The organism is bacterium (assembly GCA_035307765.1).
Taxonomy (GTDB): Bacteria; Sysuimicrobiota; Sysuimicrobiia; order Sysuimicrobiales; family Segetimicrobiaceae; genus Segetimicrobium.
On record DATGHU010000016.1, the window covers coordinates 56,864 to 100,381 of the forward strand.

42 protein-coding genes (1 of these 42 running past the window's edge) are annotated in these 43,518 nt (G+C 67.1%); 23 read left to right on the top strand and 19 right to left on the bottom strand.

The features are described from left to right. The 4 genes from VKV57_05690 to greA form a co-directional block, all read right to left on the bottom strand. Window positions 1-66 carry the start of a DegT/DnrJ/EryC1/StrS family aminotransferase gene (locus VKV57_05690; protein ID HLW59403.1) on the bottom strand. The gene continues 1,053 nt to the left of window position 1, outside the view, so only the first 66 of its 1,119 coding nucleotides appear in the window; its start codon is at window positions 64-66; its stop codon lies beyond the left edge, outside the window. 153 nt (window positions 67-219) lie between these two features. Next, a complete protein-coding gene (locus VKV57_05695) occupies window positions 220-663 on the bottom strand; it encodes an SRPBCC family protein (protein ID HLW59404.1) in 444 nt (147 codons plus the stop codon). A gap of 83 nt (window positions 664-746) precedes the next feature. Continuing rightward, complete coding sequence (locus VKV57_05700; GenBank protein HLW59405.1) at window positions 747-1,718, bottom strand: GTPase; 972 nt, start codon at window positions 1,716-1,718, stop codon at window positions 747-749. 13 nt (window positions 1,719-1,731) lie between these two features. Next, window positions 1,732-2,232, bottom strand: a complete 501-nt coding sequence (gene greA, locus VKV57_05705; protein ID HLW59406.1) for a transcription elongation factor GreA — start codon at window positions 2,230-2,232, stop codon at window positions 1,732-1,734. 231 nt (window positions 2,233-2,463) lie between these two features. Between greA and VKV57_05710 the strand changes: the two genes are divergently transcribed. After that, entirely contained in the window at window positions 2,464-3,435 is a 972-nt protein-coding gene (locus VKV57_05710; protein HLW59407.1) for an NAD-dependent epimerase/dehydratase family protein, read from the top strand. Between the two features lie 94 nt (window positions 3,436-3,529). On the opposite strand, the gene VKV57_05715 is transcribed toward VKV57_05710, so the two are convergent. From VKV57_05715 to VKV57_05750, 8 genes are all read right to left on the bottom strand, one after another. Then, complete coding sequence (locus tag VKV57_05715; protein HLW59408.1) at window positions 3,530-3,997, bottom strand: hypothetical protein; 468 nt, start codon at window positions 3,995-3,997, stop codon at window positions 3,530-3,532. Window positions 3,998-4,006: 9 nt separating this feature from the next. After that, a complete protein-coding gene (locus VKV57_05720; GenBank protein ID HLW59409.1) occupies window positions 4,007-5,116 on the bottom strand; it encodes a DegT/DnrJ/EryC1/StrS family aminotransferase in 1,110 nt (369 codons plus the stop codon). Further along, window positions 5,095-5,958 carry a PIG-L deacetylase family protein gene (locus VKV57_05725; protein HLW59410.1) on the bottom strand — a complete coding sequence of 288 codons (864 nt, stop codon included), beginning with the start codon at window positions 5,956-5,958 and terminating at the stop codon, window positions 5,095-5,097. Before VKV57_05725 ends, VKV57_05720 begins: the two co-directional genes overlap by 22 nt. A gap of 2 nt (window positions 5,959-5,960) precedes the next feature. After that, window positions 5,961-6,407, bottom strand: coding sequence for a hypothetical protein (locus VKV57_05730; protein HLW59411.1), 447 nt, complete (start codon window positions 6,405-6,407; stop codon window positions 5,961-5,963). A gap of 403 nt (window positions 6,408-6,810) precedes the next feature. After that, window positions 6,811-7,851, bottom strand: coding sequence for an MraY family glycosyltransferase (locus tag VKV57_05735; protein ID HLW59412.1), 1,041 nt, complete (start codon window positions 7,849-7,851; stop codon window positions 6,811-6,813). Then, complete coding sequence (locus tag VKV57_05740; GenBank protein HLW59413.1) at window positions 7,848-8,477, bottom strand: EpsI family protein; 630 nt, start codon at window positions 8,475-8,477, stop codon at window positions 7,848-7,850. The genes VKV57_05735 and VKV57_05740 overlap by 4 nt, the downstream gene beginning before the upstream one ends. Next, window positions 8,474-9,298, bottom strand: a complete 825-nt coding sequence (locus tag VKV57_05745) for an exosortase/archaeosortase family protein (protein HLW59414.1) — start codon at window positions 9,296-9,298, stop codon at window positions 8,474-8,476. Before VKV57_05745 ends, VKV57_05740 begins: the two co-directional genes overlap by 4 nt. 219 nt (window positions 9,299-9,517) lie before the next feature. After that, window positions 9,518-10,168: a response regulator transcription factor gene (locus tag VKV57_05750; GenBank protein ID HLW59415.1), complete on the bottom strand. Its 651-nt coding sequence runs from the start codon at window positions 10,166-10,168 to the stop codon at window positions 9,518-9,520. Between the two features lie 366 nt (window positions 10,169-10,534). On the opposite strand from VKV57_05750, the gene VKV57_05755 reads away from it, so the two are divergent. The 17 genes from VKV57_05755 (at window position 10,535) to VKV57_05835 (ending at window position 30,561) form a co-directional block, all read left to right on the top strand. Then, window positions 10,535-11,194, top strand: coding sequence for a response regulator transcription factor (locus VKV57_05755; protein ID HLW59416.1), 660 nt, complete (start codon window positions 10,535-10,537; stop codon window positions 11,192-11,194). A gap of 38 nt (window positions 11,195-11,232) precedes the next feature. Beyond that, window positions 11,233-11,454, top strand: coding sequence for a hypothetical protein (locus tag VKV57_05760; GenBank protein ID HLW59417.1), 222 nt, complete (start codon window positions 11,233-11,235; stop codon window positions 11,452-11,454). A 19-nt stretch (window positions 11,455-11,473) separates the two neighbouring features. After that, window positions 11,474-12,670 (top strand): SLBB domain-containing protein, encoded by a 1,197-nt coding sequence (locus tag VKV57_05765; protein ID HLW59418.1) that lies wholly within the window; start codon window positions 11,474-11,476, stop codon window positions 12,668-12,670. Between the two features lie 41 nt (window positions 12,671-12,711). After that, window positions 12,712-15,426 (top strand): polysaccharide biosynthesis tyrosine autokinase, encoded by a 2,715-nt coding sequence (locus tag VKV57_05770; GenBank protein HLW59419.1) that lies wholly within the window; start codon window positions 12,712-12,714, stop codon window positions 15,424-15,426. Between the two features lies 1 nt (window position 15,427). After that, window positions 15,428-16,783, top strand: coding sequence for a nucleotide sugar dehydrogenase (locus VKV57_05775; GenBank protein ID HLW59420.1), 1,356 nt, complete (start codon window positions 15,428-15,430; stop codon window positions 16,781-16,783). After that, complete coding sequence (locus VKV57_05780) at window positions 16,783-18,054, top strand: glycosyltransferase family 39 protein (GenBank protein HLW59421.1); 1,272 nt, start codon at window positions 16,783-16,785, stop codon at window positions 18,052-18,054. Before VKV57_05775 ends, VKV57_05780 begins: the two co-directional genes overlap by 1 nt. Further along, window positions 18,051-19,397 carry a hypothetical protein gene (locus tag VKV57_05785; protein ID HLW59422.1) on the top strand — a complete coding sequence of 449 codons (1,347 nt, stop codon included), beginning with the start codon at window positions 18,051-18,053 and terminating at the stop codon, window positions 19,395-19,397. The genes VKV57_05780 and VKV57_05785 overlap by 4 nt, the downstream gene beginning before the upstream one ends. Then, window positions 19,394-20,275: an ABC transporter permease gene (locus VKV57_05790; GenBank protein HLW59423.1), complete on the top strand. Its 882-nt coding sequence runs from the start codon at window positions 19,394-19,396 to the stop codon at window positions 20,273-20,275. Before VKV57_05785 ends, VKV57_05790 begins: the two co-directional genes overlap by 4 nt. A 3-nt stretch (window positions 20,276-20,278) precedes the next feature. After that, a complete protein-coding gene (locus tag VKV57_05795) occupies window positions 20,279-21,586 on the top strand; it encodes an ABC transporter ATP-binding protein (GenBank protein HLW59424.1) in 1,308 nt (435 codons plus the stop codon). Continuing rightward, complete coding sequence (locus VKV57_05800; protein ID HLW59425.1) at window positions 21,583-22,302, top strand: PIG-L deacetylase family protein; 720 nt, start codon at window positions 21,583-21,585, stop codon at window positions 22,300-22,302. Before VKV57_05795 ends, VKV57_05800 begins: the two co-directional genes overlap by 4 nt. Further along, window positions 22,302-23,729, top strand: a complete 1,428-nt coding sequence (locus tag VKV57_05805; protein ID HLW59426.1) for a glycosyltransferase family 4 protein — start codon at window positions 22,302-22,304, stop codon at window positions 23,727-23,729. Before VKV57_05800 ends, VKV57_05805 begins: the two co-directional genes overlap by 1 nt. Next, window positions 23,710-24,636: a glycosyltransferase family 2 protein gene (locus VKV57_05810; GenBank protein HLW59427.1), complete on the top strand. Its 927-nt coding sequence runs from the start codon at window positions 23,710-23,712 to the stop codon at window positions 24,634-24,636. Before VKV57_05805 ends, VKV57_05810 begins: the two co-directional genes overlap by 20 nt. A gap of 80 nt (window positions 24,637-24,716) precedes the next feature. Further along, the gene (locus tag VKV57_05815) at window positions 24,717-25,712 is read left to right on the top strand and encodes a glycosyltransferase family 2 protein (GenBank protein ID HLW59428.1); all 996 of its coding nucleotides are present in this window, start codon (window positions 24,717-24,719) and stop codon (window positions 25,710-25,712) included. Continuing rightward, window positions 25,702-26,856: a glycosyltransferase family 4 protein gene (locus VKV57_05820; GenBank protein HLW59429.1), complete on the top strand. Its 1,155-nt coding sequence runs from the start codon at window positions 25,702-25,704 to the stop codon at window positions 26,854-26,856. Before VKV57_05815 ends, VKV57_05820 begins: the two co-directional genes overlap by 11 nt. Before the next feature lie 21 nt (window positions 26,857-26,877). Beyond that, window positions 26,878-28,194 (top strand): hypothetical protein, encoded by a 1,317-nt coding sequence (locus tag VKV57_05825; GenBank protein ID HLW59430.1) that lies wholly within the window; start codon window positions 26,878-26,880, stop codon window positions 28,192-28,194. Next, window positions 28,194-29,342, top strand: a complete 1,149-nt coding sequence (locus VKV57_05830) for a glycosyltransferase family 4 protein (protein ID HLW59431.1) — start codon at window positions 28,194-28,196, stop codon at window positions 29,340-29,342. Before VKV57_05825 ends, VKV57_05830 begins: the two co-directional genes overlap by 1 nt. Before the next feature lie 4 nt (window positions 29,343-29,346). Further along, window positions 29,347-30,561 carry a glycosyltransferase family 4 protein gene (locus VKV57_05835; GenBank protein HLW59432.1) on the top strand — a complete coding sequence of 405 codons (1,215 nt, stop codon included), beginning with the start codon at window positions 29,347-29,349 and terminating at the stop codon, window positions 30,559-30,561. A 158-nt stretch (window positions 30,562-30,719) separates the two neighbouring features. Here VKV57_05835 and rfbC read toward each other — a convergent pair whose 3' ends face one another. After that, window positions 30,720-31,289 (bottom strand): dTDP-4-dehydrorhamnose 3,5-epimerase, encoded by a 570-nt coding sequence (gene rfbC / locus VKV57_05840; protein ID HLW59433.1) that lies wholly within the window; start codon window positions 31,287-31,289, stop codon window positions 30,720-30,722. A 286-nt stretch (window positions 31,290-31,575) separates the two neighbouring features. On the opposite strand from rfbC, the gene VKV57_05845 reads away from it, so the two are divergent. The 4 genes from VKV57_05845 (at window position 31,576) to VKV57_05860 (ending at window position 36,198) form a co-directional block, all read left to right on the top strand. Next, window positions 31,576-32,643 (top strand): glucose-1-phosphate thymidylyltransferase, encoded by a 1,068-nt coding sequence (locus VKV57_05845; protein ID HLW59434.1) that lies wholly within the window; start codon window positions 31,576-31,578, stop codon window positions 32,641-32,643. After that, window positions 32,643-34,322, top strand: coding sequence for a glycosyltransferase (locus VKV57_05850; protein HLW59435.1), 1,680 nt, complete (start codon window positions 32,643-32,645; stop codon window positions 34,320-34,322). The genes VKV57_05845 and VKV57_05850 overlap by 1 nt, the downstream gene beginning before the upstream one ends. A gap of 137 nt (window positions 34,323-34,459) precedes the next feature. After that, complete coding sequence (locus VKV57_05855; protein ID HLW59436.1) at window positions 34,460-35,473, top strand: GDP-mannose 4,6-dehydratase; 1,014 nt, start codon at window positions 34,460-34,462, stop codon at window positions 35,471-35,473. Beyond that, window positions 35,470-36,198 carry a WbqC family protein gene (locus VKV57_05860; GenBank protein HLW59437.1) on the top strand — a complete coding sequence of 243 codons (729 nt, stop codon included), beginning with the start codon at window positions 35,470-35,472 and terminating at the stop codon, window positions 36,196-36,198. Before VKV57_05855 ends, VKV57_05860 begins: the two co-directional genes overlap by 4 nt. Before the next feature lie 156 nt (window positions 36,199-36,354). Here the strand turns inward: VKV57_05860 and VKV57_05865 are convergent, their stop codons facing one another. The 6 genes from VKV57_05865 to VKV57_05890 all read right to left on the bottom strand — a co-directional run bounded on the left by VKV57_05865 (window position 36,355) and on the right by VKV57_05890 (window position 42,289). Next, on the bottom strand, window positions 36,355-37,272 hold the full coding sequence (locus tag VKV57_05865; GenBank protein ID HLW59438.1) for a hydroxymethylglutaryl-CoA lyase: 918 nt from the start codon (window positions 37,270-37,272) through the stop codon (window positions 36,355-36,357). Then, window positions 37,269-37,787, bottom strand: a complete 519-nt coding sequence (locus VKV57_05870; GenBank protein ID HLW59439.1) for a biotin/lipoyl-containing protein — start codon at window positions 37,785-37,787, stop codon at window positions 37,269-37,271. The genes VKV57_05865 and VKV57_05870 overlap by 4 nt, the downstream gene beginning before the upstream one ends. Continuing rightward, complete coding sequence (locus VKV57_05875) at window positions 37,780-39,279, bottom strand: biotin carboxylase N-terminal domain-containing protein (protein ID HLW59440.1); 1,500 nt, start codon at window positions 39,277-39,279, stop codon at window positions 37,780-37,782. The genes VKV57_05870 and VKV57_05875 overlap by 8 nt, the downstream gene beginning before the upstream one ends. Before the next feature lie 2 nt (window positions 39,280-39,281). Continuing rightward, the gene (locus VKV57_05880; protein ID HLW59441.1) at window positions 39,282-40,889 is read right to left on the bottom strand and encodes a carboxyl transferase domain-containing protein; all 1,608 of its coding nucleotides are present in this window, start codon (window positions 40,887-40,889) and stop codon (window positions 39,282-39,284) included. A gap of 71 nt (window positions 40,890-40,960) precedes the next feature. Further along, window positions 40,961-41,611: a class II aldolase/adducin family protein gene (locus tag VKV57_05885; GenBank protein ID HLW59442.1), complete on the bottom strand. Its 651-nt coding sequence runs from the start codon at window positions 41,609-41,611 to the stop codon at window positions 40,961-40,963. 339 nt (window positions 41,612-41,950) lie between these two features. After that, a complete protein-coding gene (locus tag VKV57_05890) occupies window positions 41,951-42,289 on the bottom strand; it encodes an NIPSNAP family protein (protein ID HLW59443.1) in 339 nt (112 codons plus the stop codon). Between the two features lie 547 nt (window positions 42,290-42,836). On the opposite strand from VKV57_05890, the gene VKV57_05895 reads away from it, so the two are divergent. Further along, complete coding sequence (locus tag VKV57_05895) at window positions 42,837-43,133, top strand: hypothetical protein (protein HLW59444.1); 297 nt, start codon at window positions 42,837-42,839, stop codon at window positions 43,131-43,133. Window positions 43,134-43,518 lie beyond the last annotated feature (385 nt).

Consider the following 43,518-nt stretch of genomic DNA (forward strand, 5'->3'; position numbering starts at 1 on the left):
GCGCTTGTCCTCGTCGGTGAGCATGGGAGCGGCGATTGGGATCGTCGGTTGCGACGTTATCTGCACGTCCGTGGCCCGGTTGATCTCTACCTCCCCGCTGCGCGATTCCTCCGAGATTTCTGCACCCCGGAGGGATTTCCTGCTCTGCTCGGTGGGGACACGGGTTGGCGTCGCGCGCGCCGTCGAGCGAATCGTGACGACGTCGCACCGAACGCGGGGTCACGGCGGCGATTCGAGTTGACGCCGCAGCGCGTCCAGCATCCGTTCGAGATTCTCCTTCATCTTGACCCGCAACAGCGTGCTGAGGAGTCCCCCGATCAACGGGATGTCGAACTCGAAATCCACCACGATCGTCGTGCGCGTTCCTTCGGGTTCCGGCGCGAACGTCCACGTCCCCTCGTAGCGGTCGAAGTCCCCTTCGCGTTGGCGGAACCGGCAGCGGTGCTCGGCGTTGTCCCACACGTCCTCCTCCACCCAGTGGACCCGGTGTCCCTCCACAACTCCTACCCACTCCGTCAGCGTGGGGACGCCGTCCCGCCGCTCCAACACCGTGATCCGCTCCAGATCGGGCATGAACTGCGGGAAATCCTCGACCCGCTTTGCCAGGTCGTACACGGCGTCGAGCGGCGCATGGATCAGCACCGCTCCCTCAACACGCGCCAAGCGCATCCCCTCCTCTTTTGATTTCGGGTGGGTTGCGTCCACGGCGACGGCGGTCTGCGCCGATACCCCGAGGAGCGGTCGGGTTACGCGTGCAATTCCAGCACGTCACCGTCTTCCAGGACGTGTTCCCGTTGCACCATCTGCCCGTCGAAGGTATGCGCGCCCCAGATGCGTGCGTATTTCATCCGATCGGCAAAGTCCTTATGCACGATCGCCGCGGCATCCTGCACGGTCGTGCCGCGCTTCATCACGAAGGGCGCGGAGCGGTCCGCGCGATACCCGGGAGCCTTGGTGTAGATGCGGATCACGTTGAGGAGGCCGAACATCGCGCCGCGCAACGTGTCCACGCCCGTTTCGGTTTCAGCGGAGACCACCTGGATCGGCCACCGGCGGGGGTAGAGCTCGCGGAGGATCTCCAGCCGCTCGCTCGCCTCGGGTGCGTCTGACTTCGCGGCGATCAAGATCGTCGGCACGCCCCCGGAGGGATCCCCCCCCCGCCCGAGGCGGACGCCGGACCGATCGAGCAGCGCCAGCGTCGTCTCCATCGAGGACAGCAGATCATCGCTCGCTAGGTCCGCCACCAGCAGGGCCCCGTCCGCCTGCCGGATGAGCGCGAACAGCCACGGCTCCGCGGTTTCTTCGGCGATCGGGGGGAGGTCCACCAGCTGAATCTGGATGTTTTCAAATGCGACCATTCCGGGGAGGGGAATGCGGGTCGTAAACGGATAGGGGGCAACGGCCGGGGCGGCGTTGCTGAGCGCAGCGAGGAGGCGGGATTTTCCGACGTTGGGGGCGCCCACCAAGACGACCTGCCCGGCTCCCTCCCGGGGTACGTGCTGCCAGGTGGATCCCCGCCCCCCCGCCGGCTTGCGGGCCGCTTCGGTCCGCAGCTTGGCCATCCGGCGCCGGATGTCGGCCCGCATGTGCTCGGTCCCCTTGTGCTTGGGGATCGTGGCCATCATCTCGTTCAGCGCAACGAGCTGGTCCTCTGGAGTGGTCGCCTGGCGGAAGCGGCGTTCGGCCTCGAGGTACTGCGGGGTGAGGTTGGCGGGCACAGCGGACCCGGGATTACTGGATGCGGGTCACCCGGAGCTTCAGCGTGCCGGCCGGGGCGACCACGCGCACCGTTTCGCCTACGGAGCGGCCGAGCAAGGCAGCACCGACAGGGGACAGATGGCTGATCCGGCCCTGCGCCAGATCGACCTCCACCGGTCCGACGATGGTGTAGGCCACGTCCTCTCCCGTAGCCGTGTCGGTGACGTGAACGGTGCAGCCCATCGCCACTACGTCCGACTGCCCCTTCCCCGGTTCGTCGATCATCTGGACGTCACGGAGGAGCAGGTCGAGTTCCTGGATGCGGCCTTCGATGAAGGCCTGTTCGTTCTTCGCGTCTTCATATTCGGAGTTCTCGGAGCGATCGCCGAGCTCGGCCGCGCGCTTGATCCGCAGGGCCACCTCGCGCCGCCGTTCGCTGCGAAGATGCTTGAGCTCCCCTTCCAGCTGATCTCGGCCTTCCCGGGTGAGGAACGTGGGCTGATGCGATTGTCCGTCTCGTGTTGTGTCGGGCACGTCGTCTCCGTTGGCCTTCCCCATGGGCCGTACGGTCCCGGTCGGATCGCTGCGGCGTGGGCGGCGTGGGTTCATAGAGCGTCTCCGAGGGTATTCTACCAGAGCCGGCGGGGTTGGGGAAGCGCTCGGCCCTAGGACGCCTGGTCCGCAGGTTCGTGCAGAGCGAACAGGAGGATCGCGGGGCGTGGCTTAACTATGGGGGGAAATGCGTCCCGCCCGCGTGACTCGTTCATGAAGATCCTCGTGACCGGCTGCGCCGGCTTCATCGGGTCGAAGGTCAGCGAGGTCTGCCTGCGGGAGGGCCACGAGGTGATCGGGGTCGACAACCTCAACACCGCCTACGACGTTCGATTGAAAGAATGGCGCCTCTCCCGCCTCGTCGGAGGAGCCGGGTTCGCCTTCGTGCGGGCGGACGTGGTGGATCGGACGGCGGTCCAGGAGCTGTTCTCGCAGCACCCGTTCGATACGGTGATCAACCTGGCGGCTCGGGCCGGGGTGCGCCGGAGCCTCGTGGATCCCTGGGCGTACTTCGAGACCAACATCACCGGAACGCTGAACCTTCTTGAAGGATGCCGGGAGCACGGCGTGGTCAAGTTTGTCCTGGCGTCGACCTCCAGCCTATACGGTGATGGACAGCGGCCCTTTCGGGAAGACCAGCCCACGGACCGCCCCGTTTCGCCGTATGCCGCTTCCAAGAAATCAGCCGAGACCCTCTGCTATACCTACCACGCGCTGCACGGGCTCGACATCACCGTGCTCCGATACTTCACGGTGTACGGCCCGGCGGGGAGGCCGGACATGAGCCCGTTTCGCTTCATCCGCTGGATCGCCGAGGGTGATCCGATCACGCTGTACGGGGACGGCTCCCAGGAACGAGACTTCACCTACGTGGATGACATCGCCCACGGGACCCTCCTCGCGCTCAAACCCCTCGGGTATGAGGTGATCAACCTGGGGAGCGACCGTCCGGTCACGATGGGTCAGTTCATCAGGATCCTGGAGCAGCGGCTGGGACGCACCGCCCGCATCGACCGCCGTCCCTCGCACCCCGCGGATGTGCGCGCCACCTGGGCCGATATCACCAAGGCCCGCCGCCTCCTGCAGTGGGCGCCGAAGACCTCGCTGGAAGACGGCGTGGGGGCCACCGCGGCCTGGTACGAAGAACACCGGTCGTGGGCGTCCACGATCGACCTCGGAGAGTAAGCGGCCCAAGGCGGCTGCGTCTGCACGCGGAGGGGCCAAAGCCCGATCCCTCCGGACCGCGGGGGCCGGCGGGGAGGTGCACTCCACCTCCACTTTATTCCGGGGTGCGGATCGTCTCGGTCGCCTGGAGGAGTTCCCCGGCCAGCGTGTCGTCCGGACAACCTCGGAGTTCGCGTTCCGTGTCTTCGATGCTCGAGATCTCCTGGTTGGTTTCGACGATCTGCGTGTAAATGGCGTCTCGGAGCCCCCGCTCCAATCGCAGCTTCGTGAAGAAACACTGTTCGAGCCTGGACTTGCGGTAGAGCCACAGGCAGCGGTCGCGGATCGCCTGGAGCCTGGAGGCGAGCTCAAAGCCCAGATCCCGGCGCTCCAGGCCTTCATGCAGCGGGACATACGCGCGGCGGATTTCCGGGACGACCCGGTCGAGCTCGCCGAGCACCCCGTCGGTGTCCGCGGTGCCCCGGGCGCCGCGTTGGATCGCGTCGAGGAGGCGGTGCTCCAAATCGCGCAGGAGCGTCTCCACTCCCTGCGCGAGCGTGCCCAGGTGATCTCGGTCGGTCATGGTGGATGCCTAGACGCGCCGACCCAACGACGAGGCCTCCGCGGTTCGTGGAGCGGGCCACACACCTTGCCCGCCGGCGGCGCTTCGCGTCAGCGCACTGACCGCGCGGGCCTCGTCGTCGGTCAGACTGGGATAGATGGGCAAGGAAACGGCGCGGCGATGCACCGCGTCGGCGTTCGGGCACGGCCCTGCCGCCACGAGGTCATGGAGCGGGCGGTAGACCGGCCGTTTGCACTCAACGCCCCGCTCGAGGGTATCCGCGATGAACCTCTCGGGATCCGGAACGCCGATCACGTAGCGGTAGAAGACATCGCCATCACGCGGCGGCGTGAAGGTGGGGACGACGCCGTTGAGCTCGGCGTGGTAGAGGCGTGCAATCGTGCGCCGACGTTCGACAAAGCGGGAAAGCTTGCGCAGTTGGTTGCGCCCCAGCGCCGCCTGCAGATCGGTCATCTTGTAGTTGTAGCGCAGGCGATACCCGGCTCGGTTGTCGTAATCCCGCAGATCCCGGGCTTCCGCGAGCACGCTTGCCGATCGCGATAGGAGCATGCCCCCTTCTCCCGTGGTGATCATCTTGGTCGCATAGAACGAGAGCACGGTGATGTCCCCGACGCTCCCCGCGGGGCGCCCCCCGCTCGATCCTCCGAGGGCGTGCGCGCAGTTTTCGATGACGGGGATCCCCAGCGCCCGAAAGGCTTCCACCGGGGCGATCCGGCCGAACATGTGCGGCAGGATGACGGCCCGCGTGGCGGGCGAGATCAGGCGCCCGGCCGCGTTCATCCCCATGTTCACGTCGTGCGGCCCGCAGTCGACGATGCGGGGCGTTGCCCCGACAAGGTCGACGGCGTGGAGGAGCGCGACGCACGTGTACGACGGGATCAGCACCTCCGCCCCCGCGCCTACCCCCAGGGCGCGCAGCGCCAGGTGCAGCGCTGCCGTGCCGGAGCTGGTGGCCACGCCCCCCGGCAGGCCGAGGGCCCGGGCGGCCTCGTCCTCGAACTGCCGCACCTCGCCCCCCTGCGCCAGGTGGCGCGACAGCAGCACCCGATTGACGCCGGCGAGATCGTCCGGTTCGATGGTGGGCTGCGAGTGGGCGATCATGCCACGAGCCGATGACATCGGTACGCTTCCGCCGCGTCGACCGAAACCTCTGCCCCGCGCAGGCGCGCCAGGCGCTCCACGTTTTCGAGCGAGGCGTGGTGTGGGGCGGGCCGGAGTTGCGATCGGTGGCAGGCGTGCGCCCGGAGCTTGGTCTCGAGATGCGCGGTGATGTCGACGTACAGGTTCGGGTGGAAGGCGTGGAGATTCCAGCCGAGTTGGGGCGCATCGCATGAGAGGACCATCTGGACAAAGGCTTTGCTGGTCGGAAGGTGGGGTCGGCAGGCCGTAAACCCCGCCTTGAACAGCGCCTCGTGGTCCTGGTTGTACGAGATCTCGGGCAGGATCACGATGGTGGGCGCGACCTTGTCGATCGCGTACCGGGCGTCCCGCTCGATACGGGCGATGAGGTCCCGTCGGGGGATCGCGTCGAGGCGGAGATGGGTCTCCGGGTCCGTGAAGAGCACTTCGTAGCCGTCGACCCGCAGACACGCCATCGCGTCGGCGAGCTCACTCGCCCGCTCCGCCCCGGTGATGAGGGTGCGAAGACGCTTCCCGTTTGCCCGCTCCTCCCCCACGATCACGGCCCTGCCGCGTTCGCCATCAGTGCCGCCCGAGTGGACCGCGACGCCGGCGCGATGCGCCCGCCCTCCCCGTCCGATCGGCGCCTGCTCGCCGGGCCGACCTTCGCGCGGGACCCCGTAGTGTTGGAGATCACCCACCGAGGCGACAATCACATACACTTCTCCCCCCTCGGCTTTGACCTTGGCCATGAGCCCCCCGCAGCCGAATGTTTCGTCGTCGGCGTGGGGGGCGAGGACGAGCAGACGCTGGCGTCCCCAGGCGATCGATTCCGTTCCCACGGTTACACCTCTTCTCGGGTCCGGCCGGGGGCCGGGACGCGGCGGAATCGGATGGCGATCCCCACCGCAAACAGAGTGGCGGCGGCCTGGGTGAGAAGTCCCCACGGAAGCCCGACCGTCGCGTGCGGGAAGTTGAAAGGCGGCGCCTCAAAGAAGTCGTACCGCCCCCCCGCGGTCAGTCGCTCAAGTTCCGGCGCGGCCCCACCCAAGGCGCCAACGATGCTCCCCCAAGGGGCGGGCGACATCGCCACCATCGCCAACGCCAGGCCGGTGCCGAGGAGGAGGTCCGCCAGCGACAGCCCGGTCGCTCCCGCGATCCATCCGACGTGGTAATGGGGGATGGCGTCCAAGACGACGTGGCTGCCCAGCCCGATCCCGAAGGCCGTGAACGGATTTCTCACCCGCATGGTGAGGGCCGCGGCCATGGCCAATTGTGGGGTGGCGTCCATCGTTAGCGGTGTCCTATCTCCTCACGATGTCGGTGGGCGCCGGTTTGGCGTCCGCCGCGTTTGGCAAATTGGGCGCGGCCCGCAGGGCCTCCCGGGCTTCGCGCACGGTCGGCAGTCTCGCGCCGGCCTTGGTGTTCGCGGTGCCGGGACGATCGGTGAACTCACGGTCAATGCGGCCGCGGTCGCGACGCCGAGCACCGCAAGGGTGGCGATGGGGAGCCAGGTTTTTCGGGACATGCCGCTCCTTCTGCGCAGTGATCGCGCGCTCGCTGTCCGGCGGGCACGCTCCTCAGTTCCGCAATCCGGTAGGGCAGCCTTCGTTCTTTTGGAGGATTCGGGCCTATCGTCCGCACCCGGGATCCCGCGCCGAGCCTCCGACGCGCCCCCCGGGTGAATTCTTGGATCAGTCCCCCTCCGAGGGCGCGGCCGCCGCGGCCCCGGATCGCGGTCGACGCACCACGGCGACCCACTCGCGTTCGAGGATCCCGATGGTGGCCGCGACGGCTGCGGCGATGGTCAGCGCCCCGACGGCGGAGTGGACAGTGACCAAAGTGATTCCAGCCACGCCGGTGGCGGCGGCGGCGAGCGTGATCGTCGCGGTCGCCGCAGGGTGCGAAAGCCCCCGGTCCATCAGGCGGTGCGGAAGGTGGTCCTTGCCGGTAGAGGTGAGCAGTTCGCCGAGCCGGCGCTGGCCCCGACGATACCTCCTGATGTGGACGAAGAGGATGTCGTAGATTGGGATCGCCAGGATGACCGCCTTGGCGGCCAGCGCCGGGACGGAGAGGATGCCCGGAGAGACCATGACGCCGAGGGTGGCGACGAAATACCCAAGCGTGAGGCTGCCCGCATCTCCCAAGAAGATCTTGGCCGGGTGAAGGTTGAAAGGGAGGAATCCCACGGACGCGCCGACGATCGCGGCCGCGAGGGTGACCTCAACGGGCTGATGGGTGAGGACTGCCAAGACCAGAAAGGCGCACCCACAGACCAACCCGATTCCCGCGGCCACACCATCGGCGCAGTCCAGGCAGTTGAACGCGTTCACCACGCCGACGATCCACAGGATCGTGAGAAGATGCGCCACAATGGGCCACGGCAGGTGGAAAGACAGCCCGGTGGTCGATACCACCGCCGCGGCGATGGCGAACTCCAGAGCCAGCTTGACCGACCCAACGTTTCGCGCATCGTCCACCAGCCCGATCCCGAGCAGCGCCCCCCCACCGAAGATCACCCCCCAAGTAACGCGCGTGAGGGGGGCGGACCACACGAGGACGGTGGCGGCGACCGCGAGATACACCGCAATCCCTCCCAGGAGCGGAACCGAATGGGCATGGATCTTTCGGTTCTCCGGAAGGTCAACGACGTGGAACCGGAGCGCCACCGCCCGTGCCAGGGGGGTGAGCGCGAGCGCCAGGATGCCGGCGGTAGCGATCGGGCCGAAAATCATGGCGCGTTCACCCCCGAGTGCCGGAGATGGTCTCGCAGCCGGGGGACCAGCGCCCGCGCGAACTCGACGCCGAACCGGTGCGCGGTTTCTTCGGTATCGGCGATCGGGACGGTGATCCTGATCACGGCACCCTCTGATCGCCCCGTCCGGAAGGCGCTGCGCAGTTGGTCCAGTTTGCCCTGGTACGGATCGACGTAGGGGCGCTGCGGGCCCATGAACCAATACAAGACCACGCTGTGGGTCCTGCCTTCGCGCACCACGGCCCGGTCGACGAGAAGGGGGGCCCCGTCTCCCTCGATGGCCTCGACACCGCGCTTCATGACCTCGCACGCGGCGCACACCGAGAGCACCTGCGCCCTCGCGCCCTCGCGTTCGAAATACCCCACGTAGAGGATGACCGTGTGGCCGTCGCGATCCACGTACCTCCGGCTCAGCACGGCGTCGGGGTGCGTCCGGGCGATGACCTTTCCGTCGGCCGGCTCGGCCCCGCCCCGCCAGCCGGCCAACTGGTAGGGAAGGTCGGTCAACGGCGTCCGCAGGGGAACGGCGCGCCCCATCATCACCGCGCTCCCGATGGCCGCCACTGCCAACGTCACCACCATAAGCGCGTACCGCCAGCCGTTCATGCGGGGGCCCCCGTTCTCTCCCGGCCGGGCAGGAGCGCCCCAACGCCGAGGAGACAAGCGGTGGCCAGGACGAACAGCATCCAGCCCGTGATCGTATGGTACGTGCCGGCGTACGTCCCCAGCAGAATGTTGACGGCCACGCGCACCGTGTTGGACAGGATGGCGATCGGCAGGACCGACGCGATCAGCAGGGCCCGATTGGCCCAGCCGGACCGGGTCGCATAGGCGAGCAGGATCCCGGCGGCGCCGAGCGACATCAACGAGCGAAACCCGCTGCAGGCCGCGGCGACCTGGAGGCGTACGTGAGGCAGGTCGATATACACCCCGTGAAGGAGTGCCGGGTACCCGAACAGGTGGAGGGTGTCCGTGGAAAACCGAGCCGTGAAGAGCTGGAGGGGCCAGGTGAGCCAGTAGTATACGCTCGATGGCGGCGGGATCATGAACGCCAAGTAGAACAGCGGGAACGCCACCTGCGCGGTCAACTTCGGGCCGCCGAGAAAGAGCACGATGCCGAAGAGCACGAAGATCAGGGAGCCCTCCGCCACTACATTTAAATCACCGGCGCGCCCCAGGAAGAGGAGGGCCAGGCCGACGAGGACGAGAAGGTACCCCCCCCACGCGTGTTCGCCTGGTGCGATGCGCAGGTCGTTCCGGCGCTCCCAAACGAGATACGCGGCGACCGGTGGAATGAAGAACCCGTACCCCATGTTGGACATGTCGGCCATCCATACGGCGACAAGCTCCCTGAGCACGGGGAGGTACAGGATGCCGAGTGAGGCGGTCAGGATCAGCACCCCGATGAGGGCCTTTAAGCGTCCCATAACGATACCCCCCAGCCTTCAAGAAGGGGTTCCTTGACGGGGAACGCCAGCCTTCGTCCGTTCGACCTATTCGCGGATATCGTCCGGAGGTGCGGTGCGGGTGCCCAAGGGGGAGCGGTGCGTCGTGAGAAAGAGCCAAACCCGGCTCGCGAGGATAGAGACGAACCCCTCCCGTGCGACGGGAAAGGTAGAGGCGCGCTTCGATCCCGAGGGGGGTGGCTAGCTGAGCCCGTTCTTGACCGCGTAGGCCGCAGCCTGCGCGCGGTTGTGGATTCGGAGTTTCTGGTAGACGGAGCGAAGATGACTTTTGACCGTCGGCTCCGAGAGGAAGAGCTTCAAGGCGATCTCCTTGTCGCTCAGTCCCGAGGCGACCCCCTTGAGCACGTCGATCTCACGTTCCGTCAACCCGGGCCCGCGGCGGAAATTGAAGAGCACCGCCTCCCGTTCGGTCGTGGCGAGCCGCTCGACCAGCTTTCGGGCGATGACGGGGTTGATCATCGTGCGATCGGAATGGACCGATCGGATCGCCCGGATGAGGTTCTCCGGCGGGATATCCTTTAGGACGTACCCGATCGCGCCGGCCTGCACCGCTTTGAGCACGGTGTCCTGGTCGTCGTAGACCGTCAGGATGAGCACCTGCGTGTCCGGGCAGGATTCCTTGATCTGACGCGTTGCTTCGATTCCGCTGCCGTCGGACAGCTTCACATCCATCAGGACGACGTCCGGCTTGAGTTCGGCGGCCTTCCGCACCGCTTCTTTGACGCCGCCGGCCTTGCCCACAACAGCAATGTCATGCTCGGCCTGCAGCACCACCCTGAGGCCGGCGGTAATAATTTCGTGGTCATCGACGAGCATCACGCGAACGGGCACTCCGGTTTTCCCCCTCTTCGAGCATCGTGCGGACGGCGTCTGCGCCGGGCATCGGGTCGGGGGCCCGGGCTCTCTCGCCCCCGTCCCGGGGAACGGAACGGATGCCTCGACCCGGCCACCTACCTGATCTACGTAATGCCCCAATTCCCCCCACGGTAGCCCGGTCCGGCGGTGCGGCGACGGGTGCTCCCCGCTCGACGGGCAGCCGGATTCGGGGCCTCCACCCCCTTCCGAGATCGTGATCCCCTCCCTTCGGAGGGGGGGTATCGACCGAATGAGGGATGAGTTCCACCGGAAGAACCAAGGGCGCGTTCCGTCCGAGGGGAACCCATCACTCGACTTAACTGCTAGAGGAGGGATCCGGACGTGGGATCGATTCGCGTGATGGTCATCGATGATATGACCCTGGTGCGGCAGGGGATCGAGAGCCTGTTGAGGGGTCGGAACTCCGTGGAGATCATCGGAGAGGCGTCCGATGTGCAAGCGGCCCTCGGGGCGCTCACCCAATTGGAGCCGGATGTCATCCTCCTCGATCAGGATATGCCGGGTCTGGACACCCCCGAAGCGGTGCTCCTCCTGAAGCGGCAACGCCCCCAGGTGGAAGTGATCGTGCTCTCGGAGAGCTCGGACGAGGAGCGGGCGTTCCGGGCGCTTGAAGCGGGGGCCAGCGGCTACGTGCTCAAGGACATCAGTCCGGACAATCTCGTCCGGGCGATTCACGGTGTGTGCGACGGTCGAACCATGACCCACCCCTATATCACCCGTCAACTGATCGAACGATTTCGCCTCCTGATGCGCGAGCGGACGAACCACCGAGACGGCGCGCACTTTGCCGGCCTGACGAGCCGCGAGCTCGGCATCATCGTCGAGATGGCCAAGGGATCCACGGACCGTGAGATTGCGAAGAAAGCCTGCCTGGGCGAATCGACGGTGAAGAGCCATATCCGTTCGATCCTGCGCAAGATCGGGGCCCGCAACCGAACCCAAGCCGTGGCCTACATTCTGCGAAAGGGGATCATGCGATAACGCCCCCACCGGCACGTCCAAGCGCGGAGGAGAGGTCAGTGAGCACGAGCGAACCGATTCGCGAAACAGAGGAGATCAGCCTCCAGGCTCGACTGTGCAACGGCAGCCGCTACCACGCCGTCGGGGACCTGCTGACCTACCGGTCCGGGCTCTGGATGGTCAAGGGGCTGTTCTTCGGCATCACCTCTTCCGGTGAACGAGAGCTTTACTACATCCTCGCCGAGGCGACAGCCACGGCGGAGCAGTCCAACGACGCGTGAACTCACAGCGAGGTGAGAAATGAGTACGGCATCTCTTTACCAACGGGCGCGGCGGATCCGTGGGACCACGGCCATCCTGCTCGTGCTCGCGATGGCGTTGACGGGTGTCACCCTGCCCGCCCGAGCGCAGAGTCAGGAGTACGTGGTCCGGCCCGGAGACGTGCTGGATATCCTTGTGGTCGGCGAGCCGGATTTCAGCCATCAAGTGAACGTGACGCCCGACGGCAACATCTTTCTGCCGTTGGTGGGCAACGTTCCGGTTCAAGGCCTCACGACCGTGCAGATCGAGGCCCGCTTGGCCACCGCCCTGGCGCGGTTCGTGAAAACCCCCAAGGTGATGGTCACCTATGAAAAAACGGGGACGACGGGGCAGTTCGTGTACGTGCTCGGGCAGATCACCCGCCCGGGCGGGTACGACTACCGCCAAGGGACCACGGTCGCCGAGCTGCTGGCGACCTCCGGCGGCCCCACGCCGCAGGCCGCGCTGGGCAAGGCGCTGATCCTCCACCGCACCGCGGCGAACCCGGTCAACCTTCAAAAATTGCTGATCGGGGACACCTCGCAGAACGCCATCCTCCAACCCGGTGATGTGTTGGTCATTCCTGACAACACCACGCGCGTGCTCGTGCTCGGCCAGGTCGACAAACCCGGCTACGTGAGCCTGAAGGACGGCGAAGATCACGTGCTCGATGTCGTGGTCCAGGCGGGCGGCCCCACACTGAAGGCGGCGCCGGATCGGATTCGCATCCTCCGGAACGGCCAGCCGGTCAGCACCGACCTCGAGGCTTTCCTCAGAGAAGGGAAGCCTGAACTCAACCCCCAGATCCAGCCGGGAGATATCGTCGTGATGCCCGAAACGGACCGCCGCGTCATCGTGCTGGGCCAAGTGGTCAAGCCCGGCCCGATCGACCTGGGCGATACCTTCCCGCGAACGGTGATGGACGCGATCTCGGCAGCGGGCGGTCCTGCCAACCTGTCCAAGCTCACCACCGTTTACGTCATTCGGCAGGACGGCGGCACCAAGCCGACTGCGATCACCCTGGACCTCTGGAAGTATCTGCACGAGGGCGGGCCCAACCAGAACATTGAGCTGAAGCCTGGCGATGTCGTCTTCGTGCCGGCGTCACCGCTTGTATCGCTGCAGGCCGTGGTCAACATCTTGTCGGGGCTGAACCTGCTGCGGGTCCTCGTGGGCCTGCCGTGCAACGGGTGCTGATCGCCGGCGATCGCGTGAGAGCGTATCGGGAGGAGTGAATGATGGAATTCTGGATGTACTATCGGGTGATCCGCAAACACTACCGGACAGTGCTGATCGCGGTTCTCGTGGCGCTGGTGGTCGGGACGATCGCCGCCTGGCCCCGGTATCAGGAGTACGTGGCCAGCGCGACGCTCACCACGTCGTCGCCGGACGCAAACCGATACACGCTCGTCCTGGTGACGGACCGAACCCAGGCGGCCCCCGGTCCGGACACCGCCCGCGTGATTGAACTGATCCAGAGCCGGACGGTGGCCGAGCGCGTCATCCAGCGCCTGAACTTGCGGACCACCCCGCAGGACCTCCGAACCCGGGTGAAGGTCACCGGCGGACGAGATGCCTCTCCTCTGCTCACGCTCTCCGTGCAGGATCCGAATCCGGCCCAGGCCGTTCGACTGGCGAACACGTACGCCGAGGTGGCCGTCGCGTATAACCAGGAGGTCAATCGTCGCGAAGCCACGTTGGCGCGACAGTATATCGAGGATAAGACCCAGCAGACCCAAACCGAGCTCACCCAGGCAGAGAATGCCCTGGACGCGTTCAAGCAGGGCCACGGAATCGTCTCAATGCCGACCCAGATGACCGCTGCGGTGCAGCACTACCTCGACCTCGTCAGCCAGCAGCGGACGGCGGAAGTCGACCAGCGGGAGCTCTCCGCGCGGATCGCCGACATCCGGGTGCGGCTCACCCAATTCTCACCCACTCGGACCGACCAACAGTTCACCGAGAATCCGATACAGCAAAAGCTCCACAGCGATCTCGTCTCCCTGGAGGTTCAACTCGCCATCGCCCGGGCGACCTACACGGAGGAGCACCCCACGGTCGTCGCGCTCAAGCAGAAGATCGAGGTGCTCAAGACCGCCATGGCCGGTGAGATCCAAAAGGTCCTGGCCACCGAGTTCGTGCAGGTGAACCCGGTCTACGATGGCCTGATCAAGCAGCTGATCGATCTGGAAACCCAGCAGGTGGCGGTGCAGGCGCAGCTCCAGGCGCTGTCAACCATCGTGCCCCAGGAGCAGAAGAAGATGCCGGCGATGAACACCATCGACCGGGAGTATACTCGCTTGAGCCGGAATGTGCAGGTCCTCGAAACCGAGTACACGTCGCTCGAAGGCCGGCTGAACGACTTCCGGATCCAAGAAGAAGCGGCAATTGATCGGAATCCCGTCTACATCGTGGACACGGCGACGGCGGCGCAGCCGACCTCCCCGTCCCGCACGATGGTCCGCATCCTCGTCGCGGCGATGCTGGGCTTGGTCGGAGGAATCGGGCTCGTTGTCTTCCAGAGCCAGATCGACGACACCCTGAAGACGGCAAAGGACGCGGAGCGGCTGCTGGGGGTGCCGGTGTTGACCAGCGTGCCCAAGCACAACCCTCCGTTTGACGAGGCCTACCGGCTCCTCAAGACCGTGTTGGGCCTTCACGCGACCAACGGCAAGACCAAGGCCATCATGTTTACCAGTTCCCGGCCGGGGAGCGGAACATCCACGATCGTCTATCATCTTGCCCGGGCTGTCGCCCGTGGCGGCAAGCGGGTCACGGTCGTCGACGCGGATCTCCGCCGCCCGATGGCGCACCGCCTCTTTGGGGTGGCGAGCCAAGTTGGGGTAGTGGATGTGTTGACCGGCGCGGTCTCGCTCGGAGATGCCGTCCAGGCCGCCAAGATCGAGAACGTACGCGTCCTGCCGGCCGGCCAGAGCCCGGCGTCATTCGCGGAGCTGCCCGATCTGTTCGGTACGTACACGATGACCCAGATGCTCGACAAGCTCCGGCGCGAGACCGACGTGATCTTGATCGATTCGCCGCCGGCCGTGCCGTTTGCGGAATCGCGGGCACTGGCATCCGTGGTCGACGGCGTGGTCCTGGTGCTCGCCGCCGGGCAGGCGCCCCGGGGGGTTGAACTGGACACCAAACGCCAGTTGGAACGCGCCCACGCCCGGGTGCTCGGCGTCGTCGTGAACAAGGTTGATCCAGAGAGCGACGACGGCTACTACTTTCACGAGAAGTACTCCAACCCCAACGCCGGTCGGAACCTAACGGTGCCGGCCGCCGCCGCCGGAATCGTTTTGCTGGTCGTCCTCATCACCGGCGGTGCGATCGCGGGAATCGGATTCCTGCTGTTCAAGGTCACCCCGATCGCCTTTGGTTTGATCTTCCACGGTGGGCGGATCGTGTCCGCTTGGCTGAGCCACATCGCCCCCATCGTGGCATCCGCGGCGGGCCGCAGCACCCATGTGGCCGCGGAAGGCTTGGGCTCGGGCGCGCGCGCGGTGGCTTCGGGCACGGGGTCCGGTGCATTGACCGCTGCAGGGACCGTGGGCCAAGCAATTCAGGCAGCGATGGCAGGTGCGGGCATGCTGGTCGCCGGCATCGGGACCGCTGTGGAGATGGCCGGCCGGGCGATCCATATGGTGGTCTCCGGGGTCGCGGGAGTGGGTCAGGCGGTGTTCGCGGGGGTCGGCACCGGCATCCAGACGCTGGTGAACGGGATCGGCGCAGGGGCCCAGGCTGTCATCCCGGCCGTGGGTCAGGCGATTCAGGCGGGAGCGGCGGGGGCGGGCACGCTGGTCGCCGGCATCGGGACCGGTGTGGAGATGGTCGGCCGGGCGATCCATATGGTGGTTTCCGGGGTTTCTGGAACCGGCCAAGCCGCGTTATCAGGAGTCGGCACCGGCGTCCGCGCGGTCGCGACGATGCTCTTCACGGGGGCGCGTTAAGATGGCGCAACCCACGCTGGCTCTCAACACCACTGGAACACGGCTCCACACGGATGTGGGGCTTGCCGAAAAGATCACGACCCGGACCGCCACCGTTGCGGTGATCGGCCTGGGTTACGTCGGCTTGCCGCTCGCTCGAGTTCTGGGCGGAGCGGGATACCGCGTTCTGGGGCTAGAGATCGACAAGACGCGCGTCGCCGCGTTAAATGCCGGGACATCCTATATCGACGACGTGGCCGACGGGGATCTCAGACCACTCGTGACCGGCGGTACGGTGTCGGCAACCTCGGATCCTAAGGTGCTGGAGGGGGCCGACGCCGTCATCATCTGCGTCCCCACGCCCCTCACCCGAGCCAAGCAGCCGGACCTCTCGTACGTGACGGCGGCGGTCGCGCAGATCGTCCCGCATCTGCATCCCGGTCAACTGATTGTGCTGGAAAGCACGACCTATCCCGGGACGACACAAGAAGTTGTGAAGCCCATTCTGGAGCGTTCGGGGTTGACGGCCGGAGAGCATTTCTGGTTGGCGTTCTCTCCTGAGCGCCTCGACCCCGGCAATCGGGGCCGCGTGATCCAAGCGGTCCCCAAGATCGTGGGAGGGCTGACGCCCCGGTGCACCGAGCTCGCGACCTTACTGTACCAGCAGGTCACCGCAAAGGTCGTCCCGGTCTCTTCCTCGACCGTGGCCGAGATGGTTAAGGTCTACGAGAACGTCTTCCGCAACGTCAACATCGCACTCGTCAACGAGTTGACGCTGCTCTGCGATCGAATGGGCCTGGACGTGTGGGAAATCATCGAAGCCGCGGGGACCAAACCCTATGGGTTCATGCCCTTTCAGCCCGGGCCCGGCGTCGGCGGACACTGCATCCCGGTGGACCCCTACTATCTCTCCGCCAAAGCGCGGGAGTACGACTTCCACGTCCGGTTCATCGAGCTGGCCGCGACGGTGAATGACAGCATGCCGTACTACGTTCTCTCGCGGACCACCGCGGCTCTCGGCGGCCACGGGAAGACGTTACGGGGCGCCAAGGTGCTGATCTTGGGGGTCGCGTACAAAAAAGACATCTCCGACCCGCGAGAGTCGCCATCGCTCAAGATCATCGAGTTGCTGGAGAAGCGCGGTGCAACGGTCGCGTACCACGATCCACACGTTCCGCACGTGGCCCTCGCGAACCCGCGGGTGACGCTGACCTCGGTGGCGCTCACCGATGAGGTGCTCGAGGCCGCGGATTGTGTCGTCATTGCCACGGATCACACCGCTCTCGATTACACGCGGGTTGCGGCGAAGGCCCGGCTGGTGATCGACACGAGGAACGCACTGAGGGGGAACGGCGGCCCGCACGTGGTGCGGCTCTGATGCGGGACGCGACGGGCCGCGGGAGGGGCCTCCAGGTTGAGGAGCGTGTGCTGCTGATCGCGCTGTTCCTCTTCGCGTTACTGGTGCGGGTCGTGGTGATCGCCCACACCATCGGGTTCCAAACCGATGGCCTGTCCGAGCCGGCGGCTGACAGCCGGATCCATCTCGCGCTCGTCCAGAGCCTCCTCGGTCACCACGGATACAGCCTGAGGGGCCGGCCGACGGCGATTACCCCCCCGCTCTACATATTTCTTCTCGCGGGGCTCTATCGGGTGAGCGGCAGCCCGGCGGCAATTCGGCTCGCCCAGGCGCTGCTGGGGGCGGTGTGCTGCCTGATCGTATACGCGGTCGGCCGGAAGATCGCCAATCCCCAGACCGGTGCCGTCGCGGCCGCGCTCCTAGGCGCCCACCCGCTCGTGGCGTACCTCGCGGGGTTGCATCTCACGGAGAACCTCTTCCTCTTTCTCCTGCTCGTTCTGCTGCTCCAGTCGCTGCGCGTCGCCGAGCGGCCCACCCCCTGGGCCATGGTCGTCATGGGCGGGCTGTTCGGCTTGACCGCACTCACGCGCGCGGTGTTCCTTGCCTTCCTGCCCTTCCTCCTCGTGTGGGCCACCGCCGTCTGGGGCTGGCGCAATCCGCTGGCCTACCGGGTGTTCGCGGTGGTCGCCGCGAGTGCGGTCCTTGTGATTCTCCCTTGGGCGGTGCGCAATTACCTTGCCCTCGGCGGGGTGGTTCCGGTGCAGAGCAACGGCGGCATGGTCTTCTGGGCGGGGAACAACCCGTACTCGGATGGCCAGATGGTCTGGCCGACGCGCGGGACCTGGTCGGATGGGCCCGCCCCCGACAACGGGATGTATGGGTGGCAAGGCGTGGGCCCCGGCGAGGAGAACCGCCGGTTTGTCACCGCCGCGCTGTCCTGGATCCGGCACCATCCCGGTGACTACCTCCGATTGTTGGGGGAGAAACTCGGACGTTTGTATGGCTTCTCGCGGGCCGCCGATCCCCGGGAGATCCCGGTGCCGTTCAGCGTGGTGGTGTTTCACATCGCCCTGCTCGCCGCGGCGTTTGGGGGGGTCATGGTAACGATCCACCGGTGGAAGGCGTACATTCTGCTGCTGGGGCTCATCGTGTTTACGAACGCCACCACGCTCCTTTTTAGCGGGGGGACCCGCTACAGCGTGCCGATGCTGCCGAGCCTAGTCATCTTCGCGGCCGCCGCCCTGGTGACGGCTTGGAGTGCGTCAACAAGACCCCTGGAGGCGTTGCGATGACCGCGGGCGGTCTCCCAACGCCAGCGCTGCTCATTCTGGGGGTGGCCTTCATCATGCTGGCGCTGGCCAGCCCCAAAGCCGCGTTGTTCGTCATCCTCCCGACGATCGCGCTCGCTCCCGAGACCCAAGTCGGACTGGTCGTCATCCGCCCGGATGATGTGATGATCGCGATCCTGGCGGTCTCATGGGGCGTCCGGCGGCTGGTGAGCACGGCGCGCGGGCGCACCCCGCTGGATCAGCCGCTCGTTTTGTACTTCATCATCGGGCTCGCCGCGACGCTCTGGGGAGCGGCGATCGGAACCGCGGACCTCACCTCCCCCGCCAAATTCTCGGCCTCGGGACTGCATCTGCTCAAGCGATTGGAGTTCATTCTGTTCTTCTTCGTGATCAGAGACAGCATCCGATCGATCGTCGATGCCCGACGGCTGATTTATACGTTCATGGCCGCGCTGGCGGCCTTGAGCGTCTATTCGCTCATCACGTACCGGCAAACCGGCACGATCGCGCTCGGTCCCAGCGGCACGCCCATTCATGAGCCGGGACTGGCGTCGCTGTTGAACATCGCGTTGGCGCTGGGGTTCCTGGTTCGTCCCGCGGTGGTTGGCCGGGCCTGGGTGATGCTTGCGGTGCTCGTCGGGTCGCTGTACACGCTCCCGTTCGGGTTGGGGCGCAACTACCTGTCGGCGACCCTGCTCATGCTGGTCATCGTGGCCGTGTGGCGGAAACGGCCGATCCTGCTCCTCTTGCCGATCACCACCTTGGTCATCTCCGTGGTGGGGGTGACCCTCTTCCCGGAGAACGTGACGCAACGGTTTCTCACGTTGACCTCGATCTTCAACGCTCCGGCCCAGGCCAGCGCGCTCGGCGTCTCCATCTTCGACCGGTTTGCGCCAGGGATCGAGCACAGCCTTCAGGTGTTGACCACATCGCCCGTCCTGGGTTGGGGGCTCGGCAGCATCGCGCTCGGCAGCATCGACAGCGAATACGCGGGCCAGTTCATTTATACGGGACTCCTGGGGTTCTTGATCTTCCTTTGGGTGGTCGTGCGCATCGCGAGGACGGCGCACGACGCGTACCGTGCGGCTCTGGCGAGCAACTCCCCGGCGTTGCCGATGATCACCGGGCTGCAGCATTGTCTCCTGGGCTACGCCCTGTACAGCGTCTTCAGCCCTTCGATTTCCGCCGCCCGAGCCGGGGCGTTCTTCTTCACCGTGCTCGGCCTGGTCGCGGTGCTCCACCGGGAGGTGGCCGCGGCGGGGGTGCGGGAGGCGTCGCCGGCCGATGCATGGAGCGAGCCATCAACGGGGGCACTCGGAGCCCCGGCCGCGGAGTGGACGGTATGATCCGGGATACGGCGCTCCACGCGATGGCCGTGGAGTCCAAGGAGGGTAGACGGGTGATCGAACTCGTGGTTGAGAGCAACCACCAGGCGTCTGTGCGACAGGCGCTTCGGGAGCTCTGGGCATATCGCGACGTGATGTGGGCATTCGCCGAGCGCAACGTTCGATTGAAGTACAAGCAGGCGGCGCTGGGGGTCCTCTGGGCGCTGATTCAGCCGCTGTCGTTTCTGGCGATCTTCGTGGTGTTGTTCGGACGTTTCGCCAAACCGAGCGGGGATGTCAGCTCGTACCCGGCGTTTGCGCTCTCCGCATTGATCCCCTGGATGTTCCTGCAGACGGCGGTTTCGTTCGGGGCACAAGCGTTGATGATGGACGGCGCGCTGCTGCGGAAGGTCTACTTCGCCCGGGAGGCTCCCATTCTGGGGGGCGTCTTGGGGTCGGGGCTGGATTTCGCGATCGGGCTGGGGATGCTGCTCGTGCTCAGCCCGTTCCTGGGCATCCATTACTCGTGGGCGATGCTGCTGGCGGTCCCGCTGTGGGGGATCCTGGCCCTGCTGGCCTCGGGGGTGGCGATGGCGATGGGCGCGCTTACCATCTACTACCGAGACTTCCGATATGCGCTGCCGCTGATGCTGCAGTTGTGGATGTTTGCCAGCCCCGTCGCCTACCCGCTCACCGCGGTGCCGGAGCGGTGGAGGCCCGTGTACATTCTCCTCAACCCTGCGGCCGGCATTCTGGACGGTTTCCGGCGGACCCTGACCCAGGGCCGAGGACCCGATCTGGGGCTATTGGCCTTGAGCACCGCGGTCTCGCTCCTCGTGGCCTGGCTCGGATATCGGCTGTTCAAGCACATGGAACCCGGCTTCGCGGACGTGGTGTAGATTATGACCTGGGCCGTGCGTTTCGAGGACGTCAGTAAGCGCTATCGAGGGGTGGGCGGGCCGATGTACCCCGCCCTGCGCTACGATCTCGCCCAATTCGGGCGGAGGCTGGTGGGCCGCGGCCGTCGGAGCGAGGCGAACCCGAAGGGCCGGATGGCCCTCGAGCACGTGTCGTTCGAGGTGCAGCAGGGGGAGTCGTACGCGCTCATCGGTCCGAACGGCGCGGGCAAGACCACCGCGCTCAAGCTCCTCACCCGGATCTCGTATCCGACCGGCGGCCGCGTCCGGGTGCGCGGCCGTGTGGCGGCGTTGATCGAGGTCGGTGCGGGGATCCACCCCGAACTGACCGGCCGGGAGAACGTCTGGCTCTACGGACGGATCATGGGCATGCCGCGTGACGAGATCAAGCGTCGGTTCGACGAGATCGTCGACTTCGCGGAGATCGGCGAGGCCCTCGATCGGCCGGTGAAGATGTACTCGAGCGGGATGCAGCTGCGGCTGGGGTTTGCCGTGGCCAGCCACCTCGACCCGGACATCTTCGTCATCGACGAGGCCTTGGCCGTGGGCGACGCGGGGTTCCAGGCCAAGTGCGTCGAGCGGATGATGAGCCTGGTGCGGGAGGGTCGGACCCTGCTGTTTGTCTCGCACAACCTTACCGCGGTCGAGGCGATCTGCCGTCGCGGGGTGTTCCTCTTGGACGGACGGGTGGAGGCGTTGGGCGAGACCCGCGGGGTGCTGCGGAACTATCTGGATTGGGTGGACACTCGCCAGCAAGCCCGCATCATTCGGGAGTTTCAACCGCGTCCCTCGCGGTTCCTGAAGGTCGAGCGGGTGAGGTACTTTGACGTGCACGGGGTGGAGCGCGCCGCGTTCCGCACGGGCGAAGCGATGGAGATTCGGCTGACCGTGCACGCGGAGATCCCGCTGCTGCGGCCGTGTTTCAGCATCGGCATCAGCCGCGGCGGACCCAGCACGCTCATCGTCTGCTCGATGTTGGCGGACGGCCAGATCCCCGACCAGATCGACGGGCGGTTCGAGGTCTCGTGCCACATCCCCAAGCTGCCACTGCTCCCGAGTGTCTACCAGACGTGGTGCTCGGTCGTGAACAGTCATGCCTACGGCGATCTCTTCGACTGGCAGCCCGTCGGGGCGTTCCGGGTCTCGGACGGACCCGCTTGGCACAACGGACCCGCGCTGATCGGGACGTGGATCGACAGCCCGGTGTACACCGACTACCGCTGGCAGTGGCGGAAGGCGGCGCCCGCCGAGCCCGATGCCGAACCGGCACCGGCCGGGGCGCACGCGCCGTGAGGATCAGGGTTCCCCGGCTGGTGGAGGCCCTGGCGCGCGAGGTCGATCCGTTGATGGACGGCCGGCGCGCGCTGTTCCTGGCGCCGCATCCGGACGATGAGGTCCTCGGCTGCGGGGGCACGATCGCCTTGAAGGTGCGGGCAGACGCCGACGTCTCCATCGCCTTCCTGACCGACGGGCGAAACGGCGTCAAGGCGGCGGGCGGCAGTGGGCGGGCCGTTCGGGAGGTCGAGGCGATGGCCGCGGCCGCCGCCCTCGGGGTGCCCCGGCACCGGCTGACCTTCCTCCGGTACGCGGACGGCCGGCTGGGAGAGCACCGCGGTGAGGCGATCGCGACGATCCGGCGGCTCGTGGAGCGCTGCGGCGTCGAGGACCTGTTCGTGCCGTACCGCCGAGAATACCACCCCGACCACATCGCCACCTGGCAGATCGGGCGGGCCAGCCTTCCCCCCGGGGGCCACCTCTACGAGTATCCGATCTGGTACGGGCCCTGGCTCTGGAGCCGCCTTCGCGGCAGGGCCCGCCTAGCGGCCGCCTCGCACCTCATGGACGCCTTCGGGAGCGTCAAGGTCCGCGTGGCGGGGGTCGCGGGAACCAAGCGCCTGGCGTTGTCGGCCTACCGGTCACAGCTGGCGGGGTTCGCGTCTCAGGGGGCCTGGGGGGCCCGGTTCCTGGAACGCTTCTCCGGCCGCTACGAGATCTTCTTCGTCGCGTAATGCGGATTCTCAGCGTCACCCACGATCATCCCTTCGCCCGAGGCAGCGGCGTGGCGACGTACTGTCAGGATCTGGAACTCGAACTCGTCGGGCGCGGCCACTCCGTGGCGCACCTGACCAGCTGGGAGCGGAGCTGGCGGCCTGCCCCTTACCTGCGGTGGTTCGAGGAGCGGGGAATCACGTTTGCCAGCCTGGTTAACTCTCCGCTCCCCCCTGCCATGTCCCCGGAACGTCCGCTCGCCGACTGCGCCGATGGCCGGATAGAGCGGTTGATGCGAAACTGCCTGGAGCGGACCAGGCCCGATTTGGTTCACATCCACGCCTTCCAAGGACTGTCCGGCTCGGTGCTGCCGATGATCAAGCGTCATGGGATCCCCGTGATCGTCACGCTCCATGACTTTTGGGCGCTCTGTACCCGGATCGTCCTGATGCGCGCCGACGGGATGCCCTGCTCCGGTCCCGACGGGGGGAAGAACTGCGCGCGTTACTGCGCAAATCCCGGCTCCCTCGGCCGGCGTGTGTACCGGCGGCTGATGGCGGTGGTGCCCCCGGGGCCGGGGCGCGAGCTTGTGCAGCGCGCGCGTGCGCAGATGGTGCGGCCGGCGGCCGGCGACCACAGCGCCTGGTCGGCGACGTCGGATACGGCGGCCGCCGGGGAAGCGCAAGGATCGCTTCGCGACACGCTGGCGCACGGCGCACGGTCGGCGCGTTTGCTCGAGATGCTGCGCGAGGCGGACGCGGTGCTAGCGGTCTCCAATTTTGTGAGAGATACGTTCGTCCGCCACGGGGTACCCGAGGCGCGGATTCGGGTTCTGCGCCTCGGCTTGGACCTCTCGCAGACCGATCTCTGGCGGATCAGGCAGGCGCGCGCCCCGCTGCGGGTGGGCTTTCTGGGGCGCGTCGTCCACCTCAAAGGCGCGCACATCCTCGCGGAGGCGGTGCGCGGGATCCCTCCGGACCAGGCGCGGGTCCTGTGCTTCGGCCCGGCCGGCGCGGAGGACGCCGCAAGACTCCAAACCTTGGCGGGGAGGCCGCTCGAGTTCCGCGGTCCGTACGATCGGGGCGATCTGCCCGCGATCCTGGACGAGGTGGACGTCGTCGTCGTCCCCAGCCTCTTTCCGGAGTCCGTGGGCCTGGCGACCCTGGAAGCCCAAGCGGCCGGGTTGCCGGTGATTGCCTCACGCATCGGCGCCGTCCCCGAGTACATTCAAGACGGTCAGAATGGCCTGCTCTTCGAACCCGGAAGTTCGCGCGCGCTCCAGGCATGCCTGAGGCAGTTTCTGGACACGCCCCAGTTAGTGGCCGCGATGTCGGCGCGCACCACTCCCCCACCGACCATGGTTCGACACGTCGACCTCTTGACAGAGGTCTACCGCGCGTGCCTCGGTCACGGGCACCGGACCCCACATGCCACCCAGTCCGCTTGACCTCTCGATCGTCATTGTCAACCGGAACACCCGGCGTCTGCTGGGGGAGTGCCTGGGTTCGCTTGAGGCGGTGCTCGCCCACACCCCCTTACGCGTGGAGATCATCGTCGTGGACAACGGGTCGACCGACGGGTCACCGGCGATGGTGGCCGAGCGGTTTCCCGGGGCGCGGCTCATCCGCAACGAGGAGAATCGGGCGTATGCCGGTGCGAACAACCAAGGCATCGCGCTCGCCGGGGGCCGCAACATCCTCCTCCTGAATTCGGATACCGTGGTCAGGCCCGGCGCGCTTGAGGAGATGATGCGATCCCTCGACGCCGACCCCCGCCTCGGTGGGGTCTCCCCCAAACTGCTCAACCCCGACGGGAGCATCCAGCGGTCGTGCTGGCCGTTCCCGATGAAGGCCGTCGTCGGAAATACCTTGGGTCTGTACCGTCTCGGCCTGCTCGATGACTACCGCGCCTGGGATCACCGGGAAGACCGCGAGGTCGATTGGGTATCGTCGGCGTGCCTGATGGTTCCACGGAGGGTGTTCGATGCCGTCGGAGGACTCGATGAACGCTTCTTCTACGGGGTCGATGTCGAGTGGGCGCACCGCGCCGCCAAAGCCGGCTACCGGTTCCGGGCGCTCGCCCGCCCCGAGGTCGTCCACCACGGTCGGGGCAGCCAGCGGCATGGCCAGACGCCGATCTCGGCGGATGGCCCGGTCGTGGAGTCCCGTTACTTCCGGGCGCACTATGGGCTGCTCGGCGTCGTCTTCTTCCGCGCGGTACTCATCGCCGGCGCGCTCCCCCGGCTGATCGTCTGGGAGATTTTGGGACGGTGCCGGCTGAGCCGCCACGCCGAGGAACATCGGGCGATGCTCCGACGGATCCTGGCCTCGGCGCTCTGCATCCGGACGGTGTAATGGCGATGGGGTCCCGCCCGGGCGCATCCGTGCGGTCCGACGATCTCGAAGGGGAACCTCTCGCACGTGAGGAGATGTCGATGCCGGACGAGTGTTACTGCACCGTTGTGATCCTCAACTTCAACAAGCGCGACCTGCTCCGGCGGAGCCTGGACGCCCTGCGCGGGGTGACGGCGCTGCCGTATCGCGTCGACGTGATCGTCGTCGACAACGGATCGACGGATGGCAGTCCCGACGTTGTGCGGGAGGCATTTCCCAGCGTACGGCTGGTCGTCAACCCCCACAACCTGGGGAGCGCGCAGGGGCGAAACACCGGTCTCCGCCTGGCCAAAGGGGAGTTCGTACTCTTTCTCGACGACTCCACCACCATCTCTCCCGACCAGCTCGACCGGCTCATCCAGATCGCCAGGGCCCATCCGGAAGCGGGGATGCTCACGGCGATGAAGGTCGATTCCGGGGGCACCCCCCTCTACGGCTATCACGTCCCCTCGCCGTCCACCTTGGGGTTCGCGTTTTTCCTGGTGAACGAGCTGTCCCTCATCGAGATCGCCCGGGCGGTGAAGCGGCTTCTGCGGTGGGGAGCGCCGGTCCCGCACGAAACCCGGGACCTCGTGGAGATCCCGTACATCGGCGGCGGAATCATGTTCTGCCGCAGCCAGGCGCTGCGGGAGGTCGGGCCCATGGACGACCGCATCTTCATTTACGGCGAGGACTTCGACTGGTGCTATCGGTTCCGGCGGCGCGGGTGGAAGATCCTCTACGCGCCCCAAGTGCACGTGCTTGCCGGGTTCGGGATAAACGCCACACGAGCCAAACGGGCGTCGCTTGTGGCGCTCCACAGCCGGCGGTACCTCTTTCAGAAGTATGTCGGCCGACGCTACCTCGCCTTCTATGCGGTGATCGCGCTGGTGGGGCTCCTTCCGAAGCTGATCAATTATTTGGTGAAGGGAATCCGCGGCCGTGGGGCTCAGGACATCTCCACCTGGCTCTGGTTACGCCGGGCGGTCCTGTGCATCGTCGGCTTGGAGCCCCCCCCCGGTCCGCCGATCGCAACGGGACGGCGACATGCATCCTAGCATCCTGTTGATTACCAACGAGTATCCCCCCGAGAAAATCGCCGGGACCGCCGTGGCCACGCGATTTCTGGCCGAGGAGCTGGTCTCGAGAGGGCACCGCGTGACCGTCGCCGTCAACACCCGGGAGCATGCGCTTCCGCACGAGATGTCGCACGCGCTCGAGGTGGTCCGCCTCAGACCGGCCCGCGTCCCTTTGACGCGGATGGCGCAGCGAGCCGCTCTGCTGGCCGCCATCGCGCGGCGGGTCCGCCCGGACGTCATCCAGGGACAGTCGCTCTCCTGCGGGTTCCTTGCGTGGCTCACCGGGCGCGCGCTGGGCATCCCATCGGTAGTCTACGTCCAGGGGCTCGACCTCTACCAGTCCGGAGCCTGGGCCCGACGGACCTACATCCGGTGGGCATTGACCCGCTGTGACCGGGTGGCGACGGTGACCCCGGACCTCCAGGCCAGGGCGCTCGCGCTCTCCGGACGCCGGGGTGAGGTTATTCCCCACGGCTTTCGACAGGAGCCGTCGCACGAGCTGGACCGCGGGACCGCACGCTCCCAGCTCCACCTCCCCGCCGACGCCAAGGTCCTGCTGTTCGTCGGGCGGCTGATCGCGGAGAAGGGGGTTGACCATCTCCTCGACGCCATGCCCCGCGTCCTGTCCCGCTGCCCCGACGCGCGGTTGGTCGTGGTGGGCGAGGGGGAGGAGCGGTCCCGGTTGATGCAGCGGGGTCGAGATCTGCACCTCGGGGAGCACGTGGTGTTTGTCGGAGCGCAGGCGCACGCAGAGGTCATCCGGTACATGCGGGCGGCGGACCTCTTCGTCCTCCCCAGCCTTGTCGAATCCTTCGGAATCGTGCTGATCGAGGCGATGAGCTGCGGGCTCCCCATCGTGGCCTCGAACATCATGGGAATTCCCGCGGTGGTCGAGGACGGCATCAACGGGTCGCTGGTCACGGCCGGCGATGCCGCGGCGCTTGCCGATGGGGTGGTGGGGGCGTTGACCGATCCGGCGAAGTCCGCCGGATTCGCGGCGCGGAATCTCCAGAAGGCCGCCGGATACGCCGTTCCCCGCATCGCCGACCGGTTCCTCGATCTTTGGCGGGGCGCCGCGGTGGCGGGGACGCACGGGCTTCCCGCCGGGGACTCGGCCCGGTGACGCGATGTTGAGGGGAGCCCAGTGACCATCACCCACCTGCGGAACGTGGGATGCCGCTGCCTGCTGGGTCGGGAACTGGACGCCGCCCGTCGTGCGCATTGGGCGACGCAGTGGCAGTCGGGATCGGCGATCGGGGCAAGCCAGTGGGCGCAGCTGCGCACGTGCGTGAGCCACGCGCGGCAGGCCAGCCCCTTTTACCGGGAGCGGCTGGCGACGGTGGACCTCGATGATCCCCTGACCCCCGAGGCGTTTCGGCGGATCCCGCCACTGCGCCGCCAGGACGTGATCGCTTCGTGGTCGGCGATCCGCACGGGGGCCACCTGGTCCGGCGTGATGCGGCGGCGGTCCGGCGGAAGCGGCGGGTCCAGCGTCCAGGTCCCGCTGACCCGTGCGACCTACTGCTGGTACATCGCCGGAACATGGCGCGGGCTGCGGTGGTGGGGAATCGATCCCGCCGACCGCGGCGCGATCGTCCTTGGGTCGGGGGCGAGCGGGGCGCGGAGCGCGGCGATCCGGGCGAAGGACTGGGCCATGAACTGGTGGCGTGTGCCGGTGGACGGGGAGTTCGATGGGCGGGCGGACACGATCCTGGACCGCCTGGAGCGATTCGCTCCTGCGTTTGTCTACGGGTATCCCTCGGCGATGCACCGCCTGGCGGAGGCGGTCCGCCACCGCGGGTGGAGCCCTCGGCGCCCCCTCAAGGTGATCGTGGCGACCGGGGAACCTGTGTATCTGGCCCAGCGGGAGGCGATCGCGCGGGCGTTTGGTTGCCCGGTCGCAGAGGAGTACGGGAACGGGGAACTGGGCTCGATGGCGTTCGAGTGTCCCGAGGGCACGCTGCACATCACGGCCGAGAACGTCTTCCTCGAGGCCGTCCGGTCTCACACCCCGACGGATGGCGGTGGGGTCCCGATCTTGGCCACCCAGCTCCGCAACCGCACCTTCCCACTCATTCGATACGAAACGGGGGATGTCGGGGTGGTGAGTCCCGGGCCCTGCCGGTGTGGGCGAGGGCTCCCCGCCGTGCGGGTGTCCGGGCGCCTCGACGAGCGGTTGACCGGGCCGGCGGGCCTGATCCTGGCCCGCGCGACGGTGGAAGCGTTCTTGACCGCGCTGCCCGAGCCGCTGCGGGCACACGTCCAGGTCATCCACCCCGCGCGCTCGCGCCTCCTCGTGCATGTGGAGGGCTCGCAGCCACCGGCGGGCGATCTGGCCGCGGCGACCGCGGCGGCCCGGGCGGCATTTGGGGACGGTTGGGAGATCGCCGCCGCGGCGGTCGACGGTCTGCCCCGCCTCGCCTCCGGAAAGCGGCCGGTTTTTGTCCGGAGCTACGCCTGATGCGCGCGCTGCTGATCACGAACGATTTTCCCCCCATGGGGGGCGGCGAATCGACCTGCTACGCGCGGGTCGGCGCCTCGGTCCCGCCCGACCGGATCGTCGTGCTGGCCCCCCGGCTTGCCGGCGACGACGCCTTTGACCGTGCACAGCGGTACCGGATCATTCGAAGCTCCGTTCCAACCGGCTCCCACCCCGCGGCCCGCCTGGCGCAGATCGCCCTCTTCTTCGTGCGAGCGGTCCGCGTCATCCGCCGCGAGGCCATCGACACGATCCACCTCGGCCACCTGTACCTGGGGCCTATCGGGTTCATGCTCAACTGGTGGTGGGGCCTCCCCTATGTGATCTACCTGCATGGGGGGGAGATGGCGGCGTACATGCGCCTTCGTCCCATGCGCGCGGTCGCCAGGGCCATCGTGCGGCGGGCCGCGCTCGTCGTCGTCAACAGCGCGTACACCCGCGAGCACTACGCGGCGCTGGGGATCCTACCGGCCCGGGTCGAGGTCTTGAGAATCAGCCCGGGAACCGCGCAGTTCGCGGGCGAGGGCGAAGGCCGTCGGGTTCGCGCCAGGTACGCCCTGGGCGACGATAAGGTGATCCTGACCGTCGGCCGGCTGATCGAGCGCAAGGGTCACGACATGGTGATCCGCGCGCTCAGCTTGGTGCGCCGATCGGTCGGTCCCGTTCGATACCTCATCGCCGGCCGGGGTCCCGAGGAGGGGCGGTTGCGCGAGGTCGCGCAAGAGGTCGGCTGCCTGGATGCGGTGTGCTTCATGGGATACGTGCCTCCGGCCGACCTTCCCGGCCTCTACGCCGCGTGCGACGTGTTCGCCATGCCGAGCCGGGCGTTACCTCAGCGCGACGGCATCGAGGGATTCGGGATCGTCTTCCTCGAGGCCGCCGCGGCCGCGCGGCCGGTCGTGGGGGGCCGCAGCGGTGGGATCCCGGAGGTCGTTCAGGACGGGGTGACCGGCCACCTGGTCGACCCGACCGACGTCGATCGGTTGGCGGAGGTGTTGATCGAGATCTTGCGCGATGGCGGAGAAGCCGCACGCCTCGGCGCGAACGGGAGGCGGCACGCCGAGGCGGTCGAAATCGCCTGGGATGCCGCGATCAAGCGTATCTGGGGGGAGCCGGCTCCCGCCGGCTAGCGCCGTGCCTCGCGATCGTGTGCGTGTCCTCCACGTGATTACCCGCTTGGTGGTGGGCGGCGCTCAGGAGAACACCCTCCTCACCGCGGCGCATTTGGACCCGGCGCGGTACGAGGTCACGCTCGCCAGCGGACCGACGGTTGGGCCGGAGGGCAGTTTGGAGGATCGCGTTCCCGCGACGAGCGCGTTCGTGCGAATCCCCGATCTCGTTCGCGCCCCCCACCCGGTGCGCGATCTCTCCGCCCTGGCCCACCTGTACGCGTTGATGCGGCGGGGTCGATACCACATCGTCCACACCCACACGACGAAGGCCGGCCTGCTGGGGCGGATTGCGGCCCGACTCGCCCGCGTCCCGATCGTCCTCCATACTCCCCACGGGCACGCCTTCCACGACTATCTGAACCGTCCCGGGTCGGCGGGACTGTGTCGGCTGGAGCGCGGGCTGGCCCGATGGACCGACCAGATTATCTGCCTGACCGAGGCGGAGCGGGATGACCATCTCCGCCTCCGCATCGGGCCGCCGGAGCGGTTTACCGTCATCCACAGCGGGGTCGACGTCGACCGGTTTCGGGACGCGCGCCCCGACGTCCGTGCCAAGCGCCGGGAGTTGGGACTCCCTCCGTCCGGACCGCTGGTCGGATGCGTCGCCCGGCTCGTGCCCGTGAAGGGGGTGCAGCACCTCCTCGAAGCGGTCCCAGGCATCCGCGTGGGTGTGCCCGATGCCACGGTGGTCTACGTCGGCGACGGGGCACTCCGCCCCGACTTGGAGCGGCGGGCCGCCGCCCTCGGCGTTAACGGGTCGGTCGTCTTTCTGGGGCTGCGGCGCGACGTCCCGGAGATCATGCCGATCTTCGATCTGGTGGTGCTCCCCTCGATGAACGAGGGCATGGGCAAGGCCGCCGTGGAGGCCATGGCGGCGGGGCGTGCGGTCATTGGATCGCGGATCAGCGGGATCCAGGATGTGGTGACCGACGGGGAGACCGGCGAGTTGGTTCCCCCGGGCGATCCGAACGCCCTGGCGGCGGCCATCGTCCGCGGCCTCGCCGATCCCCCGCGCGCTCGTGCGATGGGGCTCCGCGCCCAGGCGCGAACCGACCCGTACAGCATCGAGACGATGATGGTGAAGATCGATCACCTCTACACCCGGTGGCTGGCGGCCAAAGGGTGGCCCCACTCATCGAGCGGGGGATCGCCCGCCCACCGGGTCCCTTCTCGGTGACCCCCGTGGTGGGGGCCCGTGCCCGGGTGGGGAGCCGGATCTCGGCTAGGAGCATCGACACGGGGCGCGCGGACCCGGTTCAGGCTCAAGAAATCGCGCCGGTCCTGCGGCCGTGAGGCGGATGACTCGAAACCTCGGGGGGCGGGGGCGGCCCCTGGTCAGCTGGGGTGTGGCTCGTAGACAAAGTTGCTGTCGGCATCGCGGAACAGAGGGAGGCGCGCATCCTTCGGCGACAGCACCGGGTGCGGGATCGGCCACGTCACCTGTAGATCCGGGTCGTTCCAGAGGATGCCCCGGTCCGCGTCCGGCGCATACTCCGCGGTGACCCGATAGACCACGTCGGCCTGGTCGCTCAACGTGCAGAACCCGTGGGCGAACCCGACCGGCACGTAGAGCATCCGCCGATTACCCGCGGAGAGCGTCACGGCTACCCACCGTTGGAAGGTCGGCGACCCCCGGCGGATATCGACCGCCACGTCGAAGATCTCCCCGTGGAGTACGGTAACGAGCTTCGCTTGGGCCCTGGGATGTTTCTGATAATGCAGGCCCCTGAGCACCCCGCCGGTGGAGTGCGAGTAGTTATCTTGGAGGAAGGTGGCGGAGATGCCCGCGTCAACGAACTCGGAGCGCTTGTACGTCTCCATGAAAAACCCGCGGCCGTCGGGAAGCACCGTGCTTTCAATGAGGATGAGGTCTGGAATCTCGAGGCGTTCGAACCGAAAGGGCATCTCGGGTCCTCTCCCGGTCCCGGAGCGGCTGCGGGGGTCCGCGGGCGACACGCTCCATTTTTCCGGAGCACAATCGCGCCCGCCCGGACAACCAAGCCGGCGCGGAGCCCACGATACCACGGGCCGCCGCGGAGTGTCAACGCGAGCCGCGCGGGATCGCGCGTCCGGGGGCCGGCCGGCCTGGGTATTCACAAGGAGGATCGTGCCGGTGGCGGCCCGTAGTGGTGTCTCCGTCACGCCGGCAGGTCGTGGGCAGAAAGTGCGGTCGGGAGGCGCCATGGGGGAACTGAAGGGGTTGGTCCTCTCGGGTGGGCGCGGCACGCGGCTGCGCCCGCTGACCTACACCAGCGCCAAGCAGTTGATTCCGGTCGCAAACAAGCCCATCCTGCATATGGTTCTGGAGCAGATGGCGGCGGCGGGCATCAAGGAGATCGGCGTCATCATCTCGCCGGAGACGGGCGCCGCGGTCCAAGAGGCCGTCGGCTCGGGCGAGCGCTGGGGGGTGCGCACCACCTTCATCGTCCAGGACGCCCCCCACGGGTTGGCGCACGCCGTGCAGGTCGCGCGGCCATTCCTCGCGGACAGCCCCTTCTTGATGTTCTTGGGGGACAACCTCATTCAAGGGGGAGTGCGTCAGCTCCGCCAGCGGTTCGAGGCCGGCACCGCCGAGGCCTTGATCCTCCTGAAAGAAGTCGCGGATCCTCGACAGTTCGGGGTCGCGGTCCTCAACGGCGATGGAACCGTCCGGACGTTGGTGGAGAAGCCCGCGGTTCCGCCGAGCAACCTCGCGCTGGTGGGAGTGTACCTGTTCCGACCCAGCATTCACGGGGTGATCGCGCGAATCCGACCGTCGGCGCGCGGCGAGCTGGAGATCACGGACGCGATCCAGGAGCTCCTGCGACAGGGTGGGCGGGTCGACACCGTGCGCCTCGAGGGTTGGTGGTTGGACGCCGGCAAGAAAGATGACCTGTTGGAAGCGAACCGGGCGGTGCTCGACGAATTCACCCAGCGCCATGTGCTCGGGACCGTCGACGCGGAGTGCGTCGTCACGGGTCGGGTCGAGATCGGGGCGACCACCACCGTGCAACGCAGCGTGATCCGCGGCCCGGTGGTCATCGGCGAGCGCTGCCGGGTGCGCGGGGCGTTCATCGGCCCCTACACCGCGATCGGAGACGACACCACGATCACCGAGACGAGCATCCAGCACTCCGTGGTGCTCGACCACTGCCATTTGGAGGGAATTGATCGGATCGAGGACAGCGTGCTCGGGCGCGGGGTGACGATCAGACGGTCGACGGACGGCCCCAGAGCGCTCCGGGTGTTTGTCAGCGACGACTCGCAGATTTCGCTTTGATGCCCGCGCTTTCCATCATCATCCCCACCTACAACGAAGCGGAAACCATCGGCGCGCTCGTCGACCGGACGACGGCGGCGCTCGACGGGCTCGACTACGAACTCGTGGTCGTCGACGACAGCACCGACGGGACCGACCGCATCGTGGCCGGGTTGGCGGGCACGCGTCCGGGCCTCCGCCTTATCCATCGGGAGGGACGCGGGGGCCTCGCCTCCGCCGTGATCGACGGCATCAACGCCGCCAGCGGCGAGGTGATGTGCGTCCTCGACGCCGATCTCCAGCATCCCCCCGAAGCCGTCCCGTGGCTGCATCGAGCACTCGAACACACCGGCGCCGATCTGGCTGTCGCCAGCCGGTACGTGCCCGGCGGTCGGTCGGAGCTCTCGCCGCTGCGGCAAATCGTCTCCCGTGTGGCGGTGGCCCTGGCCCAGGTACTCCTCCGCCGTGCGCGAGGGATCTCCGATCCGATGTCGGGGTTTTTCGCCTTCAGGCGGCGCGTGGTCGAGGGTGTCCGCCTGCGCCCGCTCGGCTTTAAGATTCTGCTCGAGATCCTCGTCCGGGGACACGTCCGGCGGGTGGTGGAAGTGCCCTATCGGTTCGAGGTGAGACACACCGGCCAGAGCAAGCTCACTCTGTCCCAGCACTGGGAGTACCTGCGGCACCTCCTCCGGCTTCGGCGAGAAGAACCTCCCACCGCGACGTTTGAGCGCTTCGTCCTCCCCCCCACCTTCGGATCCCCGCCCGGCGACGAGGCGCTGGCGCGACGCGCGGCAGCCGGCCGGCTCGAGTTCGTCCGATACCCCGAAAACGGGCCCCTACCGGAGGTGCGCGTGGTATCATCTGGCCGCACGGCGGTTCCGCGGGTTTCGGTGATTATCCCGACCGCGCATGCCCGTCGTGCCGCCCTTCTCGATCGCCTGCTGCAGCAGCTCGCCGCCCAACACCTGCAGGAGACCGAGGTGATCGTCGTGCAGGGGGACCGGCGTCAGGGGCGGGCGATCAACACCGCCGCGGCGATCTCGCGCGGAAGCATTCTGGTCACGATGGACGATGATACCCAGCTCGGCGATGGCGGGGTGCTTGACGCGCTGGTGTATGCGCTCGACCAGGATCTCACCATCGGGATCGCGGGGGTGCCGAACCAGATTCCCCCGGACGCCCCGCCGTTCGTCCACCGGGCGCTGCGCGAGCTGCCGAGGCGCAGTTCGCCCATCGTGCACGTCGTCACCGACAGCGACATGGCCGAGCACCCGTGCCTGGCGATCAGGAAGGAGATCTTCGTCCGCATCGGGGGCGAGCACGAACAGATCCCGCGCGGGCTCGACCCGTACCTGCGTCGGGAGGTTCGCCGTTTGGGGTACCGCGTGGTGGTGGTCCCCGGGACGTCGATCCACCACCTCCTCCCATCGACCTTGGGCGGCCTGGTACGCCAGTACTTCCGAAACGGGCTGGGCGCGGCCTATGTCGCGAAGTTCCACCCCGAGTTCGTGATCGAGCAAACGACGGGCCACGATGAGCCGGTCCCTCCACCCACCGCACTCCCCCAGCGGGTCGGAAGATACCTCCGCCACCTCGCCGCTGCGGTCGCATCGTCCAAGTGGGTCTACCTGGCGACGCTCGTGGCGTATGCCGTGGGATACACCTTGGGGCTGTTGACCCTGCGAAGAGATTCTTTGTAACGTTCCGCCGCCCCGGGCCGCGCGGAGATCCATCCGTACGGATGAGAGGTTCCCCACAAACGGAGGGTGTACGCCTTCCCGTCGCGGGAGTACGGTGAGGACAGACAGACTGATCTTGCCGAGTTCCCAGGGGATTGATGCGGAACCTTGTAACGGGCGGGGCCGGATTCATTGGATCGCACCTCGTCGATGCGCTGCTGGCGCGGGGGGATGAGGTGTGGGTCCTCGATAACCTTTCCACCGGGCAGACCGGGAATGTTGCGCACGTCATCGCCCACCCCCGGTTTCGGCTGATGACGGGGTCTGTGCTCGACCGCGCGCTCGTGGAAGGTGCGGTTGCCGCATGCGACGTCGTCTACCACCTGGCCGCGGCGGTGGGAATGTCGTACATCGTGTCCGACCCCCTGCGGGGCATCGCCACCAACGTCCAGGGGACCGCGAACCTGCTCGAGGCCGCCTTCGCCCACCGCCGGAAGACCGTGCTGGCCTCCTCGTCAGAAGTGTACGGGAAAAACGCGAACGTGCCTCTCCGAGAAGACGATGACCGCGTGCTCGGTCCGACGACGGTCAATCGGTGGTCGTACTCGGCGTCGAAGGCAATCGACGAGCACCTGGCCTTTGCCTACGCGGCGCAGGGCATGCCGGTGGTGGCGCTTCGATTCTTCAACGCCTACGGGCCGCGGATCCACTTTAATGGATACGGCACGGTGGTGGCGAGATTTGTGAAGCAGGCCTTGAACGGTGAACCGCTGACCGTCCACGGCGACGGCCGGCAGACACGCTGCTTCACCTACGTGGTGGATACGGTGCGGGGAATCCTCGCGGCCGGGAGCACTCCGGAGGCGAATGGCCTCGTGTTCAACATCGGCAACACCGGGGAACTGACGATCCTGGAGCTCGCCCACCGCATCAAGGCGTTGAGCGGGTCGTCGTCGCCGATCAGGCTGGTGCCGTACGCGGATTACTACGGGCAGAGCTACGAAGACACCCGCCGCCGCGTCCCCGATATCACCCGGGCCCGCCAGACTTTGGGCTTCGAACCTAGCGTCCCTCTTGATGATGGACTGTCGCAGACGATCGCCTGGTGTCTCGACCACAATTTTCTCGCATCGGCGGTGGCCAGGGCCCCTCAGGCCGTCCCGGCTCTATGATCGTCGCAATCCATCAGCCGCACTACCTGCCCTGGCTGCGCTATCTACACAAGATCGCCTCGTGCGATGTGTTTGTCCTTCTCGATGACGCCCAGTACACCAAGAACGGCTGGCAGAATCGCAACCGAATCAAGGGGCCCAACGGGGCGCTCCTGCTGACCGTCCCGCTCCGCGCCGCCGCCTTCCGGCCGATCGGCGAGGTCGAGATCAACCCGCAAACATCGTGGCGGGAGAAGCATTGGAGGTCGATCGTCCAGAGCTACGGAAAAGCCCGGTACTTCCATCAGCATCGAGAAACCTTTGAGCGCATCTACGCCGGCGAGTGGGGCAGCCTCGCCGCGCTGAACTTCGGCCTGCTGCGGGCGCTGACCCAGGGATTCGGCATCTCAACGCAGGTGGTGGCGAGTTCCGACCTCGGGGTCCCCGGACATGGAACGGACCGCCTGGTTGGCCTCTGTCGGCAGCTTGGGGCCAGCCACTACCTGACGGGGGCGTTTGCGGTGGGGCACCATTTGGACGCCGAATCGTTCGCCGCCGCCGGGGTCACCCTGAGCGTGCAGGACTGGGCCTGCCCTGCCTACCAGCAGCAATTTCCCCAGCTGGGTTTCATCCCCGAACTCTCGGCGATCGACCTCCTGTTCAACGAGGGACCACGGAGCTTCGAGATCCTCATGAACCGGTATCCTCACCCGGCGCCAGAGTCGGTCGCTCCCGTCCCCTCCTAGAACCGCGTCAGCCCGCCGGAATCGGCCCCAATTCCTCTTCTCGGTTCCCCTCGGGTAAAAAACCCCGCCCCTGCCCTTTCGGCGGTCTTTTTCATGATCGGGGAGGAAAAGCGGGAGGACCGGAGAACCGGCCGGAAGGTCCCGGCGAGATCGGGATCAGCCCCGGACCTGGAGCGGGCCGGCCTGGAGATACCTCGACGGGAGGGAATGCCCCAGCGCCCCGGCGAGAAGACGGGACGCCTCGGCGACCTCATAGAGGTTCACCCCGGTCTCGATCCCCATCCCGTGCAGCATGTACAGGAGATCCTCCGTGGCGAGGTTCCCCGACGCACCGGGGGCGTACGGACAGCCGCCCAATCCCCCAGCCGATGAGTCCACCGTCGAGATCCCCCAGAGCAGGGCGGCCAGGACGTTGGCCAACGCGGTTCCCCGGGTATCGTGAAAATGCACCGCCAGCATCCCCGGAGACAGATCTCGGCCGAGGGCATCGAGCAGCGCCGTCACTTCCCCGGGGGTGGCCGCGCCGATCGTGTCCCCGAGTGAAATCTCATAGCACCCCATCTCCGCAAGGGCGATGCCCACCCGGCGGACGGCGTCAGGGGAGACCCGCCCGGTGTACGGGCACCACCAGGCGGTGGAGATGTACGCCCTGACCGGGACCCCCGCCGGGGCAGCGAGCCGCAGGACCTCACGGAACCTCAGCAGCGATTCGTCGATCCCCATGTTAATGTTGTGGCGGGTGAACGCCTCCGAGGCCGCGGTGAAAACGGCCACGGCTCTCACCCCGCAACCTAGGGCCCGCTCCATCCCGAGGCGGTTCGGCACCAGGGCGGAGAACACCGGACCGCGAAGCCGCCCCAGCTGGCGGAACACCTCTTCGGTGTCTGCCATTTGCGGGACGCGGGCGGGATGGACGAACGCGCCCGCTTCGATCACGGGGAGCCCCGCGCGGGCAAGGCGCTCGATGAATTGTACCTTGGACGCCACGGGCAGGGTATGGGGTTCATTCTGAAGCCCGTCTCGCGGCCCCACCTCCACGACCCGGACCTTCCGAGGAAACTCCGCCGCGTTCATCCCGGCTCATCCGACGGCTGCCCCTTCGGGCTCAACTCCGCCACGGCCGCACCCGCTTCCACCTGGTCCCCGGGGCGGACGTGCACGAGGTGGATCCGGCCGTCACGGGGGGCTCTGATGACGTGCTCCATCTTCATCGCCTCGATGATGACGAGGGCTTGGCCGGTCCTCACCGCGTCCCCTGCCCGCACCAGGACCTGGGTCACGCCCCCGGGCATCGGGGCGGCGAGATCGTCCTGCACGGGATGCGCGGGACGGACGGGAGCGTCGTCCAGCGGCACGATCTGGGACTCGATCGTCTGCCCGTCGATGTGCAGAAACCAGCGGTCACCGTCCCGGGCGACGCGGATCAGCCTGGGGCGGCCGGCGACCTGCACCCGGAACACCCCCGGTTCCACTACGGAGAGGCACAGGCGATGCGTGACTCCTTCCGCGTGGACGAGAAACTCCTCACCCGCGCACTCAACCGTGCACCGAACGACCCGGCCGTCGAGCCGCACGGAGAGGTCAGGCATCGCGCGTCCCCATCCGCCAGTGCCCGATCGTCTCCCAGGGATCGGGGCTCGGCACGTCGCGGGCGTGGACACCCCCTTCCCTCGTCGGGGCCGATCCATCGCTCCAGGTGGCGACACACGCGGCGATCGCGGCGGCCTCCGCCTGGATCGTTGGTTGCCATCCGGCCAAGTCGCGCTCCACGAACCGCGTCGTGGTCTTCCCCTGGCGAAACGTCGCGGTCTTAAGGACGTCCTGGAGAAAATCCAGATTCGTCCGGACGCCGAGGATGACGTACGTGCGCAGCGCCTCGGCCATTCGGCCGATCGCCTCAGCTCGCGTGCGGTCCCAGGCGATGACCTTGGCCAAGAGCGGATCGTAGGCGACCGGGACGCGCCATCCCGCGCGCACCCCCGAATCGACACGGATCCCCGGGCCGGCCGGCTCCTCCAGCGCGAGTATCGGCCCCGGCGACGGCGCGAAATCGCGGCCCGGATCTTCCGCACAGATGCGGCACTCGATGGCGTGCCCGCGGGTGCCGACCGGCGTGCCCTCGAGATGGTCCCCGGCGGCGATTCGGAGTTGGGCCTTCACGAGATCCACACCCGCGACCATCTCGGTCACGGGATGCTCAACTTGCAGCCGGGTGTTGACCTCCAGGAAGTAGAATCGTTCGGCCCCGTCGACCAGGAACTCCACGCTTCCCGCGTTGACGTATCCGGCCGCGGCGGCCGCTCCCGTCGCGGCCTCACCCAGCCGCGCCCGAAGCGCCGGTGTGACGAAGGGGGACGGCGCCTCCTCGATGATCTTCTGGTGCCGCCGTTGCACGCTGCATTCGCGCTCGCCGAGGTCCCAGATCGTTCCGTGCTGATCAGCGAGCACCTGAATCTCGATGTGTCGAACGTCGGGCAGGTACCGCTCCAGGTAGAGATCGCTCGACCCGAACGCGGCGCGCGCTTCCCGTCGAGCGGCAGCCAGCGCCCCGGGGAGGTCGTCCAGCCGCTCCACCAGCCGCATCCCGCGGCCGCCGCCCCCGCCTGCCGCCTTCACCAGCAGCGGGGTGCCAATCCCGGCGGCGGCCTGCATCAGCGCACGGTCGGTGGCCCCGATCCCATTCCAGCCCGGGACGACCGGGATCCCCGTTCGCTCCATCAGCCGCCGAGCCTCAATCTTGTCACCGAGCCGTGCAATCACTTCAGCGGGAGGCCCGACAAAGACCAGGCTCGCCTCGCGAACCGCATCGGCGAACGCAGCGCTCTCGGAGAGAAACCCGTAGCCGGGGTGAACGGCGTCGGCTCCCACCGTCCGGGCGGCGCCGATGAGGCGTCCCACGTGCAGGTAGCTCTCCTGGGGCTCCGCCGGCCCGATCGGGACGGCCTCGTCCGCGAGGCGTACGTGAGGAGCGTCGCGGTCCACCTCAGAGTAAACCGCCACCGCGACCAGTCCCAATTCCCGGCACGCCCGGATGATGCGCACCGCGACTTCACCGCGGTTGGCGATCAGGACCTTGCGCACTGCTACATCCGGAAGACGCCCGGCCGCATCCCCCGCAGGGGCGCGTTGAGGGCGACGGACAGGCTCAACGCCAGCACGGTCCGGGTTTCGGCCGGATCGATGATGCCGTCGTCCCACAGGCGCGCGGTGCTGTAGTAGGGGCTCCCCTCTTCCTCGTACTTGGCCAGGATCGGGGTGACCAGGGCGTCCTCCTCGTCTCGGGTGATCGCTTTCCCTTCGCGGCGCAACTGATCGCGCTTGATCGTGAGGAGAACGGTCGCCGCCTGTTCGCCGCCCATGACTGAGATTCGGGCATTCGGCCACATCCACAGAAATCGAGGTTCGTAGGCCCGGCCGCACATCGCATAGTTCCCGGCGCCGTAGGATCCCCCGACGATCACCGTGAGCCGCGGGACCCCGGAGGTGGCGACCGCGTGCACCATCTTGGCGCCGGCGCGGGCGATGCCCGCGGCCTCATACTGGCGGCCGATGATAAACCCGGTGATATTCTGCAGAAAGATCATCGGGATCCGTCGCTGACCGCACAACTCGATGAAATGTGCCCCTTTTTCAGCGCTCTCCACGAACAGGACACCGTTGTTTGCGAGGATCCCTACGGGAATGCCGTGCAGGCGGGCGAATCCCGTAACCAGCGTCGGGCCGTACCGGGCCTTGAACTCCTGAAACCGGCTCCCGTCTACCAGGCGCGCGATGATCTCCCGGGCATCGAACTGCCGCCGGAGGTCCTGGGGGAGGATCCCGTAGATCTCCCGCGGATCGTAGCGGGGCTCCTCGGGAGGGGCGAGATCGAGGGCAACGCGCTTCACCCGGTTCAGGGTGCGGACGATCTCGCGCAGGATGGCGATGGCGTGCCCATCGTCTTCCGCGTAGTGATCGGCAACACCACTCCGGCGGGTGTGGACGTCCGCCCCACCGAGATCTTCGGCCGACACCTCTTCGCCGGTCGCGGCCTTGACCAAGGGAGGACCTCCGAGAAAGATCGTTCCCGTCCCGCGGACGATCACCGTCTCGTCGGCCATGGCGGGCACGTAGGCGCCGCCCGCGGTGCACGATCCGAGAACTGCGGCGATCTGGGGAATCCCTTGGGCCGACAACCGGGCTTGGTTGTAAAAGATCCGTCCGAAGTGCTCGCGGTCGGGGAAGACCTCCGCCTGGAGCGGAAGGAACGCCCCGCCAGAATCCACCAGGTAGAGACAGGGAAGATGATTCTCCAGGGCGATCTGCTGGGCGCGGAGGTGTTTCTTTACCGTAACCGGGTAGTAGGTCCCGCCCTTCACCGTGGCGTCGTTGGCCACAATCATGCACTCGAGGTCCCCGACGCGGCCGACCCCCGTGACGATTCCGGCGGAAGGCGCCTCTCCCCGGTACATCTCCCAACCGGCCAGCGCCCCGGTCTCGAGGAATGGTGACCGCGGATCCAGAAGGAGATCGATCCGCTCGCGCGCGGTCTTCTTGCCCAGTTCGCGATGCCTGGCCTGCGCGCGCCGTCCTCCCCCCTCCCGCACCTCCGCCAGCCGCGCCGCAAGGGTGTGGACGTGTTCCTCGTGGCACGCGCGGTTGGCGGCGAACTCCGGCGAGTGCGTGTCGACCCGTGACTCGAGAACCGGCATCGTCCCTGCTATTCACCCCGCGCGGAGTTCGCCCCTCTCCCACCCTTTCGCCTGGAGCCGGTCGCAGCAACCTAGAGATTGGGGGTCGGGCGGTAAGCGTCAAACCGGACGCGGAGGCGTTCAACCTCCGCGTCGGGGAGGAGCATCGGGTTGCCCAACTGGCGGGCGCGGTAGTAGAGCGTGGCGACATACTCGACCACGCCGGCCACCATGATCCCCTCGGCCAGGGTCCGACCCGCGGTCAGGACACCGTGGTGCTGAAGGAGCACCGCCTTGCCGTCCCCCATCACCTCGGCCGCCGCGTCACCCAGTTCGACGGTACCGTACGTGGCGTAGGCCGCCACCGGGATCCGCCGCCCGGCGACCGCGATCAGGTAGTGAACGGCCGGAATCTCAAGGCCCAAACACGCGAACGTCGTGGCGTACGGCGAATGGGTGTGGACGACCGCCCGGGCCCACGGACGGCGACGGTACACACACAGGTGCATCGGCGTCTCGCTCGATGGCCGGAACCTTCCATCGACGACCCGACCCTGGTCATCGACGATGACGATGTCGGTCGGGCTCATGGAGTCGTACGGAACCGCAGATGGGGTGATGGCCACGTAGCCGGTGTCCGGGTCGCATGCGCTGACGTTTCCGGCGGTCCCGGAGACCAAGCCGAGCCGTACGATCTCCTTCGCTGCGTCCGCCACTGCTTGTCGCGTGCCCTCCAAGAGCATCGGGTCCTCCCGGCGACTGACCGCTGCCTGAGACGCGCCTCCGAGTCTGCTGGCAATCACGAACGTCTTCCCCTTGATTGGCGGCTGGCTGCAGGCGCCCCTTTAGGGCATAAACACGCGGGCGGCCACTCGACCGCCTCCCGGAGAGCTGGCGAGCACACGCCCACCCGGTCAGCGCATCTTCTGCTGGCCGTGGCGGTGCTGTCGGGCATCATCAAGGCGGGCTGGTGGTACTTGATGTCGATCGAATCCGCTGACGGGCTTTCCCCGGCCGCAAGGTCACCGGGTGCGGGCACGCCGAGGTTCCCAGATATTGCGCAAGGACCGGGCGCTCACGGGTCAACCGCACAAGAGGGTTGGCGGCGAATACCCGGTCGGGATCAGCACGCGATCTTCGATCTCTCCGACCAGATCGCCGTGCGCGGCGCTCGTCACTCGCTTGATTTCCTTCCATTCCTCGTCCGCCATGAATTTGGTCCACGCCGCCGTTTTCGTTTCCTCGTCAGCCCACGCCAGCAGATACACAAACTCGGTTCGGCGGGGCGTCCTGGCTTCCCACATGGCGACGATGGTGAAGCCGTACTTTCGCATGACGCGCGCGGCCTGGTCTCGGAAGCGTGCGTGGAAGGCAGGCTTGTTGCGCTCGAAAATCTCGTAGATTCGGAGCTGGTGGATCACCGCGACCCTCCGCGACGTTTCGCTCAACGGTGCTGTGTAAGTGCGCAATTGAACGAGAACATAGAGCGAAACCCTTTGGGATCTGATCAAGCCGGGTGGCTAAACACCAACCCCCCCAATCCCAATTCCGTTCGACGACACAGACTCCCTGTTTTCCGAAGGCGGCTATCGAACACAACGCGCCAGCTGATCCACCTGGTCAGAGGAAAGGGACCAAGGACACCCGACTGCGCTGACCGTTCGCCGGGCCCGCGACGAACGACACATGCCTCAGGACGACCCGTGGGTTCGGCGCTTACTCCAGCGCATCTTGATGGCCTTGTGGGCGATCTCGCGGCGACGCTTCGCGCTGAGGGCCTTCGCTCGAGCACGACCACCCTTCTTCGCCATGGCCGCAAGGAACTTCTTCACCGCCCGAGGAGCCGTCATGCCCCTATTCTACTTGGCAGGCAGGTACGAACACAAGGGCGCGTATTGACGTACGTGCCTGGCAAGTATAGAATCAGAAAGCCGGGCGTGCACATACCGCTCAAGGAAGTGGTGGACCATGACCGACCTTGAACAGGAGTTTTGCGCCGAACAGCGGGAGATGGAGGCGGCGGAGTGCCTGCGGTCGGTGTACGAAGAGAGCCATCGGGCGCTTTTGCACACCGTCCAAGCGATCGAGGGGTTGGTCGGAGGACTCCGGGAGGGCCGAGACGTCGCCCCCGACGTAGTGTTGTCCCGAGGGTTAGAACTGATGAAGCGGCTACGGCACGCAGGTGAGCTGCTCCACGCCGCGGTGAAGATTGCCGACCCTGACAGTATCGCGCCGTGGCAGGTCCGGGGAAGACCAAGGGGGTGAGACCGTAGTGGGGGCGCGATGCGCCCATACACCGATGCCACGGCTAACGTTTCGACGTTGGCCAATTTTGTGCATCTGGTAGCTCTGTGGAAGTGTGCGAGGTTGGCCGAGTAGATTCGGAGCGTGTCCTCTGAGCAGTTCCCTCACCTGCGAGAAAGACAGAAATGCCTCAAGAGCCTCTTGGAGCTGACCGGTTGAGAGGTGGCCATGATTACAGAAGTCGATTGCTCTAAAATGCTAAGCTATTGAGCGACCTGAGAGATAGGTAACAGATTGTACCGGACACATGGGTAACACTCCTTCCCTGAAAGGGGGGAGGGAAGATGCCCTGGAGGGAGTGTTCGGTGATGGACGAGAGAATGCGGTTTGTCGCTCGTCGGCTCGG

What these genes read in the sequence shown, in the direction of transcription:
- VKV57_05820 (HLW59429.1), top strand. Translation starts at nt 25,702, where the DNA reads ATGCATCCTAGCATCCTGTTGATTACCAACGAGTATCCCCCCGAGAAA.
- VKV57_05785 (HLW59422.1), top strand. Translation starts at nt 18,051, where the DNA reads ATGACCGCGGGCGGTCTCCCAACGCCAGCGCTGCTCATTCTGGGGGTG.
- VKV57_05830 (HLW59431.1), top strand. Translation starts at nt 28,194, where the DNA reads ATGCGCGCGCTGCTGATCACGAACGATTTTCCCCCCATGGGGGGCGGC.
- VKV57_05720 (HLW59409.1), bottom strand. Translation starts at nt 5,116, where the DNA reads ATGTCATCGGCTCGTGGCATGATCGCCCACTCGCAGCCCACCATCGAA.
- VKV57_05770 (HLW59419.1), top strand. Translation starts at nt 12,712, where the DNA reads ATGGAATTCTGGATGTACTATCGGGTGATCCGCAAACACTACCGGACA.
- VKV57_05855 (HLW59436.1), top strand. Translation starts at nt 34,460, where the DNA reads ATGCGGAACCTTGTAACGGGCGGGGCCGGATTCATTGGATCGCACCTC.
- VKV57_05895 (HLW59444.1), top strand. Translation starts at nt 42,837, where the DNA reads ATGACCGACCTTGAACAGGAGTTTTGCGCCGAACAGCGGGAGATGGAG.
- VKV57_05870 (HLW59439.1), bottom strand. Translation starts at nt 37,787, where the DNA reads ATGCCTGACCTCTCCGTGCGGCTCGACGGCCGGGTCGTTCGGTGCACG.
- VKV57_05885 (HLW59442.1), bottom strand. Translation starts at nt 41,611, where the DNA reads ATGCTCTTGGAGGGCACGCGACAAGCAGTGGCGGACGCAGCGAAGGAG.
- VKV57_05880 (HLW59441.1), bottom strand. Translation starts at nt 40,889, where the DNA reads ATGCCGGTTCTCGAGTCACGGGTCGACACGCACTCGCCGGAGTTCGCC.
- VKV57_05765 (HLW59418.1), top strand. Translation starts at nt 11,474, where the DNA reads ATGAGTACGGCATCTCTTTACCAACGGGCGCGGCGGATCCGTGGGACC.
- VKV57_05735 (HLW59412.1), bottom strand. Translation starts at nt 7,851, where the DNA reads ATGATTTTCGGCCCGATCGCTACCGCCGGCATCCTGGCGCTCGCGCTC.
- rfbC (HLW59433.1), bottom strand. Translation starts at nt 31,289, where the DNA reads ATGCCCTTTCGGTTCGAACGCCTCGAGATTCCAGACCTCATCCTCATT.
- VKV57_05710 (HLW59407.1), top strand. Translation starts at nt 2,464, where the DNA reads ATGAAGATCCTCGTGACCGGCTGCGCCGGCTTCATCGGGTCGAAGGTC.
- VKV57_05780 (HLW59421.1), top strand. Translation starts at nt 16,783, where the DNA reads ATGCGGGACGCGACGGGCCGCGGGAGGGGCCTCCAGGTTGAGGAGCGT.
- VKV57_05850 (HLW59435.1), top strand. Translation starts at nt 32,643, where the DNA reads ATGCCCGCGCTTTCCATCATCATCCCCACCTACAACGAAGCGGAAACC.
- VKV57_05865 (HLW59438.1), bottom strand. Translation starts at nt 37,272, where the DNA reads ATGAACGCGGCGGAGTTTCCTCGGAAGGTCCGGGTCGTGGAGGTGGGG.
- VKV57_05730 (HLW59411.1), bottom strand. Translation starts at nt 6,407, where the DNA reads ATGGACGCCACCCCACAATTGGCCATGGCCGCGGCCCTCACCATGCGG.
- VKV57_05745 (HLW59414.1), bottom strand. Translation starts at nt 9,298, where the DNA reads ATGGGACGCTTAAAGGCCCTCATCGGGGTGCTGATCCTGACCGCCTCA.
- VKV57_05775 (HLW59420.1), top strand. Translation starts at nt 15,428, where the DNA reads ATGGCGCAACCCACGCTGGCTCTCAACACCACTGGAACACGGCTCCAC.
- VKV57_05810 (HLW59427.1), top strand. Translation starts at nt 23,710, where the DNA reads ATGCCACCCAGTCCGCTTGACCTCTCGATCGTCATTGTCAACCGGAAC.
- VKV57_05860 (HLW59437.1), top strand. Translation starts at nt 35,470, where the DNA reads ATGATCGTCGCAATCCATCAGCCGCACTACCTGCCCTGGCTGCGCTAT.
- VKV57_05815 (HLW59428.1), top strand. Translation starts at nt 24,717, where the DNA reads ATGCCGGACGAGTGTTACTGCACCGTTGTGATCCTCAACTTCAACAAG.
- VKV57_05805 (HLW59426.1), top strand. Translation starts at nt 22,302, where the DNA reads ATGCGGATTCTCAGCGTCACCCACGATCATCCCTTCGCCCGAGGCAGC.
- VKV57_05715 (HLW59408.1), bottom strand. Translation starts at nt 3,997, where the DNA reads ATGACCGACCGAGATCACCTGGGCACGCTCGCGCAGGGAGTGGAGACG.
- VKV57_05790 (HLW59423.1), top strand. Translation starts at nt 19,394, where the DNA reads ATGATCCGGGATACGGCGCTCCACGCGATGGCCGTGGAGTCCAAGGAG.
- VKV57_05795 (HLW59424.1), top strand. Translation starts at nt 20,279, where the DNA reads ATGACCTGGGCCGTGCGTTTCGAGGACGTCAGTAAGCGCTATCGAGGG.
- VKV57_05740 (HLW59413.1), bottom strand. Translation starts at nt 8,477, where the DNA reads ATGAACGGCTGGCGGTACGCGCTTATGGTGGTGACGTTGGCAGTGGCG.